We start from the raw sequence: 57,671 nt of genomic DNA on the forward strand, positions 1-57,671 counted from the left end.
GAATTTGCCTGGCGGCTGTAGCGCGGTGGTCCCACCTGACCCCATGCCGAACTCAGAAGTGAAACGCCGTAGCGCCGATGGTAGTGTGGGGCCTCCCCATGCGAGAGTAGGGAACTGCCAGGCATCAGATAAACGGAAAAGCCTCATGCGAAAGCATGGGGCTTTTTTGTATGCCGCTCAGCAACGGTGAGCGCCTGCGGGCAGAGTAAACCCGGTGCAGACCGGCAACTCGTCCCGCAACGGTAACGGGCAGCGACCCGCCGGCAGGATATCCGTTACCGGATGCCAGCGAAAATAACCCGCTTTCGTTCTGAATCCCGGTATCCTGATTTTACGCGCGACCAGACGCCACGCGCCTTCCTGCCCGCCAGGTTCTCCTCCTTTCCCTGAACCCCGCCCTTTACGCTTATCGCCGGAATGACCCCTGCGCGCGCTGTGCCGCCAGCCAGTCAGCGATAAACGCTGCTACCTGCGCGGGCTCGTTAATATCCAGTACAGGTAATTCCGCTTCAGATAACGGTCTGTCACTGGCAATGGCGATAACATGATCATCCGGCGTCAGTTCTGCAACGTCCCTCCCGGCACCCTCCCGGAACAGCATGATTTTCGCGATCGCCTCGTGTTTAAACCCTTCCACCAGAATCAGATCCAGTTGCGAGCTGTCCATCCGGCTCGCCAGATAATGAAGGTCTGGCTCGTGCTCTTCTGGTGTTTCTGTCATTAGCGCCCAGCGTTTCGCGCTGGCGACCAGCGTCTGCGCCGCACCTGCCTTGCGAAGTTCATAGCTGTCTTTACCCGGCGTATCCACATCCATATTGTGGTGAGTGTGTTTAATCAGGCCGGTACGGATGCCTCGCTCACGCAATAGTGGAATCAACGCCTTAAGCAGCGTCGTTTTTCCCGTACCGCTCCACGCGGCAATGCCCAGTAACGGAACCATTATTCCTCCTGCCAGCGTTCAAGCTCGGCCAGCGTATTCACATTGGCAAAGTCATCTTTATTCGCAAACGCTACGCTACAGCCATTAACCTCACGCAAGAAAACCATCACGCGACGCTCTCCGCGTGCGAGGTAATCAGCCAGAGGTGCTTTAAGGGAGTAATGCATCAATGCAATCGCAGGGTGATCGCGCTCGCCATCATTGGCCCACACAGCGGGTCTCGCGCCTTTCGCATTCCACAGACGTTGCGCGAGATCGGCAGGGATATGAGGCGTGTCACAAGGGCAAAAGAGATACCACTCGCTATTAAGTTGCTGCATGACAGAAAGCATCCCCGCGAGAGGCCCCGGAAAATCCGGGAGAGTATCCGTGATGACCGGATAACCGCTGGCGCGATAAGCCTCCAGATCCCGGTTAGCGCTTACCGCAACGTGCGCGACCTGGGCCGCCAGGCGCTCCGCCACATGCTTCCACAGCGCTTTGCCATTGAGCGTCATCAGCCCTTTATTTTTCCCGCCCATTCGCGTCGCCCGGCCGCCCGCCAGCACTACGCCGGTAATCGCGCTAAGCTTATCCAAGAATATCACCTCTTTTCATACGGTTTTGTCCCTGCTAACGTGTCGGCCAGATAAAAGGAGACCATGATGAAATGCAAACGTCTTAATGAAGTTATCGAACTGCTGCAACCAGCCTGGGAAAAAGAGCCCGATCTCAACCTGCTGGAGTTCCTGCAAAAGCTGGCTGCTGAATCCGGTTTTACCGGTGAACTGGCCGATCTTACCGATGATATCCTCATTTATCAGTTAAAAATGCGTGATGCCGATAAAGACGCGGTGATCCCAGGCATTCAGAAAGACTATGAAGAAGACTTCAAAACGGCCCTGCTGCGCGCCCGCGGCGTGATAAAAGAGTAAAAGCTTGTAAGAGACGCTCTCGCTGCGGCTTTGAGATGATATCCTGAAGCATTGCTTGTGTTTTCCGGGTATCGGGATGACAGATAACGCTTTTAATTTCCAGACGCTACAGCCAGACACCATCATGGACGCCCTGTTTGAACACGGCATTCGTGTGGATTCTGGCTTAACCGCGCTTAATAGCTTTGAAAACCGCGTTTATCTTTTTCAGGATGAAGATCGTAAGCGTTTTGTTGTGAAGTTCTACCGCCCTCACCGCTGGAGCGCCGAGCAGATCCGGGAAGAACATCACTTCGCGCTGGAGCTTGAAACCGACGAAGTGCCGGTTGCCGCGCCGTTGCGTCTGGATGGCGACACGCTGTTAACGCACGATGGCTTTATGTTCGCCGTGTTCCCGGGCCTCGGTGGCCGCCAGTATGAAACGGATAACCTTGACCAGATGGAGTGGGTTGGCCGTTATCTTGGCCGTATTCATCAGACCGGCAAGCAGCGTCTTTTCTCACATCGCCCTACTATCGGTATCAATGAATATCTGCTGGAGCCGCGCGCGATCTACGAGACCAGCTCGCTTATTCCTGCTTCGCTCAAAACCGCATTTTTGCAGGCGACCGATGCGCTTACGGGTGCCGTCATCGCCCGCTGGCAGCCGGGTTACGATGCCCTGCGTCTGCATGGCGACTGCCATCCTGGCAATATCCTCTGGCGCGACGGCCCGCTATTTGTCGATCTTGATGACGCCCGCAACGGCCCGGCCATTCAGGATCTCTGGATGTTGTTGAACGGCGATACCGCTGAACAGCGCATGCAGATGGAAACGATCCTGGAAGCTTATGAAGAGTTCACTACATTCAATATCAAAGAGCTTGAGCTGATAGAGCCGCTGCGCGCGATGCGACAGGTCTATTATCTGGCCTGGCTTATTCGCCGTTGGGAAGATCCGGCGTTTCCACGCAACTTCCCCTGGCTTGCTGAAGAAGATTTCTGGCGCCGTCAGACGGCGACTTTTAACGAGCAAATTCGGGCGCTCAATGAGCCTCCTTTACAACTAACGCCAATGTATTGATCTGTAATATTCAGGAGAGAGTAAATGATGAAAAAGATTTGGCTGGCGCTGGCCGGTATGGTGATGGCATTCAGCGTTTCCGCCGCCGATTATTCTGACGGGAAACAGTACAACACGCTGGAGAAGCCGGTTGCCGGCGCGCCGCAGGTAATGGAGTTCTTCTCCTTCTACTGCCCGCACTGCTACCAGTTTGAAGAAGTGCTGCACGTTTCTGACAGCGTGAAGAAAAAACTGCCGGCTGGCACCAAAATGACCAAATACCACGTTGAATTCCTGGGCCCGTTGGGTAAAGACCTGACGCAGGCGTGGGCGGTTGCGATGGCGATGGGCATCGAAGATAAAATTACGGCTCCGATGTTTGAAGCGGTGCAGAAAACCCAGACCGTACAGACCCCCGCTGACATCCGCAAAGTCTTTATCGACGCGGGCGTGAAGCCGGAAGAGTATGACGCCGCCTGGAACAGCTTCGTGGTGAAATCGCTCGTCGCGCAGCAGGAAAAAGCGGCGGCCGATGTGGGCCTGCAGGGCGTGCCTGCCATGTACGTTAACGGCAAATATCAGCTGAACCCGCAGGGCATGGATACCAGCAATATGGACGTCTTCGTCCAGCAATATGCGGATACCGTTAACTACCTGCTCGGTAAAAAATAATCGAATGCGTTAAACGAAAAAGCCGGTCACTGACCGGCTTTTTTATATTGCTGATAAATGGCCTCAAGCCTGGCGTCTTTCTCGCTCCACAGCCCGTTCAGCCACTGCTGGAAACCACGTTTAAAGTTTTTATCGTTAATGTAATCACCGTGCAGCGATGCCTCCACCGGCAATAAATCGATCTGCACCACAATACGCGTTAACTTTCCTGTGAGCATATCGTAAAACGGTGTGCGGTTATTTTCCGGGTAGCAGAGCGTCACATTCAGCATCTTATCGAATTGTTTTCCCAGCACATTCAACGCCATTGCAATGCCCGCCGCTTTCGGCGGTAGTAAATGCCGGAACGGTGAACGCAACTGGCGCTGTTTTTCTACGGTAAATCGAGAGCCTTCGACGAAATTCACGATGGTTGTCGGGTGATGGCGAAACTTTTCACAGGAACGACGCGTCGTTTCCACATCTTTGCCGCGTCGTTCCGGGTGACGCAGCAAATAGCTGCGGGAATAGCGGCGCATAAACGGCATATCCAGCGCCCAACAGGCGAGCCCAATAAAAGGCACCCATGCAAGCTGCTGTTTCAGAAAATATTTATTCATCGGAATATGCTTACGAAACAATACGCACAGCACCACAATATCTGCCCAGCTATGGTGATTGCAGATAAGTAAATACCAGCTCTTTTTATTTAGCCCCTGGAGCCCCTGTACTTCCCATTTAAGATGCGGATTCAGGTGCAGCAGCAATGCCAGCCCTTCGCACCAGCAATACATCATAAAATTGCAGAAGCGGGACACCGTGCGCCATACCGCTGGTACAGGCAGCACCAGTTTAATTATTCCGGCAAGGATAATCGGCACGGAGCATAAAATAGTCACCAGAATAGTAAGCACGATGCTGAGCATAAGCGTCAGCGCAGCGAGTAATCTCGACATAATAATTTTCAGGCGGTTAGATAAAATGCCAGTGACGGCAGAGGGCGCAGATTCTAACAGAAAACATTCCGACGTAATGAGCCGAAACGTAACGTGCGATGAATAACCGCCTGGTTTTAAGCGTGGCGTAAGCCAGACGGCAAAAGCCATTTTTTATATCCACAATAAAACTTTTCCGCTAAAAAATAATTAGCGGCGTCAGGGTTTTTATAAACCACTGATTTTTTGGATTATTTACAGCGCTTCGCTCCTTTTTTATCTCACGTTATTAATAGCTTAGGTTTTTGTGCACAAAGTTATCCACAAGCAGCATTGCGAGCGATCGCGCGGATCGACAAAACTTTCCACGCGATCGGCCCTTTGGGTTTCATGTTTTGCGCCAGGCTATGGCATCCTTTATCCATAACTTCATTATCAGGCACGGACATTATGGTTCAGATCCCAGAAAATCCCCTTATTCTCGTCGATGGCTCTTCTTACCTGTATCGGGCGTACCACGCGTTTCCGCCGCTCACTAACAGTGCCGGCGAGCCCACCGGCGCGATGTATGGCGTGCTGAATATGCTGCGTAGCCTGATACTGCAGTACCAGCCGACCCATGCGGCTGTTGTGTTCGACGCGAAAGGCAAAACCTTCCGTGATGAACTGTTCGAGCACTACAAATCCCACCGCCCGCCCATGCCTGACGATCTGCGTGCGCAAATAGAGCCACTGCATGCGATGGTTAAAGCGATGGGCCTGCCGCTTCTGGCGGTCTCCGGCGTGGAAGCGGACGACGTTATCGGTACGCTCGCCAAAGAAGCCGCCGCAGCGGGCCGCGCGGTGCTTATCAGCACCGGCGATAAAGACATGGCGCAGCTCGTCACGCCAGACGTCACGCTTATCAACACCATGACCAATACCGTGCTGGGGCCGGAAGAAGTGTGCGCGAAGTATGGCGTGCCGCCGGAGCTTATCATCGACTTCCTGGCGCTGATGGGCGACTCGTCCGATAACATTCCCGGCGTGCCGGGCGTCGGCGAGAAAACCGCTCAGGCGCTGTTGCAGGGGCTTGGTGGTCTGGACGCGCTTTACGCCAACCCGGAGAAAATCGCTGAACTCTCCTTCCGCGGTGCTAAAACCATGGCGGCGAAGCTTGAGCAGAATAAAGAGGTGGCGTATCTCTCCTATCAGCTGGCGACCATTAAAACCGATGTGGAGCTGGAGCTGAGCCACGATCGTCTGGAGGTGCAGCAACCGCAGGCTGATGAATTGCTGGCGCTTTTCCGGCAGTACGAATTCAAGCGCTGGACGTCCGATCTCGAAGCCGGGAAATGGCTCCAGTCCCGGGGCAAACCTGCCGCGAAGCCGACAGAAACGATTGTCGTTGAGGCCGAGCCGGAAGAAGAAGCCGTAGCGCTCTCGTCAGAGCGTTACGTCACTATTCTTGACGAAGAGACGCTTCAGGCGTGGATCGAGCGCATTAAAAACGCGCCGGTGGTGGCTGTGGATACCGAAACCGACAGCCTCGATAACCTGACGGCCAACCTCGTCGGCATCTCGTTCGCCACCGAGCCAGGCCTTGCGGCGTATATCCCGGTCGCGCATGATTACCTCGATGCGCCGGATCAGCTTTCCCGCGATCGCGTGCTGGAACTATTAAAACCGTTGCTGGAAGACGAATCGCTGGTGAAAGTGGGCCAGAACCTGAAATTCGACCGCGGCATTTTGCAGAATTACGGCATCGAACTGCGCGGCATCGCTTTCGATACCATGCTGGAATCGTACATTCTGGACAGCGTCTCCGGCCGCCACGATATGGACAGCCTCTCCAGCCGCTGGCTTAAACACACCACCATCACGTTTGAGCAGATCGCCGGTAAAGGCAAAAACCAGCTTACGTTTAATCAGATCGATCTCGAACAGGCCGGGCGCTACGCGGCGGAAGACGCCGATGTGACGCTCCAGCTGCACCTGAAGATGTGGCCAAAACTGCAGCAGCACAAAGGCCCGCTGAATATCTTTGAACATATTGAGATGCCGCTGGTGCCGGTGCTGTCGCGCATCGAGCGCAACGGCGTGAAAATCGATCCGGCAGTGCTGCACGCGCACTCGCAGGAGATTGCCCTTAAGCTCGCCGAGCTTGAGCAAAAAGCGCATGAGATCGCGGGCGAGCCGTTTAACCTTTCCTCCACCAAACAGCTGCAAACTATCCTGTTTGAAAAGCAGGGCATCAAGCCGCTGAAGAAAACGCCGGGCGGCGCGCCATCAACCTCAGAAGAGGTGCTGGAAGAGCTGGCGCTCGACTACCCGCTGCCGAAAGTCATTCTGCAATACCGCGGCCTTGCGAAGCTGAAATCGACTTACACCGACAAACTGCCGCAGATGATTAACCCGAAAACCGGCCGCGTGCATACCTCTTATCATCAGGCGGTCACGGCTACCGGGCGTCTGTCGTCCACCGATCCGAACCTGCAAAACATTCCGGTGCGTAACGACGAAGGCCGCCGTATCCGCCAGGCGTTTATCGCGCCGGAGGATTACGTCATTGTCTCGGCGGACTACTCGCAGATTGAGCTGCGCATTATGGCGCATCTATCGCGCGATAAAGGGCTGCTCAGCGCGTTTGCGGAAGGCAAAGATATCCACCGCGCAACGGCGGCGGAAGTATTTGGCCTGCCGCTGGAGAGCGTCTCTAACGAACAGCGCCGCAGCGCCAAGGCGATTAACTTCGGTCTTATTTACGGCATGAGCGCGTTCGGCCTGTCGCGCCAGCTCAATATCCCGCGTAAAGAGTCGCAGAAGTATATGGATCTCTACTTCGAGCGTTACCCTGGCGTGCTGGAATATATGGAGCGCACCCGTAAGCAGGCGAAAGAACAGGGCTATGTCGAAACGCTGGACGGGCGTCGTCTCTATCTGCCGGATATCAACGCCAGCAACGCGGCGCGGCGTGCAGGCGCTGAGCGTGCGGCGATCAATGCCCCGATGCAGGGAACGGCCGCAGACATCATCAAACGTGCCATGATCGCGGTCGATGGCTGGCTGCAGAAAGAGCAGCCGCGCGTGAAAATGATCATGCAGGTGCACGATGAACTGGTGTTTGAAGTGCATAAAGATGACGTGGAAGCCGTGTCGCAGAAAATCCATGAACTCATGGAGAACAGCATGCAGCTTGACGTGCCGTTGCTGGTGGAAGTCGGCAGCGGCGTGAACTGGGATGAAGCGCACTGATGCCCAAACACGCGTAGTCGCTTTTGTAACTTAGCAACATAACTAATAGATTTTTGTGATAGTCATTAGAAATTGCTATGTAAACTATGAAAAGAAATTACAAAAAGTGCTTTTTCCCGTCATAAAAAAAGGGTAGAGTTATCGACGTAGGGTACAGAGGTAAGATGTTCTATCTTTCAGACCTTTTACTTCACGTAATCGGATTTGGCTGAATATTTTAGCCGCCCCAGTCAGAAATGACTGGGGCGTTTTTTATTGCGTCGGAGAAAGCGGACGCGCGAGCCAGGCCCGCGCCGGGGAAGGTTACGCTTGCGGAGCGGCGTCTTCGGCCACAGGCGGCAGATCGTTAAACCAGCTGTCCAGCTTGATGCGCAGCTTATCCACGCCGGTTTTCTTCAGTGAAGAAAACGCTTCAACCTGTACGTCGCCGTTAAAGGCAATCACCGCTTCACGCACCATATTCAGCTGCGCTTTACGCGCGCCGCTCGCCAGTTTGTCGGCTTTGGTCAGCAGCACCAGAACGGGAATACCGCTGTCCACGGCCCACTCGATCATCTGCTGGTCGAGATCTTTCAGCGGATGGCGAATATCCATCAGCACCACCAGACCTTTCAGGCACAGGCGTTTTTCCAGGTACTCACCCAGCGCGCGCTGCCATTTGCGCTTCATCTCTTCCGGGACTTCGGCGTAGCCGTAGCCAGGCAAATCCACCAGACGCTTGCCGTCGGCGACTTCAAACAGGTTAATCAGCTGCGTGCGTCCAGGCGTTTTACTGGTGCGCGCCAGGCTTTTCTGGTTAGTCAGCGTATTAAGCGCGCTGGATTTTCCGGCGTTGGAGCGGCCTGCGAAAGCCACTTCAATGCCCGTATCGGAAGGCAGGTGGCGAATATCCGGCGCACTGGTCACAAAGTGCGTCTGTTGATAGTTCAACTGAGTCAAAACGGTCGTCTCCGTCAGGATAAGCTTAAGCAATAGCCGCGATTATACCTGAACAGGGCTAAAAGGCTGTTGTTCTCTCTGGCAGCTTACAAAACACCCGCGAGGTCTGTAAGAGATCTGCCCGTTTTACATTGAGATATCATCGGCTTGAAAGGCGGGTGTTTGAATTTTAGTTAAGTAAAAACAGTCAGTTAACCTTGCAGAAATGTCCTAAAATGGACTTTTAAGGCCGTTTGCGCCTTGAGCCCCTCGTTCAGGCTGGTAAAGTAATAGGCACGGGCAACGGAGTGTCGCAACGGATAATAACTCAGGATGAGGGGTCTGGAGCGTCAGGGCGACGAAGCACACAGCATACCAGGACGGTCAACGTCGGAGACGTTAACAAGGATAAAGGAACACGACACGGAGCGTTGTCGGCTGAAGGACAAACAGGGCGGGTTGTAAGCGCACCAGGACGGTGGATACCGATGACCGGTTAAAAAGTCAGGAAAAAAGGCGACAGGTTTACCTGTCGCCTTTTTTCTTTACTTGCTTTCTGCTAGATTCCGCCGCAATTCTATACTGTTTAAAACGGCCCAAGACGAAAAATTATGAAGCAACCCTCATCCTCTGTGCGCGGCAAAGGCCCCGCCAAAGCTAAAGCTCGCCGTAAAACGCGTGAAGAATTAAACCAGGAAGCCCGCGATCGCAAGCGCGATAAAAAGCACCGCGGTCATGCGCCGGGTAGCCGCGCCACGGGGGCCAGCGCGTCCGGAAAATCCTCCGGTCAGTCGGCACAGAAAGATCCGCGCATCGGCAGTAAAAAACCGATTCCGCTTGGAGTGAGCGACGCTCAGGACACCCGACCTCAGAAGCACCAACCACAACCTAAGAGTGAGAAACCTATGTTGTCACCGCAGGAAGAGCTGGACATGCTGGAGAACGACGAGCGCCTGGATGCGCTGCTGGAGCGCCTGGAAGAGGGGGAAACCCTGAGCGCGGACGATCAGGCGTGGGTTGATTCCCGTCTCGATCGCATTGATGAGCTGATGCAGCAGCTCGGCCTTTCTTACGACGACGAAGAAGACGAAGAAGAAGAGCAGCAGGAAGATATGATGCGCCTGCTCAAAGGCGGAAACTAACCCTTCCGATGGGGCCGACCGTCCTGCTTATACTCCTTCCGATAGTATGTTATCTGGTGTGGTTATTCGTTAAACTACACCGGCTGTCGCGGCGCCAGAAGTGGCTGCGCAGCCGGCTTATCACCCGCCATCCGGGTGGGCCAGTTCGCCGAACGCGTCGGCGAAACCGTCGGAAGGAGTAAGCATGTCTGAGCAGGTAATCGACTGGGATCTGGCCCTCATCCAGAAATATAACTATTCCGGGCCGCGCTATACCTCATATCCCACGGCTCTTGAGCTTTCTGAAACGTTTGGCGAGCCTGACTTCGCGCGCGCGGTCGCGCGTTATCCCGACAGGCCGCTCTCGCTCTACGTTCACATCCCTTTCTGCCACAAGCTCTGCTACTTCTGCGGCTGCAATAAAATCGTCACCCGCCAGCAGCATAAAGCCGACCAGTATCTCGATGTGCTGGAGCAGGAGATTATTCATCGCGCGCCGCTGTTTGCCGGGCGTTGCGTCAGCCAGCTGCACTGGGGCGGCGGTACGCCGACTTACCTCAGCAAAGCGCAAATCAGCCGCCTGATGGGCCTGCTGCGCGCGAATTTTCAGTTCAACGACGATGCCGAAATCTCCATTGAAGTCGACCCGCGTGAAATCGAGCTGGACGTGCTGGATCACCTGCACGCTGAAGGCTTCCGCCGTCTCAGCATGGGCGTGCAGGATTTCAATAAAGAGGTGCAGCGTCTGGTGAACCGCGAGCAGGATGAAGACTTCATCTTTGCGCTCATCAAACGCGCGCGGGAAGTGGGCTTCACCTCCGCCAATATCGATTTGATCTACGGTTTGCCGAAGCAGACGCCGGAAAGCTTCGCCTTTACGCTGCAACGCGTGGCGGAGTTGAACCCGGACCGCCTGAGCGTCTTTAACTACGCGCATTTGCCGGCGCTTTTTGCCGCGCAGCGCAAAATTAAAGAGGCGGATCTGCCGTCGGCGCAGCAGAAGCTCGATATCCTTCAGCAGACTATCCAGTCGCTGACCCACGCGGGTTATCAGTTCATCGGCATGGACCACTTCGCGAAGCCGGATGACGAGCTGGCTATCGCCCAGCGTAACGGCGTGCTGCATCGTAACTTCCAGGGCTACACCACGCAGGGCGACACCGATCTGCTCGGCATGGGCGTCTCGGCGATTAGTATGATCGGCGACTGCTACGCGCAGAACGAGAAAGAGCTTAAGCGCTACTATCAGGCGGTGGATGAGCAGGGCAGCGCGCTGTGGCGCGGGCTTGAGCTGACGCGCGACGACTGTATCCGCCGCGACGTTATCAAAGCGCTAATCTGTAATTTCCGGCTCGATTTCGCTGAGGTAGAAAAAGCGTGGTCGCTCCGTTTCGCCGACTATTTTGCCGAGGATTTGCAACTGCTGGCGCCGCTGGCGAAAGACGGGCTGGTGGACGTAAACGCGCGCGGTATCACCGTGACGGCGAAAGGGCGTTTGCTGATTCGCAACGTCTGCATGTGCTTTGACGTCTATCTGCGTCGCAAAGCGCGGCTGCAACAGTTCTCACGCGTGATATAAAAAAAGCGGGCATAATGCCCGCTTTTTTTAACTAAAGAAGTTGACCAGCGCTGCGCACAGCAGGGCGGCAATTGCCGTCTGGGGCGTATGGCCTGCGGCGGCGCCCGCCTCTGCGCTTTGCGTGGCGATATGGATCAGTGATTCCAGCATAACAACTCTCCCCCATAACCGCGCCCGATCATACTCAAGCCTGGCGGACAGTAAAGTATAAAATTAGAGCAATTTGCAGGCGACAGCGCTTTTTTACACAACGCTGCCGCTTACTCCATTCCCAGCTCTTTTAGCTTGCGCGTCAGGGTGTTCCGGCCCCAGCCCAGCAGACGCGCAGCCTCCTGTTTATGCCCTTGCGTGTGCCGCAGCGCCGTGGTCAAAAGCGTGCGCTCCATTTCCGGCTGTGCTTCGGAAAGCAGGTTTTGATGACCGGAACGCAGCGCCCTGTCGGCCCACTGCGCGAGCAGCGTCGCCCAGCTCTCCGGCAGCGCCTGCGACGGCGCGTCCGGCACGCTGGTTTCAAACAGCTCGGCAGGCAGATCCTGAATCAGCACTTCCTGGCCCGCGGCCATCACGGTGAGCCAGCGACAGGTGTTTTCCAGCTGACGCACGTTGCCGGGCCACGCGAGACGCGTCAGCGCGGCTTCCGTCTCCGGGTGGAGCTGTTTGGCTTCCACACCCAGCTCGCGCGCGGCCACCTGCAGGAAATGGCGCGCCAGACGCGGGATATCCTCGCGGCGCTCGCGCAGCGGCGGCAGATGCACGCGGATAACGTTCAGGCGGTGGAATAAATCCTCGCGGAATTTTCCTTCCTGAACGCGCAGCTCCAGGTTCTGGTGCGTCGCCGCGATAATGCGCACATCCACTTTTACTGGCGCATAGCCGCCGACGCGGTAAAACTGACCGTCGGCCAGCACGCGCAGCAGACGGGTCTGCACATCCAGCGGCATGTCGCCAATTTCATCAAGAAACAGCGTGCCGCCGTCAGCCTGTTCGAAACGGCCCTGACGAATCTGGTTTGCGCCGGTGAACGCGCCTTTCTCGTGCCCGAACAGCTCCGATTCGATAAGGTCTTTGGGAATGGCCGCCATATTCAGCGCGATAAACGGCGCTTTGACGCGCGGGCTGTGGCGGTGCAGCGCATGCGCCACCAGCTCTTTACCGGTGCCCGATTCGCCGTTAATCAGCACGCTGATGGAGGAGCGGGAGAGGCGGCCGATAATGCGAAACACATCCTGCATCGCCGGCGCTTCGCCGATGATGTCGGTGGTCGGGCCGAAAACCTGCGCGCTGCGCGGCTGCTGTTGCTCCTGGTAATGGCTGATAGCGCGCTCGACCAGCGCCACCGCCTCGTCAATATCAAACGGCTTTGGCAAGTAATCAAACGCGCCCTGCTGGTAGGCGCTCACCGCGGCGTCGAGATCGGAATGCGCGGTCATAATGATGACCGGAAGCATCGGATGACGCTGTTTGATCTGTTTTAACAGCGTCAGGCCGTCCATGCCCGGCATACGAATATCTGACAGCAGTACGTCCGGGGTTTTTGTGCTCAGCGCGTCCAGCACCTCGTTACCGCTTTCAAAGGTGGTGCAGCTTAAGCCTGCTCCGGTGAGCGCGCGCTCAAGCACCCAGCGAATGGAGCTATCGTCATCGACGATCCAGACAATCCCTCGTTGCATAATCACCTCTATTTCCGAATAGGCAGGAAGACCGAGAATTCGGTATGGCCTGGCCAACTGTTAAATTCGATTTTTCCCGAATGCTGATCGATAAGATTTCGGGCGATGGACAGCCCCAGCCCGGTGCCGCCCTCGCGGCCGCTGACCATCGGGTAAAACAGCGTATCCTGCAGATGCGCCGGAATGCCTGGCCCGTTGTCTTCCACGTCGATACGGGCGGCCAGGCGGTAGCGCACGCCGTGCAGCGTCAACTGAAACGCGGTGCGGGTGCGCAGCGTGATCTCGCCGCCGTCCTCGCCCAGCGCCTGGAGCGCGTTACGCACGATATTCAGCAGTACCTGTTCTATCTGGTCCGGGTCGTGGGTAAATTCCGGCAGGCTCGGATCGTAGTCGCGCAGAAGCCGAACGTTTTCCGGCAGTTCCATGGAGACCAGCTTCACCACGCGCTCGGCCACTTTATGGATGCTTTCGGTGACGTGCATGCCCGGCTGCTGCGGCCCTAACAGGCGGTCCACCAGGTTACGCAGGCGGTCGGCCTGTTCAATGATGACTTTGGTGTATTCCGTCAGCGACGGGTCGGGCAGGGCGCGGCTCAGCAATTGCGCTGCGCCTCGCAGGCCACCGAGCGGATTTTTGATTTCATGCGCCAGGCCGCGTACCAGATCGCGCGCGGCGACTTGCTGGGCATGCTGGAGCTGTTCCTGGCTTAAACGCCGCTGATTATCCATCGGGGCCATCTCCAGCAGGATCAGGCCATCCGGCAGACGTTGCGCCGTCAGGGAAAGAATGTGTGAGCGGCCATCAATGACCAGTGTCACTTCGTTATCGGTAAACCCCTGGCCCGCGTTCAGGCTCTCCTGCATCAGGCTGATATTCAGGGAGAAATAACTCAGCAGCTCCGGTAGTGGCGTGCCGTAAAGCTTACGTGAGCTTTGCGCGAGCAACTGCTGCGCCGCCGGGTTGGCGTAATGCACCGCCAGCTCGTCGTCGACCAGTAAAATGCTATTGATTAATGCGTTAAGGATCTGCCCAGCGTCGGGCAGCGTGCCTGTTGCCATCCAGCAGTCCCCCAGGGTTTGCACCATTTTAGTGCATTATAGCGTTTTAACGCTAAAAAGGGCGTTAAAACCGGTTTCGGGTGGTGAAAAAAGCCCATCCGAAGATGGGCTAAAGTTTCCACGGCAACAAAAAAACATTCGCGGATTTCACGCAGTGGCGACAACCTGAAATCCGCTGGCTATCAACATCAATAAATCATTACACGCTGTAGTAGAGTTCGAACTCTACCGGGTGCGGCGTCATGCGAACGCGATCGTTCTCTTCCATACGCAGCGCGATGTAAGCATCAATCGCATCGTCAGTGAACACGCCGCCTGCGGTCAGGAACTCGCGGTCTGCGTCCAGCGCCTGCAGGGCTTCTTCCAGAGAACCGGCAACCTGCGGGATCTCTTTCGCTTCTTCCGGCGGCAGGTCATACAGGTTTTTGTCCATCGCTTCGCCCGGGTGGATCTTGTTCTTGATGCCGTCAAGACCTGCCATCAGCAGGGCAGCGAAGCACAGGTACGGGTTAGCCGCCGGGTCCGGGAAGCGCACTTCGATACGACGCGCTTTCGGAGACGCAACCACCGGGATACGGATAGACGCAGAGCGGTTACGCGCGGAGTAAGCCAGCATAACCGGCGCTTCGTAGCCTGGTACCAGACGCTTGTAAGAGTTGGTGGTCGGGTTAGACAGGGCGTTGATGGCTTTGGCGTGTTTGATTACGCCGCCAATGTAATACAGCGCCTGCTCAGACAGACCCGCGTATTTGTCGCCAGAGAACAGGTTGGTGCCGTTCTTGGACAGAGACATATGGCAGTGCATACCGGAGCCGTTATCACCGAACATCGGTTTCGGCATAAAGGTCGCGGTTTTGCCGAAGCGGTGCGCGACGTTATGCACGACATATTTGTAGATCTGAATTTCGTCCGCTTTTTTGGTCATGGTGTTGAAGCGGGTTGCCACTTCGTTCTGACCGGCGGTGGCCACTTCGTGGTGGTGCGCTTCAACGACCAGGCCCATCTCTTCCATGGTCAGACACATCACAGAACGGATGTCCTGAGAAGAGTCAACCGGCGGAACCGGGAAGTAACCGCCTTTCACGCCCGGACGGTGGCCTTTGTTGCCGCCTTCGTATTTGGTGGAGGAGTTCCACGCGCCTTCGATGTCGTCAATCGCGACATGGGAGCCAGAAATGGTGCTGCCGAAGCGGATGTCGTCAAACAGGAAGAACTCAGGTTCCGGCCCGAACAGGACGGTGTCCGCGATGCCGGTAGAGCGCAGGTACTCCTCAGCGCGCTTGGCGATGGAGCGCGGGTCGCGATCGTAGCCCTGCATGGTGCCCGGCTCAAGGATGTCGCAACGAATAATCAGAGTAGGTTCTTCGTAGAACGGGTCAATGACAGCGGTGGAGGCGTCCGGCATCAGCACCATGTCAGATTCATTGATGCCTTTCCAGCCACCGATGGAAGAGCCATCGAACATTTTGCCTTCTTCGAAGAAGTCGGCGTTCACCTGGTGGGCTGGGATGGTGACGTGCTGTTCTTTACCTTTAGTATCAGTGAAGCGCAGATCCACAAACTTCACTTCATGTTCATTCAGCATCGTCAGAACGTGTTCAGCGGACATACTTAACTCTCCCGGATTTGTCATTGTCGTCGTGGTAACGAGGTCTTCAGTACTTATTAAAATTGGCGTTGCCGCCCTGAATTCTTTAAAGCGAAATCTGTGCCAACTTTCAAATTCCCCCAAAAAGGCGCTATGATGCGCGTCATAGTGCAAAAGGGCTGCACCACGATGGAGAGATTGCACCAATATAGTGCCTGTGTGTAAAAAACAAGCACTGTGTTGGTGCAATTTACGTTTAATAGCCCTTTTACCGCTGCGTGAAAAGGATCACAAAGCCTGGCGACAACACTTGTTTGCGTCAGATGATTGTGATCCTGTTTAGTCCTTCGATTAATACGTGTACAATAACGCGCTATTTCTAATGCCTGAGGCAAAGTTGTGATCGAAAAATTGCGTAACATCGCCATCATTGCGCACGTTGACCATGGTAAAACGACCCTGGTTGACAAGCTGCTGCAGCAATCCGGTACGTTCGACGAGCGTGCTGAAACTCAAGAGCGCGTGATGGACTCCAACGATTTGGAGAAAGAGCGTGGGATTACCATCCTCGCGAAAAACACCGCGATCAAATGGAATGATTACCGTATCAATATCGTTGATACCCCAGGGCACGCCGACTTCGGTGGTGAAGTTGAACGTGTAATGTCCATGGTTGATTCCGTGCTGCTGGTGGTTGACGCATTTGACGGCCCCATGCCGCAAACGCGCTTCGTGACCAAGAAAGCATTTGCCCATGGCCTGAAACCTATCGTGGTTATCAACAAAGTTGACCGTCCGGGCGCGCGTCCTGACTGGGTTGTGGATCAGGTGTTCGACCTGTTCGTGAACCTCGACGCGACCGACGAGCAGCTGGACTTCCCTATCGTTTACGCATCCGCGCTGAACGGTATCGCAGGTCTGGACCACTCTGATATGGCGGAAGACATGACCCCGCTGTACCAGGCGATCGTCGACCATGTACCGGCACCGGACGTTGATCTCGACGGCCCGCTGCAGATGCAGATCTCCCAGCTGGACTACAACAACTACGTTGGCGTCATCGGCATTGGCCGCATCAAACGCGGTAAAGTTAAGCCGAACCAGCAGGTCACTATCATCGATAGCGAAGGCAAAACCCGTAACGGTAAAGTCGGTAAAGTGCTGGGCCATCTGGGCCTGGAGCGTATCGATACCGATCTGGCGGAAGCTGGCGATATCATCGCTATCACCGGTCTTGGTGAGCTGAACATCTCCGACACCATCTGCGATCCGCAGAATGTCGAAGCGCTGCCGGCCCTGTCCGTTGACGAGCCGACCGTTTCTATGTACTTCAACGTCAACACCTCTCCGTTCTGCGGTAAAGAAGGTAAATACGTTACCTCTCGTCAGATCCTTGACCGTCTGAACAAAGAGCTGGTGCACAACGTGGCGCTGCGCGTTGAAGAAACCGAAGACGCTGACGCGTTCCGCGTGTCTGGCCGTGGCGAACTGCACCTGTCTGTTCTTATCGAGAACATGCGTCGTGAAGGTTTCGAACTGGCGGTTTCCCGTCCGAAAGTTATCTTCCGCGAAATCGATGGACGTAAACAAGAGCCGTTCGAGAACGTGACGCTGGACGTTGAAGAGCAGCACCAGGGTTCTGTGATGCAGGCGCTGGGCGAGCGTAAAGGCGACCTGAAAAACATGAATCCGGACGGCAAAGGCCGCGTACGTCTCGACTACGTGATCCCAAGCCGTGGCCTGATCGGCTTCCGTTCTGAGTTCATGACCATGACCTCCGGTACGGGTCTGCTGTACTCCACCTTCAGCCACTACGACGATATCCGTCCGGGCGAAGTGGGCCAGCGTAACAACGGCGTACTGATCTCTAACGGTCAGGGTAAAGCGGTCGCGTTCGCGCTGTTCGGTCTGCAGGATCGCGGCAAGCTGTTCCTGGGTCACGGTGCGGAAGTCTATGAAGGCCAGATCATCGGTATTCACAGCCGCTCTAACGACCTGACGGTAAACTGCCTGACCGGTAAGAAACTGACCAACATGCGTGCGTCCGGTACGGACGAAGCCACGGTTCTGGTTCCGCCTATCAAAATGACGCTGGAGCAGGCGCTGGAATTCATCGATGACGATGAACTGGTCGAAGTGACTCCGCTGTCTGTACGTATCCGTAAACGTCACCTGACGGAAAACGATCGTAAACGTGCCATGCGCGGTGCGAAAGAAGACTAATACGGTGCATCCGTAAACCAGGCAGGCGTTCGCGTCGCCTGGTATGAATAAAAAGCCGCTGAATTTTCAGCGGCTTTTTTTATATCAGAACGAATACCGTAACCCGAGACGTAGCCGGTACTGTTCACGATGATACTCATTCCAGCGGTCCAGCCACTGCAGTTCGACATAGGGCAGCCAGTGCTGATCGAGCTTATAGCGAAAGCCGTTGGTAATTTCCCAGTGATGGTCTTTGCCGTTTTTACTGTGGTAATCATTTACCCGCTGAAAGAAGTGCGGCTCAAACGTATACGCGAGTTTATCCGTGACTTTAAAATTCCAGTAATTGGCGAACTCGTGCGTGTCGTTTTTATCCATCTTCCCGTTAAAATCCGGCGTGTCGTAATTATTGTGGTTATAACGATAGCGAACCGTCAGATTAAACCAGGGCGTAAATTTATAATTAGTGTCTAAATAGAGCGCGCCGCCGGAGCCGTCGATACTGTCATTAATCAGCCCGCCGGGCTGGAACGTCAGGTTTTCTGTTGGTTTAAATAAGGGATACCAGCCTTCGATTTCATTATAGCTGTGCTTAATCTCGTCCCATTTCCCCACATTGTAGGCGTTGGTGGCCATCAGGCCGGCGCCCATATCAAAGTTATAGCCCGCGCGCAGGATAACCTCGTGCAATTCCGAGGCGGTGTTATACGCTTCACGGGTTTCGACATAGGCACCCGCGAAAGCCGCGCAGGGCACAGACGAACAGAGCAGTGCGGTTGCGATTCTCTTCATAGTATTTCCCTATAACAGGTACAGAAAGGCCGCCCCTTCTGTAAACAGAAGGGGAGGAGCGAAGATGGTTATCGTTATAACGTGACGGCTGACGCTTTATTGTCGGCGCTGACTTTTGGGGCGGCGGCGACATATTTCTTCCGCCTGGCAATTTCCTCAATAATAAAGACGAAGCGCTGTTCATTGAGCTTATAAAACAGCCCCATCGTGACGGCTGCGATTATCGCGAGCCCGCAGGGCCAGAGGAAAATCAGCTGGCGCAGGCCATCAAGCGTCGCAGGCGTTTGCAGCGCATTCGGCACATAGCCAATCTCCGTGAGCATAATGCCGGGCAGAAACCCCGCCAGCGCCGCGGAAATCTTGCGGGAGAAGGTATAGCCGGTATAGACCGATCCTTCGGCGCGAATGCCGGTTTTCCATTCGCCGTAATCCACCGTATCCGGCACCAGCGCCCAGTTCAGGCTGTTCACAAACGCGGTGCCGAAAAACGCCATGCAGGAAAACAGCACAAAACTGAGCGATGTCGTGCCCCAGACGTAATTGAAAATATCGCCCAGCGCCCAGAGCGTCAGCCCGCCGAGATAGACCTGTTTTTTGCCAAAGCGCTTCACCGCGCCCGGCACCATAAACACGCCCACCAGAATGCAGCCCATGCTGAAAAAGCCCATCCACGACAGCAGATGCAGATCGTTTAGCACGTACTGCGTGTAGTAGACCTGAATGGCGAGCTTGATATTAAATGCCGCCAGCGTGCAAAGATTGGCGATGCACAGCACCAGCAGCGGCGGGTTCTGGAAAATCGCGCAGAACGATTTCAGCATGCCGGGTTTATGTCCGGCGGGCACCACTTCTACATAGCGCTCGCGCACGCCGCAGTAGCAGAAGAACATGCTGATAAGCCCGACGAGGGCGAAAATCAGCGCTGCCGTCAGGTAGCCCAGCGACGGGCGCGCGACAAACAGCGACTGGATCGGCATAAAGCCGACGGTACAGAGCAGCAGCCCGAGCGTCGCGCCGCCCTGACGCCACGCGGCAAGATGCGCGCGCTCCTGCGGGTTTTTAGTGATGGCGGGCACCATCGCGCCATAGGAGCAGTTCATCAGGCTGTAAAACAGGCCGAACAGCATAAACAGCACCGTGGCGAGCGCGGTTTTCATCGCAAGCGGCAGATCGTTTGCCACAAACTGCGCCGTCGCCACCAGCGCCACCGGGAAGGAGGCGAAAAGAATAAACGGCCGGAATTTGCCGCGTGGGCCAGGCGCGCGCCGTGAATCCACCAGCACGCCGGTGAGCATATCGGTCAGCGCAGTGAAAAACTTCGCCACCAGAAAAATCACGCCGCCGTAAAAGGCCGGCAGGTGAAGCTCGTCGGTATAAAATTTCAGAAGGTAGAGCGTCCCGATGCACAGCATCAGATTGGAGCCAAAATCGCCCATGCCGTAAGAAAACTTCTCCCGCAGGCTCAGTCGCAGCGTCAGCGGGTCCTGACTGGTGAATGTCGTCATAGCCGTTCCTCAAAGCGAGGGCCCGCGCAGGCGCGGGCACCGTGATGGTTATGCGCCAGGCGAAAACGCCCGCTTACGGTTTTCCAGCTCATCCACAATCCGCACGTACATCTTCTCGTTAAGGTTGTAGAAAAAGCCCATCGCGACGATCGTCACTACCGCCAGCACGCACGGCCAGATGAAAATCAGCTCGCGCAGGCCTTCGGTCGTAGCGGCCGACTGTACGGCGTTCGGCACATAGCCGATTTGCGTCAGCATCAGGCCGGGGAAAAACCCGGCCAGCGCCTGGGAGACTTTGCGAAAGAAGGTGAAGCCGGTATAGACCGTGCCCTCTGAGCGCACGCCGGTGCGCCATTCGCCATACTCCACCGTGTCTGAAACCAGCGCCCAGTTCAGGCTGTTCACAAACGCGGAGCCGAAAAACGCGAGGCACGAGAACGCTACAAAGCTCACCGAACCGTTGCCGAAGGCGTAATTGAGCACGTCGCCCGCCGCCCAGATCAGCAGCCCGCCGATATAAACCTTCTTCTTGCCAAAACGCCGCACCGCGCCCGGCATCAGGAACACGCCGATAAAAATGCAGCCCATGCTGAAAAAGCCCATATACGACAGCAGAATCGGATCGTTCAGTACGTACTGGGTGTAATAGACCTGAATGGCGAGCTTGATGTTAAACGCGCCGAGCGTACAGAGATTGGCGATACAGAGCACGAACAGCGGCCGGTTGCCCGCAATGGCGCGAAACGACTGCAACAGCCCAGGCTTATGCGCGGCGCGCGCGGCTGGGGCTTCCACATAGCGCTCGCGCGTTCCCGCATAGCACCACCACATAAAGAGCAGGCCAAAGAGCGAAAACAGCGTGGCGGCGAAGATATAGCTTAGCTGCGGGTTGCCTTCGATAAGATTCATCACCGGCACAAAACCGACGGTACACAGCAGCAGGCCAAGCGTCGCGCCGCCCTGACGCCACGCGGCAAGCGACGCGCGCTCATCCGGGTTTTTCGTAATGGCAGGCACCATCGCGCCATACGAGCAATTCATCATGCTGAAGAACAGCCCGTAGAGCATAAACAGCACCGTCGCCATCACGGCTTTACCGGTTATCTCAAACGGCGTGCCGACGAAGTTTGCGATAGCGAGCAGCGTCACCGGAAAGGCGGCGTAGAGCACAAAGGGCCGGAACTTGCCTTTTGGCCCAATCCGGCGGCGCGAATCGAGCATGATGCCGGTGCCCATGTCCGTAAACGCCGTAAAAAACTTGGCAATCAGAAAGATAATGCCGCCATACGTGCCCGGCAGCCCCAGCACGTCGGTATAAAACTTCAGCAGATACAGCGTGCCGATATCCAGCAGGATATTGGAGCCCAGATCGCCCATTCCATAGGCGACTTTTTCTCTGAACGGCAAACGCAGCGTGGCTACGACTTGATTCTGAACGGTATTTGTCTGAGACATTGTTTTTCTCCATCGCACACGCAGGCGACGCGTTATGTCTGATCCGCAGCCCGGATGGCCGCGACCTTTTTGCCAAACAGAAGCTGCAAAACCGCGAGGACGCCGAAAGGCGGCGCCAGCGCGCTCAGCGTGGAAATCCCCAGCGCGCCTTTGATGAGCATCGCCCCGGAAGCTATCAGCAGCAGAAAGACCAGCACCCGGAAGACCCGAACGGAAATACGTTGATGAACGTACTGGCCCACAAACGAACCGAGCACCATGGTGGGAATGCAGAACAGCACAAGCTTGATGGTCGAGAGCGTTAAGATCCCGCTGGTGGCGAGCCCGCCGATAATGGCGGCATTGTTGGCGGTGAAAAAAGCGTTGAGCGTGCCGCGAAAGGCGGCGGGGGCCAGATTTCGCAACATGCCGTAGACCACCACCGGTGGCCCGTTGGTGGAGAACGCCGAGCCTAACGCGCCCGCGATAACGCCGGTCGGCATCGCCAGCCAGTTTTTGTCATAGACCGGCAGCCTGGGAATAAACAGGCTGTAGAAGGAATAGAGGATCAAAAAGCCGCCAAGCCCGAGCTTCATTATCTGATCCGGCAGACTGGCGAGGGCGTACAGGCCCACCGGCACGCCGACAAACGAAAACACAATCAGCACCAGCGCCGGTTTCCATTGCGTCTCCTTACGCGAAAGCCAGGTCGCGTAGAGGGCGGTAGCAGTGCCCACAATCACCGACATGGGCGCTGCCATTTTTAATGGCAACAGCAGCGTTATCAGCGGCATCGTGGTGAGTGCGCCGCCAAAGCCGGCGCAGATCCCAACGAAGGTATATAAAAACATGATGCCGATAATCGCGATCACCGTGCCGTTGCTGAGCACAAGACCATCCGGGGTCAAAAGGGTGAAGAAGCCCATGATTTGTCCTTTTTACATGGGGTTTATCTGACGCAGCGTGGCGAAAAGGGACTGCCATTCGCTGCCCTCGCGGTAGAACACCGGCGGTTTGCCGAGCGGTGCGTCCACGGTGATGTCGCCGCCGTCGTGGGTTTCACCGGTCCAGACGTTTACCCAGCGATCGTCAGGCAACCACAGCGACCAGTCCTGGCGTCCTTCTTCATACACCGGTGCCACCAGCAGATCGCGGCCAAACAGATACTGATATTTCAGCGTGTAGACGCGGGGTTCATCCTCATAGTGCAAAAACAGCGGGCGCATCACCGGCAGGCCGGTGCGGGCATTCTGCGCCACCGCCTGTTTGATATAGGGTTTGAGCGTGGTGAAAATTGTCGTCATGCGGGCAAAATGCGCGATGGTTTCCGCGTCGCCGTCGAACTGCCAGTTATCGCCAGGGCGGTTGCCCTCATGCGTGCGCATCATCGGCGTAAACGCGCTGAAATCGCACCAGCGTAGCAGTAGCTCTTTGCTGCGCTTCATCTCAAACAGCGTGGTGTATCCGCCGATATCGCTGTGGTGCAGGCCGTGCCCGGACATCGCCAAAGACAGCGCGGCGGGGATCACCGAGGCGAGCCCGTCGTCGAGGCTCCAGTCAACGTTCTGATCGCCTGCCCACATCATCGTGGAATATTTCTGGCTGCCGGTATAACCGGCGCGCATAAAGAACAGCACCTCGCCGAGTTTTCCGGTCTCTTCAAGCGCCTCGTAGTTGCACTTCGCCCACAGCGCAGGCCAGGCGTTGTGCATAATCTCCGCGCTGACCTCGTTATACAGGTGCGTGTCGGTCGGCAGATATTCACCAAAATCAGCCATCCAGCCGCCGCAACCCAGTTCAATCAGCTGTTTTTTGATGACCTCTTTATACCAGGCGTACGCCTCCGGGTTGGTCAGGTCGACGACGCCCGCGTAGAACTCGCCAAACTCGACGTGATAATCCTTGCCTGCGGCATCTTGAGTCAGATAACCACGCGACGCCGCTTCTTCGCACAGGTCGCGATCGCTTGCCACATACGGGTTGATATAAGCGAGGAACTGCACGCCTTCGCGTTTCCACTGCGCAATGCGCGTATCGAGTTGCGGGTAAAGATCGCGGTTCCATTTCCAGTTCCACATCACGCGCTTGCCGAAGGAGGTCATGCGGATGCCGGACCAGTCCTGCGCCCAGATGCCGTTTACCTTCACGCCGCCGCGGCGCATCACGTCGAGTTTCTGCTGGCAGACTTCGGTACCGCCCTGAATGCCGAGCGTTACGCCATCGTAAACCCAGTCCGGCAGCTCCGGCTGGCGGCCCAGCAGGGCGGTGAGTTTTTCCAGCAGTTCGATGTAGGTCGGCGCGCATTCGAAGCGCAGCGTGGCGTGGTTTTCCCAGAACGCCAGCTCATGGTAGTGCGGCGCGCTGAAATCGAAGTTCATATAGCCGCTGTTATCGACATGGCAGTAGTACTTCTGGGTGCTGACGAACGTTGGCTGCGGAAAGAAGGTCCAGTAGTAGTCGCCGCCCGCGTTCTCTTTACAGTCGGCAAGCCAGGTAACGTGGCTCTGTTTATTACGGCCCACGCCCTGTTCGCTGGTCCACAGCGGGAACGGTTTACCGCGCAGATCGAAATAAGAGAACTGCTCGCCGCAGCCGTAAATATGATCGGCTGGCTTCGCCGCCAGCCGCAACCAGAGACGATTGTGCGCGACGGCGTCGTTTTTGAGCCTCAACACCAGACGATCGTGGTCATCGGTGCTCACCTCAAGCGTGGCGCCGATCGTCTCGCCGCGCGTAAAGCGAATCACCCAGCCAGAAGCGCGCTCGCTGACAGCCGCCTGCGTCAGGGCGATTTTCTCATCGAGCCGGTCTTTAATGCTGAAGTTGCCGCGGAACATCTCGATATCCGCTGTGCCTGCGCCCGCCCACAGGCAGGGTGTTTGCCTGGAGTGATGCAGGATCGTTCTTTGCCGGTACGACAACGTAAATCCGTCGTCATGGGAAACGAGTGTAATGTGTGACGAAGCCATGAAGACCTCCGGTGTAGGGTAATCAGTCAGTAAGGCGGTGTTGTTTTGCTTATTCGCCGCCGATTTCCATATTCAGGGTGTGCGTTTCGCCGGGCGCGAGCCTGACCACATCAATGCCGGAATTAAACGCGTTGGGCGGACAGCTCATCGGTTCAACGGCAAGCCCGACGCGGCCCAGCTTTTCGCCGGTATAGACCTGTATCCAGGGCGCTTCGGCCCGTAGCCAGACGGACATCGTCGGGTGCGACAGCCTTGCCTCCCAGCGTGCGGAAGACGGCGCTTTGAAGGTGTGGTCAATGTGCGTATCGGCAATGCGGCGCGGCGTGCGAAAATCGAGCCCTTCGTCCCCGGCGGGATGAAGCCGCGCGGCGTCAACCTCCAGGATTTGCGCGGCAGGTAGCGCGAGCTCGCACACGTTGATGTCATGCAGATTGCAGGTCAGATAGGGGTGCATCCCGACGCCATAAGGCGCCGGGGTATCACCCGCATTTGAGCCTGAAATACGCACGCGCAACCCCGCCGCTTCATCAAGCTGATAAGTGACGTCCGCCATCAGCATAAAAGGGTAACCATAGGTCGGCGGCAAAAAGGCGCTCAGCACGACGTGCGTGGGGCTTTGCTCCCGAATCGCCCAGTTGTGCCATGCCAGCAGCCCGTGAATGGCCGTATTGCCGACACGATCGTTAATCGCGGGCGTCAGCGTCTGACCCTCAAAGGTAAAGCGCCCGCCAGTGATGCGATTCGGCCAGGGGATCAGCACTTTACCCAGATGCGCGAGCGGCATCTCCTCGGGGGCGTGCGGGATAACGACGTGGCGCTGCCGCCGCGTCAGCGAGGCTAACCCCGCCCCGACCGTCACGATAGTCGCCTGCCATTCCCCTGCCGTTAACACTATGGTGGTTCCGCTTTTATGCATGTCCGTCTCCTCGCGTGGGGGTCAGCGCGTTATTTCGCGAGGCTGTCGAGCAACCCGGCGGCGACCGCAGGCGCAAGGCCCGGCGCGAGCGGAAGACGAGGGATGACCAGGCAATGCAGCAGATGGTAGATATCCTGTTTGCCGTCCCAGACTTTGGTGGTCACCTGATTGTTCTCGTCCAGTTCCTGCCACCACGAGCCGTTTTCATAATCCATCAGGTACTTCATGCAGTAGTCCCACCATTTCTGGTACCAGGCTTCATACTGCGGATCGCCCGTGACGTTATAGAGCGCCCAGGCGGTGCCCATCGCCTCCACAATCGGCCAGCGCACGCGTTCGCGGACAATCGGTTTGCCGTCCCAGCCGACGGAGTAGACAAAACCGTCTGCGCCGTCCGGTGCCCAGGCGTCGCTGATCGTGGCGTTAAACAGGCCTTTGGCATCTTCCAGTAGCCATTCCGGAGCCGCGTCGCCGCGCGCCAGTAGTGCGGCGCGCAGGTGCAGCATCAGGCGGCCCCATTCAATCCAGTGGCCCGGCGTGCCGCCGTAAGCGCGGAACCGGTGAGCCGGGTTCTCTTTGTTGTAATCGCGGATGGGGTTCCAGCGGGTATCGAAGTGTTCATTGACGCGGTAATCGCCTTTACGGGCGACATCGTGAATGATGACCGAGGCGACGCGCAGCGCGCGATCCAGCCATTTCTTGTCCTGAGTGACGTCGTAGACGATAAGAAACGCTTCGACGGCATGCATGTTGGCGTTGCCGCCGCGGTAGTTTTCCGTCTCGGTAAAGGCTTCATCCCAGGACTCCAGGCACATCTGCTCTTCTTCGCTCCAGAAATACTTCTCGATCACCGCAATGGCGTCATCCAGCAGCGCGCGGGCGGCGGGATGGCCGGTGGTGACGGCGCTGGCGGCGCCAAGCAGCACGAAGAAATGCTGATAGCCCTGTTTGGAGGCGTCCATCACGCCCTTGTCATTTACACAGGCGTACCAGCCGCCATATTTTTTATCACGCAGCGGGCCGTTAAGGGCGTTGATGCCATGCTCCACCAGCGCGTACGCGCCAGGGCGGCCCATCAGGGCGGCGACGGCGTAAACATGCAGCATACGGGCGGTGATCCACAGATGCGTGCCCATCTCTTCTTTCACCTGACCATTGTTCCCCAGCCAGCCGAAGCCGGTGGGTACGGCGGCGTTGCGGCCAAACGCGAAAATACGGTCGGTTTCCTGTTCCAGCCAGCGGTGGTGACTCAGTGTGTTAAACCATTTCATTGTCTGTTCTCCTTTCAGCGGCGAGCCATCATGTCGTCCACAATTTCCCCTAAGCGGCGTAGCTTCGGCAGCGCCACGTCGCGCAACATCATGTCGGTATCCGGCAGCCCGATAACCGTTGACCAGACGGCGCGACCGGCGAGGAAACCGCTGGCGCCCGCGCTCATCGCGATGCGCACGGCACGCGGGAAGAGCTTTTCGTCGACGCCGGAGGAGAGGATCACCCACGGCATGTTGATCTGGTCATTCAGTTTTTGCGACGCGCCAAGCAGCGTGCTGGCATCGCCGCGTCCGGAAAGCGGCATCTCGACTTTATAGAGATCGGCTCCGCTATCACCGAGCTCTTTCGCCGCCGCGATAATCGCCTGTTCACGGTCGAACTTATCGCCGCGGCGCGGCGGGCGTACCACCGGTTCAATGATGCTCAGCAGCCCCTGCGCATGGCATTTCTCGTTAAAGGCTTTCACCATCGCGAGGCGCTGCTGTGAGTCTTCATCGCTGCGCCACAGCACCAGCAGCTTGAGCGCTTTGCCGCCCTGCTGGCGCACCGCCTGCGCGTCGACGGCGTCATCCAGCGTCACGCTGTCGACGGGGATACCGTTACCGGGGATAAACTGGTCGGCGGCGACAATCATGGCGCAGCTCTCTGCGATGGCCTTTTGCTCCACCACCTGCGGGTAGCAGAACTGGCGGTCCACCAGAATGGCGGATGCGTACGGCGAAAGAACGCGCGCGGCGTTGAGCTTAAAGTCAGTCAGTACGGCATCGGTGACCGGCGTCGCCGTGCCCGCGGCGGCGAACATCAGGCGCATCGCTTCGCGCTGATCCACCGCCAGCATGGCGAATCCGCCGGACGGGCGGGCAATCTCTTTCAGGGTGTATTTTTCCATCAACGTTTTCCTTAAGGGTGAATGTCAAAGCGTGGCCTGGCGCGGCGTCAGCCCGGCGCTGACGCGAACCTGTTCTAAAATGGCGGACCAGTCCTGGCGGCCGCGCCCGCTGGCGCGCGCCTGGCTGTAGACTTCCCGCGAGGCAGCACCAAGCGGCATCGGCACATGCAGCTGATTCGCCACATCCAGCGCGATGCCTAAATCTTTATGGGCAAGATCAATCATGAAGGCGGGTGAGAGATCGCCTTTGAGCACTTTGTTCGGCCAGGAGGTGGTGAAGTGGCCTTTACCGGCAGGCGTACCGCTCATTACCTGCAGCGCCACGTCGAACGAAAGCCCGAGCGCTTCACACAGCACGGCGGCTTCAGCCGAGAGCGCGTTGAGCGCGATGCTCATGTAGTTATTGATAAGCTTGACGCGAATGCCCATTCCCGGCCCGCCTGCGCGGATGAGCTCTGAACCCATCGCCATCAGCACCGGTTCGACACGCGTCACCTGCTCCGGCGTTCCGCCCGCCAGCAGCAGCAGCGTGCCGGATTTCGCATGATCCGAGGTACGGCCCACCGGCACATCCATCATGCTGAAACCACGCGCGGCGAGATCGCTTATCAGCCTGTCGGTTTGCAGCGGATGAATGGTGGACATGTCGATAACCAGCGCCTCGCGGGAGAGCGACTGGCAGACGCCGTTATCGCCAAGCAGCACCTCGCGCACCAGATCGCCGTTCGGCAGCATGGTAATCACGAATTCCGCGCCCTGGGCGGCAGCCTGTGGCGTGGCGCACGCCGTCGCGCCCTCTGACGCCAGCGTCTCCACAGCGGTGGCGTTTACGTCGCAAACCTGCAACCGGTGCCCGTGGCGCAGCAGGTTTGCCGCCATCGGCGCGCCCATCTGTCCCAGTCCGATAAATCCAATCGTCGCCATAACATGCTCCTGTCAGCGTAAAAGCGGGATGTCAGTTTTGTCATTCATGGTGGATTATTTTTGTCTGTTTATGAGCGTATTTGTAATTTAAAGTCAAAAAATTGACAGGTATCACTTTTTTACGATCCGGGAAAATTAAAATGCCGCTATGTTGATTGACGGGAATCGTGACGGGCGCAGGCCCGTCCTGAGCGCAAACAGAGAGGAAGCTATGGTTCGCATCGCGTGTGTGGGTATCGCCGTACAGGATCGCATTTATACGCTGGAAGCCCTGCCGCATGAGGGTGGCAAATATGTGGCGCAACAGTACCGCGAAGTGGGCGGCGGCCCGGCCGCAACGGCGGCCGTAGCGGCGGCAAGACTGGGCGCACAGGTGGATTTTATTGGCCGCGTCGGTGATGATGCGACGGGCACGCAACTCTTTGCGGAGCTGGAATCGCTGGGCGTTAACACCTCGCGGGCGCGCCAGATTACGGGGGCACGCTCGTCGCAGTCGGCCATTCTTGTTGATGCCGCGGGCGAAAGAGTGATTGTTAACTATCCGAGCCCCGACCTGCCTGACGACGCGGGCTGGCTCGATGGCATCGACTTCGGCCGTTACGACGCCGTGCTGGCGGACGTACGCTGGCATGAAGGCGCGACGCGCGCGTTAACGCTGGCGCGCCGGGCGGGTGTGATGACGCTGCTGGATGGCGACGTGACGCCACAGGATATTCGTTCGCTGGTGGCTTTAAGCGATCACGCCGCGTTCTCCGCGCCGGGGCTGGCGCGCCTGGCGCCGGGGTTATCGCCGCAGGACGCCCTTAAAACAACAAAAACGCTCACGAACGGTCATGTATATGTCACGCTTGGTAAAGAGGGCTGTCTGTGGCTTGAAAATGACGACACGCTGCACCGTCAGGTGGGCTTTACGGTCGAGGCGGTGGACACCACCGGGGCAGGCGATGTTTTTCACGGCGCGCTGGCGGTAATGCTGGCTCGCGGCGAATCGCCGCAGGAGGCGGTGCGCTTCGCCAGCGCCGTTGCCGCGCTGAAATGCACCCGCCCTGGCGGGCGCGCCGGGATCCCCGACTGTGATCAAACCCGCTCTTTTCTGTCTCTTTTTGTATAAAATGCCCGGCGAGCAATGATTTTAAGGGGATCGTTCATGAGCCTTACCGGAGTGACGGGCAATCCGCGCCACGATCAGCTGATCGGGCTTATCGCCGAGCGGGGATATATGAATATCGACGAACTGGCGCAACTGCTGGATGTTTCCACCCAGACGGTGCGGCGCGATATTCGCAAGCTAAGCGAGCAGGGATTGATTACCCGACATCACGGCGGCGCGGGGCGGGCGTCAAGCGTGGTGAATACCGCGTTTGAGCAGCGCGAGATCTCCATGACCGGAGAGAAAATCGCGATAGCTCAGGCGATCGCCGACTATGTGCCGGACGGCTCTACGCTCTTTATCACTATCGGCACGACGGTAGAGCAGATAGCGCGCGCGCTGCTGAATCATAATCATCTGCGCATTATCACCAACAGCCTGCGCGTGGCGCATATTCTCTATAAAAATACCCGGTTTGAAGTGATGGTGCCCGGCGGGACGCTGCGCCCACACAACGGCGGCATCATCGGCCCGGGGGCTTCTGCGTTCATAGAAGGATTTCGTGCGGATTATCTGATAACGAGCGTGGGTGCCATTGAGAGTGACGGCGAGCTGCTGGAGTTTGACGTGAACGAGGCGAACGTGGTGAAAACCATGATGGCCCACTCGCGGCATATCTTACTGGCGGCCGATCATACGAAATACCACGCCTCGGCGGCGGTCAGTATTGGCAACCTTTCGCAGGCCACGGCGCTCTTTACCGACCGGCAGCCTGGCGCATCGCTGAACACGATTTTAAAAGCCCATCAGATTGAGCTGGTGCAGGCGGAATTGCCGTCTGGCGACGACGACACCGACCACTAAATTTCTTACGCCGCGCGCGGGCGATGCAAAACCCGCGCGTTAGCACATAGTCAAAGTTCGCCTTTCTCGCTACAGTTAACATTCACATGGCCCGAAAGGAGAGTGAGTCATGCTCTATATCTTTGATTTAGGTAATGTCATTGTCGATATCGACTTTAACCGCGTGCTGGGCGTCTGGAGTGATTACAGCCGCGTGCCGCTGGCGAATCTGCGCCAGAGTTTCTCCATGGGCGAGCCGTTTCATCAGCACGAGCGTGGCGAGCTGAGCGACGAGGATTTCGCGAAGGCGCTATGCGAAGAGATGGCGTTGCCGCTGAGCTTTGAGCAGTTCTCCGCGGGCTGGCAGGCGGTGTTTGTCGGGCTGCGCCCGGAAGTGATTACTATCATGCAGCAACTGCGCGAGCAGGGGCATCGCGTGGTGGTGCTCTCCAACACCAACCGGCTGCATACGACATACTGGCCGGAACAGTATCCGGAAGTGCGGGCCGCCGCCGACGCTATCTATCTTTCGCAGGAGATGGGGATGCGCAAGCCGGAGCCGGAAATCTACCAGAAAGTGCTGGAGCAGGAAGGCTTTAGCGCTCGCGACGCCGTGTTTTTCGATGATAACGAGGCGAATATCGACGGCGCGCGCAAAGTGGGCATTACCAGCGTGCTGGTGACTGACCGTAAAACTGTGCCCAGCTATTTCTCGAATCCCGCATGTTAAAATCCGTTCATCAAAAAGTGGCCCGTCGAACCGGGCCGCTGCTCGCCTGGCTTAAGCTGCTGTGGGTGCGAATCGATGAGGATCATATGACGACGCTTGCCGGTAATCTGGCGTATGTGTCGTTGCTCTCGCTCGTGCCGTTTGTCGCGGTTATTTTTGCGCTGTTTGCCGCGTTCCCGATGTTTTCTGACGTCAGCGTCCAGCTGCGCCATTTTGTGTTCGCCAATTTTATGCCCGCCACGGGCGACATCATCCAGCGTTATATCGAACAGTTCGTCGCTAATTCCAGTAAGATGACAGCCGTTGGCGCGCTGGGGCTGATTGTTACCTCGCTGCTGTTGATGTATGCCATCGACAGCGCGCTTAACACGATCTGGCGCAGCACCCGTCAGCGCCCAAAAGTCTACTCCTTTGCCGTTTACTGGATGATCCTGACGCTCGGCCCACTGCTTGCAGGCGCGAGTCTGGTGATTAGCTCGTATCTACTGTCGCTGCGCTGGGCGAGCGGTTTTAACACCATGATTGACGACGTGCTGCGTATTTTTCCGCTGCTGCTGTCGTGGCTCTCGTTCTGGCTGCTTTACAGCGTGGTGCCGACGACGCGCGTGCCGGCTCGCGACGCACTGATTGGTTCTCTGGTGGCCGCGCTGCTCTTTGAACTGGGCAAAAAGGGTTTTGCCCTTTACATCACGATGTTCCCTTCTTATCAGCTGATTTATGGCGTGCTGGCGGTGATCCCTATTCTCTTTCTCTGGGTCTACTGGACGTGGTGCATCGTCTTGCTTGGCGCGGAAATTACTGTCACTCTCGGGGATTATCGCAAATTACGACAGGCCGCCAGAGAAGAAGCTGAATCAGTATGATTGCATTAATTCAACGTGTGACCCACGCCAGCGTGCGCGTGGGAGACGAAGTGACGGGTGAGATCGGGCCGGGACTTTTAGTGCTGTTAGGTGTCGAAAAAGACGACGACGAGCAGAAAGCGAACCGCCTGTGCGAGCGCGTGCTCGGCTACCGAATTTTTAGCGACGAACAGGGCAAAATGAACCTGAACGTGCAGCAGGCGGGCGGCAGCGTGCTGGTGGTGTCGCAATTTACGTTACCGGCGGATACTGAAAAAGGCCTGCGCCCGAGCTTTTCGCGCGGCGCGCCGCCTGAGCAGGCGCAAGCCCTTTACGACTATTTTGTCAGCCGCTGCCGTAGCGCGGGCATGACCACCGAAACAGGACGTTTCGCCGCCGATATGCAGGTCTCACTGACGAATGACGGCCCCGTGACGTTCTGGTTGCAGATATGAACCAGATGCCATCGTGGCCGCGCACAACAAGAGAGAGTACCGCTATGTATCACCTTCGTGTACCCGAAACAGAAGAAGAACTTGAGCGCTACTACCAGTTCCGCTGGGAGATGTTACGCAAGCCGCTGCATCAGCCGAAAGGCTCAGAGCGGGACGCCTACGACGCGATGGCTCACCATCAGATGGTGGTGGATGAAGAGGGCAACCCTGTCGCCATCGGGCGGCTGTATATCAATGCCGATAACGAAGGCTCGATCCGGTTTATGGCGGTCGACCCGGCGGTGCAGGAGAAAGGTCTCGGTACGCTGGTGGCGATGACGCTGGAGTCGGTCGCGCGCCAGGAAGGCGTGAAGCGCGTGGTCTGTAGCGCGCGCGAGGATGCCGTGGAGTTCTTCGCCAAGCTGGGGTTTGTGAATGAAGGCGAGATAACCACGCCGCAAACCACGCCGCTGCGCCACTTTCTGATGATTAAACCGATAGCCTCGCTGGATGATATTCTCCACCGCGCCGACTGGTGCGCGCAGTTGCAGCAGGCGTGGTATCAGCATATTCCGCTCAGCGAAAAGATGGGCGTGCGCATCCTGCAATATACCGGGCAGAAATTTATTACGACGATGCCGGAGACCGGCAACCAGAATCCGCACCATACGCTGTTCGCAGGCAGTCTGTTTTCCCTGGCGACGCTGACGGGCTGGGGGCTTATCTGGCTGATGCTGCGCGAGCGGCATCTGGGCGGGACGATTATTCTGGCCGACGCGCATATTCGTTACAGCCGACCAATTACCGGTAAGCCCGGCGCGGTGGCCGATTTAGGGTCGCTCAGTGGCGATCTCGACCGTCTGGCGCGCGGGCGCAAAGCGCGCGTGCAATTGCAGGTGGAACTCACGGGCGACGAGACGCCCGGCGCGGTGTTTGAAGGCATTTATATTGTGTTGCCCGCCAAACCTTTCGGGCCGCTGGAAGAGGGCGGCAACGAGGAGGAGTAGGCGTCAGGGCCGGGTGTTTTTTGATCCGGCGGGTGCGCTGCGCTTACCCGCCCTACGGGAACTGGTGCTGGTGGTTTTGGTGGGTGCGCTGCGCTTACCCACCCTACAGGACCCTGACATTAAGGCGATAACGTAGGGCAGGTAAGCGCAGCGCACCTGCCGTCGCTTCCTACATGCCCTACACCATAAGGCCCATCACGTCCCCGGCACCACGCCATTCTGCATAATTTGCTGGACCTGCTGCCCGCTTTTCCCTGTCGCCTGCAACTGCCCGTTAACGCTCGGGCGCAGCGGCGCGTCTGCCGCCAGACTGCCGCTCGCGGTGAGCTGTAAATTACCGTCACCCTCCAGCGGCACCTGCGGCCAACCCCAGTTATGCAACACATTGACCGGCACCGCGCGACCATTCAGGCTCACCGTCGTCATTCTCTGCGGTAACTGAGAAATCGCCGCGGTGGCCTGTAGCATGCCCTGGCCCGCAAACGCGCTCAGCTCGCTAATGGCGATGGTGGAAGGGTTCGCGTTCAGCGTCAGCGACGGGCGGCGCACATCGACGCGGTTAAACGTCGCGGCGGCGGCGTTCAGCGTGGCGTTGCCGCCCCAGATCCCCCATTCGCCGTTACGCGCCAGTTGCAGATTATTGCCCCACGCGTCCAGCGCGGTGAGCTGGAACGGCCAGTCAGGATCGATATCGATAATCAGATTGCGGCTACCGGAGAGCTTTTTCACCGTCACGGTTTGCAGCCACGCGGGCAGCTTCTCCTGCCAGCGCTTTTTCCAGTCGGCAGGCAGTGTGTATTCAAGCCCCGCCAGGGCCAGCTCGTCGAGCGTCAGCGCGTTGCCTGCCCGCTGCCAGTCGCCGGAAGTTCTCACCATGCCGCCTTCCCAGCGCGAGCTGAACTGTCGCAGCGCCACGCCCTGCGCTGACAAATCGGCGTTCACGATGGGGTCGAGAAAATGCAGCGAGCCGTAAACCACCTCGCTGGCGTTCATCGACACCTTGCCGTCATCGCTCTGCCAGCTGCCGTTCACCAGCGTCAGATTGCGCAGGCTGATATCCAGATCGGTCGCCGCCCAGCCAGGCCCTTCAAGCCGCGCGTCAGTCACGTCAACGCGGCCAAGCGCAAGCGAGGGGAGCGTTGTCAGCGGTTGCAGCAGATCGCTTACCGATTTCGCGGTTTGCAGACGGATATCGCTTAAGCGCAGGTTATCCACTACCCAGCCGCCGTTCGCTAACCGACGCGCGTTGCCGGTGAGCGCGCCGCGGGCGATATCGGCACCGAGATTGGTGATAGTCACTTCGTCATTGTTAATTTCGCCCTGCACCAGCACATTGCTGGCGGGCATGCCGTTTAGCGTCAGCGAGCCTGCGCTCAGGGCGATATCCGCTTTGCTGCCGAGAATTTTCCCGGCTTCAGGCAGCCACGGGCTGATACCGCCGCTAACGCGCTGCGCGCTGAGATCCCAGCCGGTTTTCGGGCTGTTAAACGCCATATCGCTTAGCTGAAGGCGGTCAGCACGAAACGGCAGCGGTGCGGTGGAAGGGGATAAATTCAGCGTGCCTTTGTAGAGCAAAATGGTATCGACGTGCATCGGCTCGGTAACCTGTCGGCTGCTCAGCCCGATATCGACCTTTTGCGCCACCAGCGTGGCGGGCTGGCCGTTGCGCCCGAACGTCACATTTTTGAGCACCAGATGCGAAGGCGCGGAAAAGCTGTGGTCCATTTCATCAAAGGTGATGTGATAGCCGCTGTGCTGGTTCACCCAGCCGGTGAGCCAGCCCGCGCCCCAGCGCGTCTGCAACAGCACGTAAAGCACGAGCAGAATCAGCAGAACGGCGGCGATCAGCGCAATGATGAGCTTTCCGAGAAATTTCATTGTCTTCCATCCTGTGAACTTCCGATGATGGATTTATGCACTATTCAGGCGAATTGCTCAAGGCGGGGATTGTCAACGGAGGTGTCAGCGATGGCGGCGCGGCGCCGCCATCGGCAGGGGATCAGTCGTTGGTCTGTTTTTCCGGCGGGAAAATCAGATTCAGCACAATGGCGGTGATGCCGCCCGCGGCGATGCCGGAGGAGAGCAGGTTTTTCACCCAGTCCGGCGCGAACTGCAGGATCAGCGGCTGCTGAGAAACGCCGAGGCCCACCGCCAGCGACAGCGCGATAATCATGATCGCGCGGCGGTTTAACGGCTCGCGGGAGACGATACGTACGCCGGACGCCGCAATGGTGCCGAACATCACAATTGTCGCGCCGCCCAGCACCGGCTCAGGGATATGCTGAACGAAACCGCTGACCGCCGGGAACAGGCCGAGCACAATCAGCATCAGCGCCACCACAAAGCCGACATAGCGGCTGGCGACGCCAGTTAACTGGATAACGCCGTTGTTTTGTCCGAAGCAGGAGTTCGGGAAAGTGTTGAACACGGCGGAGACAAACGAGTTCAGACCGTTCGCCAGCACGCCGCCTTTCAGGCGCTTCATATACAGCGGGCCGGAAACAGGCTGTTCGGAGACGTCAGAGGTGGCGGTGATATCGCCGATGGTTTCAAGCGACGTGATCATAAAGACCAGCATCAGCGGCAGCAGCAGGTTCCAGTCGATGCCGAGCCCGTAATGCAGCGGGGTGGGGATCATAATCAGCGCGCTCTGCGCAGGTGCCACGCTTTGCGGCAGCATGTCCATCGCCCAGGCCAGCAGATAACCCACCGCCATCGCAATCACCAGCGACGCGACGCGCAGGTACGGGTTACGCTGGCGGTTAAGGAGAATGATCACCGCCAGCACCGCGCCCGCCAGCAGCAGGTTTTTCGGCGCGCCGAAGGTGTGATCGCTTATCGCAGCATAGCCGCCGCCAATTGACGTCAGCCCGACCTGAATCAGCGACAGACCGATAATCATCACTACAACACCGGAAACCAGCGGCGTGATAATGCGGCGCGCCAGGTGAAGAACGCGGGAGATGACCATTTCGGTGCAGCTTGCCAGCATCAGAGTGCCAAACAGTGCGGCCATCATGGTTGGCACGTCCGCGCCGCCGGTCTTCAGTGCCGTCCCGCCCATAATGAGCGGTGCCACAAAGTTAAAGCTGGTGCCCTGAATGGAAAGCAACCCGGAGCCGACCGGCCCCCACGCTTTTATCTGGATAATCGATGCCACACCGGAGGCAAACAGCGACATGCTAATGATGTGCTGGGTATCCTGCGCGGGAAGCCCAAGAGCCTGACAAATCAGCAGCGCAGGCGTAATCACCGCAACGAACATCGCCAGAAGATGCTGGCAGGCGGCAAACAGCGTTTGCGGCAGCGGCGGCCGGTCTTCCAGACGATAGATGAGTTCGCTATTTCGCGCGGGCGCAACCGATTGCGCGTTTTCAGACTCAAGGGTGTTAATGGACATCGACATAATCCCACGGTGGAAAAGCGGACATTCTAGCGAAGTGCATCACAAAAGCAAACGATTGCAAACGGCGAGCATACCTGCCTGAAAAAGCGGAAATCCGTATCCATGACGCGATTTACCGCCATCAGTCTGTGCGGCCTGACAGACATTCATGACACGAACAAAGTTAATGTCTGCGCATCGTTACTGCTGACACGCATTAAAAAAGAAGTGAGTTTTAGGGCGAACAGGAAAAACCGCCTTTCCACTGGAAAGGCGGTAAAAAATTAAAGCCGTTCGATCTGTACCGTGACTGCGCCTGAAACACCGCCAGCGGTGACATTTTGGTTAGCCAGCTTAACCGGCTGGACGCCGAAGCTGACTTTACCTAAATGCGATAAAGTGATTTTGCTGACCTTTAACAAGTCATTATTAATAGCAAGAGGCGTGTCATCTTCTGCAAAAAAACCAATGCCCACACCGCTGGCTGCGTTCCCTGAGGACGCATATTGATTTGCTAAAGTTGTGCCTTCAGCATTATCAGCTTGCCCCATAAATTTCACCGCGATATGACCGTTTGAAACGGCATCGGCGCAAGCCCCGTCTTTATCAGCACCATTGATAAAAACGGAAATGGCCTGGGGAGCGGTAGCGTTATCTCCCTGCGATACCAGTTGTGACGTGTCAACCGTAAAAGAAACACTCTCCTGAGAAAGTGTCACTCTGCACCCTTGATTTACAGAAGAAAGTTTTCCGGTGACAAACAGTGAGGCGGGCACATCCTCAGACGAAACACTTGCCTGAGCCGCGCCTGCGAAGAGCAAGCCAGTAATCATTAATCCTGTGATTTTATTTAATTTCATGAGTTTCTCCTTGACATGAATATCAATAGGTAAATATGTGTTTCAGTAATAATGGATTAAAGACGCTCTATCTGGAACGTAATATTGCCTGTGACGGAGCCGGAAGTAACCGTCTGGCCTTTCAGTTTTACTAACTGTATCCCAATGATGTTGGTGGAATCATTTGTCTTATCCGCAATGGTATAAGTTTCACGTACATCAATAGGCGTTTTATCACCCTTAAATAAACCAATACCTACACCAGAGGCGGCATTTCCACTTGTGTCAGTATTCGAAAAAACATTACCGTCAGCATTGTCAAAGCTGCCGGTAAATTTAACGGCAACTTTCCCGTTGTAAACTTCTTCACTGCATTGCGTAAAGTCATCCGAACCCTTAACCGAAAAGGTGATGAGGGCGGGGTCGGTGGCATTTTGCCCTTGTTCAATCAGGCTGCCGGATGTTGAATTAAGAGTGATGACGTTTTTTGACAAAGTCACCTCGCAGTCTGCCGCCGTATTACTGAGTTTGCCAGTGACTGCGAGGATTGCGGATTGATCCTGTGTTTCCGCTATAGCATGGGCTGTACTTGCCAGCAGCAGAGCAGAAAACGTTATTTTAAAAAAATTTTTTTTCATGTTGTTCCCTTACAGTTGTTTATACAGATGGTAAACGTATTCAAATATTCGAAATTCAATGCCGGTCAGGTGTGAGATCCTCCATGTTTAACTTTTGAATTTAACATTTTGAAAATAAGTCATGTTTAATCATGTAAATATGTTAGGGTATTTACCTGGTTTCTAAGGCTGTACGGCATCAACGCTGACGTCGCCGATACATTGCAGTCATACGGATGTCTGCATAAATTATTCGCGTTCTTTTAAGTATGGGTGTTAAATTCTGGCAATAAGACGGCCACGGGACGAATCGCCTTAGATGATGCTTAGAATCTATGGCTCAATAATGCCCCTGAAATACTATCTTCAGCAGTAAGTCGGAAATCTTTAACCCTTGCTTCAGAGTGCCTTGCCCGGGGTGTCGTCTTTATACAAGAAGGTAGAGAGCGTTCCGGGAAAATCGCTTGCTCTTAATGCTTTAAGGCGGTGTATTTTCTTAATCTGCTGCCAGATTACTTACATTATACATTGGAAGTCAGGCACTTCCGGCCATCAGTTGTCAGCCAGTATAACTGTTTTATATGCTGCAGTTGCTGACCTAAAAATTAAACGAATTTATTAAGTGCAACCTTAAAAATGCAGTGCACCCCTGTAAGGGTGCCTGCATTATTATATTTTCAGAATAGTTTAAAACTTAACTACACTGCGCTGTAATTAGATTACAGACGTTCAATTTCAATCGTTAAGGAACCCGCTACGTCACCCGCAACGGCTTTCTGACCATTCAGTTTAACCATATTGATGGCCAGAATGTCGCCACCTACGTTAGACGTTGCAGCCATTGTGTCCTGGTTCATTTTGATTGGCGTGTGATCAACCGTAAACAGGCCGATGCCTACACCCGTCGCTGCGCCAGTGGAAACATTGCCATTGGCCAGTACGGTGCCATCAGCGTCATCTGCAGTACCGGTGAATTTATATGCCATTTTTCCCTGAGCAACCTGATCCTGGCATTCACTGCCGCCAGCAATAGACAGACGAACGGTTTTCACACCGGCCGCATTGATCAGCGTTGCGTCGCCCTGGTTGACCAGGTCAGCTACATCGCTTTCAAGGTTAATGCTGTTGGTAGAAAGGTTTACGGAACACAGTTCGGAAACACTTTCTACAACTGTACCGGTTACGCTCAGTGTCGCGGAAACATCGTTCGGGTTAGTTTCAGCATGAGCTGCGCCAACCATAAACAGTGCAGAAACGGCTAATCCTAATACAGACTTTTTCATAATTTTATATCCTTTAAAATTTTCAGATTGAAATAGGCGAAAAGCAATCCTGCACACAACGCGCAAGAATACTTTTCCATATTTCTGGCAAATAAATTCTATATGCTTATTAACATTGTTAAAGATAGTTTATACGCAAGGTGATTTGCGCTTTTACTTTACCTCCTGTCAGATTGTTACTGGTTTTTGCATAACGAACAGAAAGCGGTAATGGATAACTGTTTTGGTTAGGCAATGATAAATCCAGCGGTGAATTAGGACGCATTACTGTGCCATTAAATAACATTTCAATGCCGACATTCTCGGCATGACTATCTGGCGCTACGTTTTTGAATACGGTCGGGTTGTTCGCATCGGTTAAACCTTCAATATTGATGCTGGCCCTGCGTGTATTCATACACAATAAATTTACATTGACCGATTGCGCTGTTATTCCGCTATTAGACTTGAGCTCGCTGATTTTGACAGGCGGCAAGTCAATCTGAGGTTTCACCACCTGAATCATGCAGTGCGCTTTCGGTGAAATAAGGGCCATCGCCAGATTGACGACAAAAGAGTTGTCATTAAGCGTTATTAGAGAAGGAATACGAAAACTGAGTATGCCGCCCGACGTTATCGTCCCCGTTTTTATCGCTTCCAGCCGCAGTTTAATATCATCAGACGTAATCGTTTTATTACTTAAGTCACGCGTTTGCGCTGAAAAGGGCAATATCCACTCTCTGTGTGCGGATCCCGGTTTGTCATAGATCATCGTGATGCGAATACCCAGGCCTGGTAATGCCGTGGCATAGGTGTCTTGCCCATTTTGTCGGCCTGGCAACTTTCCATTAAGGAGCTGACTAATTTCAGCTTTGCACGCTGTGCTAATAATATCGTGCGATCCACTGAGTTCGGCCAGACTCGCTTCTTTTTTATAAATAACGCTGCCGACCGGCATCATTGTGATGTTGTCTGGCAACTGGACCGTAACAGGTATTGTCACATTCGAAGGATTTTGTTTCAGGTTACAGTCGCTGGCATATACTGGCGCTATCAGACCTTTTATTAACATGGCTATTGCGGCGCTTTTCGCCAGTCGAAAATAGATGTTCATAATCTTTACTGACAGTTGAGAGTGAGTAAAACAATCGGTAATGCTGGCGTCTGGTTTACCGGCATCTCAAAGGGAGTAGAACAGCTTTTATCTTCACCCCATTTAAAAGTTAATATGCCTTTATCCGGTACGGCGTTGAGATAAACCTGGCCTTTATCGCCTACGTAATAGGCGTTATCCATGCCTTCAATATGCGCTCTTGTGCCAAAGGGCAGAATTTCACCTTTATAATTAATCGTAAAAACCGCTTTGCGACCGCGGATAGCGGTAAATTCAGCCAATACGACGGCGTCTTTTGTAGGTACAAGTTGAGTTGACGTACTGGCGAAATCGATATCTTTACCTGCTTTTTGCGTATCAACGCTCAGGCTGTTGCGGTGGTAAGAACGTAAATCCGTAGCCAGCGCATAGCCACGTGAGTCAGTATGTAAATCCTGCCCACCTTCCAGCGGTACGTCTGGTACACCAGGTATAGATACCAGCGCCATACTGCCTGTGGAGTTACGCCCAAATGTCACGCCATGACGATGCCCTACCACGCTGCCCGAGGCATTCCAGGAAATATAATTATTTTGATCGGCGTTGTAAGTAACGTTCAGATCGCCGTAGTTGCCCTGGTAATCGAACCCGGCAGAGCCAGATTTTGTGCTCGATTCGCCATGTTTTGCTGCGTACGAGAGTTGGGTGTTCCAGTGCATATCCTGGCTATCGCCAACTTTTCCGTTAATGCCCAACTGATTATTAAGGTCCCTTTCCAGGCCTGAAGTTGCCGTGTAATTGACCATTGGCTGCGTCGTCGGGAAGGTTTCGCTCAGAGGGATCGACAGCGTCAATGCCAGTTGTTTATCCCAACGGGCTTCACTCTCGCTACGAGACATACTGTAAGCTAAGGAAAAGCTCACCGTTTTTAATGAACCATTCCAGCCGATTTGCCACATGCGAGACACAGAGTTATCCATGTTTTCGCTACGACTCAGCGTGGTATAGAAGCTATTGGTGTCATCAAGCGACTGGTTAATCGACAGATTATATTCCCGACGCCTGCGCGTATCTGCAAACAAATCTTCTGCTGTTGCCCAGTCGCTGAAAGAAAGGTAATCGCCAGTGTAATAGCGGTTATCTACCTGAATCTGTGTATCACTATCAGGAATGTAATTACGGTACGTCAGGCGTATCATTTTTCCGTCGGCTTCCTGTGAATTACCACGGCGACCTTTACTCTCGGTGAGATCGGCTGCGATACCTCCCAGGCTTTTCATATCCATGCCCAGACCCAGGCTAAATGCCCGGTAGCGGTCATGATATTGCGCACCACCGTAGAGCGTAGTATTCAGCGGCAAGCCACGACTTATGACCGCTTGTATAACATCAGGTTTATGCTCAAACGAACTGGTACCGGACATATAACGCCCTGCCGACAGGTTGTACTTCATCTGTCCGGTTCGTAATAACTGCGGCACACTGGAATAAGCGAGGGTGTTATGTGTCTCCGAACCATCCGCTTCCGTTACGACAACGTCTAATTTTCCGCCGTCTGACACCGAGGCGAGATCGCTGATGACGAAGGGCCCCGGCGGCACAGAGCGCTGATAAATTACGTAACCATTTTCGCGTACCGTGACTCGTGCATTGCTTTTGGCGATACCGCGAATAATGGGCGCAAACCCATTGAGTTGGTCAGGCAGCATATCGTCATCGGAAGAAAGCTGTACGCCCCGAATCAGCAAGCTGTCGAAGACGTCGCCGGGTGTGCTGGAATCCCCAACGGTCAGTTCGCTTTTCAGTGTATGGATCGCAGTTTCAACGTAATTGGTGATGCTCTGCCAGCCTTCGCTGTTACTGATCGCCGAGTTATTGCGATAACGCCACGCGCCAATGTTCACGCCATTTGTCAGGTTGGCGTAGGTGGAGTCTTCCGTGCCCTCGCCTTTTTTAAGGTATTGCTGGCCTGATAGCTGATAATTACTAATAATCGCCGGAATGCCATCGTCCCACTCTTCTTCAGGAACTCCCTGAACGCTTTCATCACGTAGTACTGTTTGGGGTAGGGTAATGTCCAGCTGCAGCTTTGAGAAATCGAAAGACGATTTAGCCCCTGGAACTTGCTCTTCCATAGGCACACAGGTGTTTTTGAGTTCGTTGTCTTCTGCTTTAGAACTAACCTTGCTCATATCCACCCCAAGCTTCTGATAAGCTTTGAAAGAAAGGCAGGCAACCAGCTGCTTATTTTTATCCGGCTCAAACCGCACGCTGCTCATCATTATCGGTTTTTCGTTCACGTTGATATGAACGCGATACGTTCCGGCGGGCTGATAGCCTTGACTCAATAAGCTTGTGTCGCTTAATGCGGCTTTCCCATCAATATTCTGGAGCAGACCAGGATCAAAATACTCTCCTGCTGTCACCGTTCGGCAAAAAATGGCTGACATGACAAACGAGGCGAGCCATTTTACTTTGCTACCACGCATAGCGCCCTTTCATTTATTCAAGGTGCTGAGAATAAGTTTGAGAGGTCACGCCAAAATCGTTAATACCATCCCACTCAACGCTGGAACCGCTCGCTGGAGTATGTTTGAGCGTGTATGACTTTTCTCCAAAAGGTGGGATCACTGTATTATTATCTACAACAGAAACCTTAATAGATTCTTTATCAGCAATAATTTTGCTTAATACCAGGTAATAAGGTGATGAGTTTTTAACAGATAATTTATTACCTGAGTGGCTCCAGTGGGCATTTTTTACGCCATCGCCAGGGTCGCCTTGCAGGCCTGCGGGCCGGTAGAAAAATTTAATGCGATTATTGATTGCCAGTACCATGCGGTTGGGTACTTTCGACTCTTCATCAGTTAATCCAGGTACGCCCTTTACATCCAGCCAGAAAAGGCTTTCGCGATCGGCTGGCAAACCATTACCCAGGTAAACGATACGAATAACGTTGTCGCTTTTGGGCGCCAGGCGAAACAGCGGTGGTGTCACCACAAAGGGCAAATCTTTTTTTACCGTACTGTCGCCGGCATCCAGCCAGGACTGCACTAAATAGGCGCGATCTTCATTACTGTGAATAGTGATGGACGCATCGCCATCTTTTTCACTATAAACCAAACGATCTGCGCTCAATGTCAGGGCAGCATGGCCCATTCCTGACCAGCAGCTTGCGGCAAGAATTGTCGTCAGGATCAATTTTCTCATTTTATAAAACCTAAAATACTTACAGTGAATGCAAACCCGATGATGAATAAACATCACCGGGCCTGATGGTTTAAAAATAACGTTTTACAGTGATTCTATCTGCATGGTTAATGATGACTGAACCTGGCCCGGTGTCGGGGTAGCACCGTTAAGTTTCACCATGCCTATGTAAAACATGGTACTCTCTTTACCGGTACCTATAACCGGACTACCGTTAGGCGTAATCACATTGCCTGCATAAGAGTAAATGCCAACGCCTAATCCTGTCGCTGCGGTAGAACCGGTTGCAGTGTTAACCAGTGCATTACCTTCTGCATCATCAACGATGCCGGTAAATGAGAGGTTCGGAGCTAACTGGCCATCTTTGGTGCAGTTGCCGATAAAGTTTGCTGTGACCGCGGTGAGTTGAGCTCCATCAACGTGATGTCCTTGCAATGGCAAAGAATCGATATCACGGCTTCCCATATCGACAGTCGGCTGAACAAATTCAATTGTACAACCCACGGACGCATCTTTAACTGTGCCTGATACAGAAAGCGTCGCTGAAACATCATTTTCTGCAGCCTGAACCACTCCCGCTGCGAGAATGGCATTCAGCGCAAGCACTAATGCATATTTTTTCATAATAACCACTCCCTTATTGTAAATAGCCTGAAAATTCAGACCACATATCATCCTGAATTAAAATTTGTGCGCTGGCAGGAAGGCTATAAAGCCAATATTGATTCTGGGTAGTGATATCGCACAATTAATAGTGAGGTGAATTATTGGCAGTGCGGTCTTTTTGTTTCTTGACTAATTGTGCTTTGCCATTAAATCAGAGGGGGAATGTATTATTTGACTAATGAATGTGTTGTGTTACGTGGTTATGGATTTAATCTTTATTTTCTGAAAGCGGGCAGGAAAAATTCTCATTTTTATCTCTCTTTTCCCGCTTGCAGAATAATATAAATGAAGTGATACATATAATAGATATATGGTTATGCACTTATATAAGATTTAAAATGTGAATTATTAAAAAGTGATTTTATGCATTCAATGAATGCTCACAGGGCTTTTTATTGAGAAAGAATAGGTTCCGTTGTAGCGGCAGCGACAACAAGCTGAAGAGGTAAACATATAAAATTCCAGAGTATAGAACCGAAAAACGAATAAAATTAGCGATGATAAAAGTACAAGTCACTTCAGGCGTTAGAATACCGCTCGGTTTCCGGCATCCAGCGCTCGATCAATGCTGCTGCCTGCTCGGGATAACGCTCATGAATATGTCGTGCAATTCGCTGCACTTCAGGAATAACTGCCTGATCGCGTAACAGATCCGCCACTTTGAATTCGGCATTGCCCGTCTGACGAGTGCCGAGCAGCTCTCCAGGCCCGCGTATCTCGAGATCTTTTTGTGCTATCACAAAGCCATCGTTGCTGTCGCGAAGCACCTGCAAGCGAATCTGCGCTGTCTTCGAGAGCGGAGATTTGTAGAGCAGTACACAATGCGAGGCCACCGCGCCGCGCCCGACGCGTCCGCGCAACTGATGAAGCTGCGCAAGGCCGAGTCGCTCCGGGTTTTCGATAATCATCAGGCTGGCGTTAGGGACATCCACGCCGACCTCAATAACGGTGGTCGCGACCAGAAGATGCATCTCGCCTTGCTTAAACGCCTGCATTACAGCTTGTTTTTCCGCAGGCTTCATACGCCCATGCACCAGCCCGACGTTAAGTTCAGGCAGCGTGGTTTTAAGCTCTTCCCAGGTCGCTTCCGCGGCCTGTGCTTCCAGCAGCTCCGACTCCTCAATCAGCGTACACACCCAGTACGCCTGACGGCCTTCTTCAAGGCAGGCGCTGCGTACGCGCTCAATAATATCGACGCGACGTGTATCAGGAATGGCAACGGTGGTGACGGGTGTGCGGCCTGGCGGCAGTTCATCGATAACGGACGTATCCAGATCGGCATACGCCGTCATGGCCAGCGTGCGGGGTATTGGCGTGGCGGTCATGATCAGCTGATGCGGATGAAAGCCTTGCTGCTGTCCTTTTTCCCAGAGCGCCAGACGCTGATGCACGCCAAAGCGGTGCTGTTCATCAATGATGACCAACGCCAGGCCATTAAACTGTACCTGTTCCTGGAAAATCGCATGTGTGCCGACGACCATAGAAACCTGGCCGCTGGCGATGGCTTCCTGCTGCGCCTGGCGCGCTTTTCCTTTCTGTTTGCCCGCCAGCCAGCCTACTTCAATCCCGAGCGGCGCGAACCAGTTGCGGAAATTGTTGGCGTGTTGTTCGGCGAGCAGTTCCGTGGGTGCCATCAGCGCCACCTGCTTACCGTTCGCGATTGCGCGCAACGCGGCAAGTGCTGCCACCAGCGTTTTGCCGGAGCCGACATCGCCCTGAACCAGCCGCATCATGGGAATATCCAGCGCCATATCGCGCTCGATTTCCGCCACCACGCGCGCCTGCGCGCCGGTGGGTTTGAACGGCAGCGAGGCGAGCAGCTGTTGCTTAAGCGCATCACGAGCCTCAAGCGGCTGTGCGTGGTAGCGCTGTGCGCCGGCGCGAAGCGCCAGCATGCTCAGGTTATGGGCCAGCAACTCTTCCAGAATTAAACGACGCTGCGCAGGGTGCTGGCCGCTCTCTAAATCTTCGAGCTTCATATCTGGCGGCGGGCGATGCAGCGTACGCAACGCTTCCGGTAGGCTCATTAGCCCCTGTGACAGCTCTGGCGGCAACAGCTCGGTAATGGCGCACGTTTCCAGCAGCTCCAGCGCCTGATCGGTCAGCTTACGTAGCGTTGCCTGACGCACCCCTTCAGTGGTTGGATAAACGGGCGTCAGGGTTTCCTGCATTTCCGGCGTGCTGACATCACCCTGAATACGGTACTCAGGGTGAATCATTTCCGCGCCATATTTACCGCGTTTTGCTTCGCCATAGGCCAGCACGCGGCGGCCCGTCGCCAGGCTGTTTTTCATCGCGGCGTTGAAATTGAAAAAGCGCATCGTCAGGATGCCGGTGCCGTCGCTGATCTGGCAGGTCATCATGCGGCGGCCGCCAAACGTGATATTGCAGTTCAGCACTTCGCCTTCCACCGTGGCGTATACGCCAGGCAGAAGATCACTGATGGGGTAAAGATGGGTGCGGTCTTCGTAGCGCAGGGGAAAATGGAGCAGCAGATCCTGAATAGTATGCAGGCCGATTTTTGCGAGCTTTGCGCTCTGGCTGGCGCCCACGCCGGTCAGTGAGCTTAGCGGTACGGCATCCAGCAAACGGCCGCGCATCGTTTACTCCGCAGCCTGCATAGTGGCCCACCAGTCCTGTGGCGCGTCGATTTCACCGTGCTCGTTCACGCGAGGGTAGGGCAGGCCTTTACGCTTCGCCACTTTCGCCAGCACCGGGTAGCCGCCTTCAAACAGCAGGCGCTGCTGCTCTTCTTCAGGCAAAGTGCTGTTGGCGCGCTGGTACATGCCCGCGTTCTGCCGCTGGCGTTGCGCTTCATAAAGGATAAGCGCGGAGGCGACAGAAACGTTCAGCGACTGCACCATGCCTGTCATCGGAATGATAATGTCCTGATCCGCGAGGCTTAGCGCCTCTTCGGTAATACCGGTTTTTTCCTGGCCCATCAGGATGCAGGTCGGGCGCGTATAGTCGATTTCACGAAAATCGACCGCTTTATCAGAAAGGTGAGTCGCGAGAATCTGCATGCCTCGCGCTTTCAGGTGGTTCACCGCATCGCTAATGTTGCGATGGGTTTTCACTTCTACCCAGCTGTTGCTGCCAGCGGCGGAAGAGGCCATGGTACGCATGCGGTTGCCAGGCCAGACGGCGTGAACTTCATGCACACCCACCGCGTCTGCGGTGCGGATGATTGCCGAGACATTATGAGGCTTATGCACCTGCTCCATGCAGACCGTGAGATCGGGCTGACGCCGGGCCAGCATCTCGCAGATACGCGCGTAACGCTGAGAATTCATACAGTTAGTTTCTGTTACGGGTGACTTTAATCACGTCCGGCATCACGCGGATTTTACGCATGATATTCGCCAGATGTACGCGATCGCGCGCCGTGAGGCGAATGAAGGCGCTGTACACGCGGCCATCTTTCTCTTCGGTATTCAGGCTCTGAATATTTGAACCGGCAGTGTTAATCGCCGCCGTCAGGTTTGCCAGCGCGCCCTGGTGGTTAAACATATCCACCTTGATCTCGGTGATAAACTCCTGCTCGGTCTCTTTATCCCATTCGACCGCCATAAATTTCTCGGGCTCTTTCTGATAGCCACGGATGTTCCGGCAGGATTCATGATGGATAACGAGGCCTTTGCCCGGGCTGACATGCGCCACGATCGGGTCGCCTGGAATCGGACGACAACATTTCGCGAAAGTAATCAACACGCCATCCGCGCCTTTGATTGGCAGATGGCTGTGGCCGGATGCGGGCACGTTCGGCTGGTTGCTGGCAGTGGCTTCACCCTGCAACAGGTTTTTCGCGACCACCACGCTCATGGCGTTGCCGAGACCGATTTCCGCCAGCAGATCGTCAAGTGTTGCGAGCTTCATACGCTCAAGCTCACGCTGGATATGCTCCGGCGGAATTTCTGCAAGCTTGCGACTGCCGCCCAGTGCATGGTTCAGCAGACGGCGACCAAGGCTCACCGAGTCATCGCGCTTGAGGTTTTTCAGCATCTGGCGAATTTTAGCGCGCGCTTTGGAGCTGACGACAAAATTGAGCCATGCGGCGTTCGGGCGAGCGCCCGGGGCAGTAATAATTTCTACCGTCTGACCGCTGGAAAGCGACTGAGACAGCGGATAGGGCTGGCGATCGACGCGTGCGCCGACGCAGGCGTGGCCGATATCGGTGTGTACCGCATAGGCGAAATCAACAGGCGTCGCACCCGCAGGCAACTCGACAATGCGCCCTTCTGGTGTGAAAACGTAAATCTCATCCGGGAAGAGATCGGATTTAACGCTCTCGATAAATTCAAAGGAACTGCCTGCGCTCTGCTGCAGCTCCAGCAGGCTCTGCATCCAGCGCTGGGCGCGGATCTGCGCGGTAGTGCTGCTCTCGCCGTGCTCTTTATAAGCCCAGTGCGCCGCAACCCCCATCTCCGCCATCTGATCCATATCCTCGGTGCGGATCTGCACTTCGACCGGTACGCCGTGCGGACCAATCATTGAGGTATGAAGCGACTGATAGCCGTTCGCCTTAGGAATGGCGATGTAATCTTTCATACGGCCGGGACGCGGCTTATAAAGGCTATGCATCTGACCAAGCACGCGGTAGCAGGTGTCAACATCTTTCACGATCACGCGAAACGCGTAGATATCCATGATCGAGTGAAAACGCTGCTCTTTAAGCACCATTTTGCAGTAGATGGAGTAAAGATGTTTTTCGCGGCCGCTGACGCGGCTCGGAATTCCAGCTTCCTGCAAACGCCCTTCGATTTCAGAAAGTATCTTCTGAATCATCTCTTTACGGTTGCCGCGCGCAGCCTTAACGACCTCTTTAATAACGCGGTAACGGTTAGGGTAAAGCGCTTCGAATCCCAACTCTTCCAGTTCGGTTTTCAGATGATGAATACCGAGGCGGTGAGCGAGCGGGCTGTAGATTTCAAGAGTTTCACGGGCGATGCGGCGACGTTTATCCGGGCGCAGAGAGCCCAGCGTGCGCATATTATGGGTGCGGTCGGCGAGTTTGATCAGAATGACGCGGATATCCTGCACCATCGCCATGATCATTTTGCGAAAGTTTTCGGCCTGCGCCTCTTTCTTGTCGCGAAATTTCAGCTTATCAAGCTTCGATACCCCTTCCACCAGCTCGGCAACGCTTTTACCGAACAGCTGTTCCATGTCCTGGTAGGTAGCAGGTGTATCTTCAATCACATCATGCAGTAGCGCAGCCATGAGCGTTTCATAGTCGAGCTTCATCTCGGCCAGAATACAGGCCACGGCTACTGGATGAGTGATGTAAGGTTCGCCACTTGAACGTGTCTGTCCCTCGTGAGCATCACGTGCAACGAGATAAGCCTGCTGCAGACGCTTAATCTGGTCCGCAGGCAGGTATTGTTGAATCAGTTGATTCAGGCTTTCAAACAAATACAAGGGCTACCCGCACTAGTGATTAACGACGGCCTTCAGCGATAGCGGTAACGGCCTGCAGTTCTGCGGCTTCCTGCTCCTGCTGCTCCTGGCGCTCACGCACGTCGAGGATCTGGTTGTTAATCAGACCTTCTTCGATTTCACGCAGCGCAATAACGGTGGTTTTATCGTTTTCTTCCGGTACCAGCGGATCTTTACCGCCCACCTGCATCTGACGAGCGCGACGCGCGGCGACCAGCACCAGGTCAAAACGGTTACCAATTTTCTCTACAGCGTCCTGAACAGTTACGCGTGCCATATTTAAAAAGCTCCACAGGTGAAGAAATGACTGGGCATGATACTGAAACTACGCTCAGTCTGCCAATAGTTTGGTGATTAAAGCGTCATGTCGCTGCTTCTGGCGGCTCATACGCAGACGTTCGGCGCGCAGGATGATTTTTAAGTCAGCCAGCGCGGTATCAAAATCGTCATTCACGATAAGGTAATCGTACTCCGCATAGTGGCTCATTTCCGCCACGGCCTGCGCCATACGTTTTGCAATCACCTCTTCGCTATCCTGACCACGACCACGCAGACGGCGGTTCAGCTCTTCCTTAGACGGCGGCAGGATGAAAATACTGCGCGCCTGAGGCATTTTTTCACGGATCTGCCGCGCGCCCTGCCAGTCGATATCCAGGAAAATATCGACGCCGGTCGCCAGTACCTGCTCAATCGCAGCGCGTGACGTGCCGTAATAATTGCCAAACACTTCCGCATGTTCAAGAAACGCGTCTTCAGCAATCATCGCCCTAAACTGGTCGTGATTAACGAAATAGTAGTGCTCGCCATGAACTTCGCCAGGACGCGGATTGCGCGTGGTATGCGACACCGACACCTGAGAGTCATAAAGCGGTTGCGTCTTCAAAAAAGCCTGAATAAGGCTGGATTTACCCGCGCCACTGGGAGCGGAAACAATATAAAGCGTGCCTTGAGCCATGTGGTTTTACGTCTGTTGGTATGCGAAAAGAGGTGCGTATACCGCCTTATTATACACGTCGCGCTACGCTGGCGTAGTCTTTGTCGCAGGGTTCACGTCGCTTTGCGCAATTTTGCGAGGCAATATCCAGAAAAATTGTCTCGTTTATGCAATCAGCGAAAATCCCTGGAAAACCTCTCGTAAAACGTAACAACTCCCATCGCGGCCAGACAACGTCATGTATTACCGTCCCGGCAGGAAAGCGAAGGGGGTGAAATGTGCGTATTACGATTTTCTTACTGCTTATCATTCTGGCATCCGCAGGCGCTTATGCGGCCTGTCCTGACTGGACGCCGCAGCAGGCACAACAGGAGGTCTCGGCGCTGGAAAACCAGCTGACGCGCTGGGATGAAGCGTACTGGCTGCATGGCGAAAATAAGGTCAGCGACGCGGTATATGACAGCATGCGTCAAAGGCTTCGTGCATGGCAGACCTGTTTTGCGCTGCCAGTAGTCAACGACGCGCCAGTGGCGCTTGCCGCAGGACGCACGCGCCATCCTGTCGCGCATACTGGTGTGCAAAAGCTCAAAGATGCCACCTCACTTTCGCAATGGATGCACGGCAAAACGGATCTGTGGGTACAACCAAAGGTAGATGGTGTGGCGGTTTCGCTGGTGTACCGGAAAGGCAAACTGCAACAGGTTATCAGTCGTGGCGACGGCGAGCGGGGCGAGGACTGGACGGCGCGGGCCCGACATATTCCGGCAATACCTTTGCAGGTAACAGGTGAGCTGGCTGACAGCGTGTTACAGGGTGAGCTTTTCCTGCGCCAGACAGGGCATCGTCAGCAGCAGGATGGTGGCATCAACGCACGAGGGCAGGTAGCGGGGGCAATGATGCGCAGTACGGTGTCATCAGTGCTAAACGATCTGGATCTGTTTATCTGGGCGTGGCCGGATGGCCCGAAAGCGATGGAGGCGCGGTTGTCCGCGCTGGCGCAGGGCGGATTTCCGTTAGCGCGCGCCTGGAGTAAGCCGGTACATTCAGTTTCAGAAGTCACGCGCCTGCGTGAGCAATGGTTCAGCGAGCCTCTGCCCTTTGTGACCGATGGTGTCGTAATTCGCGAAGGCAGGGAGCCGCCCGGAAAAAGCTGGCGTCCGGGCGAAGGCTCATGGGTTGTGGCATGGAAATATCCGCCTGCGAAACAAATAACAGAAATTAAAGCGCTGCGTTTTGCTGTTGGTCGGACCGGCAAAATAAGCGTTGTGGCCCAACTGGAGCCGGTAACGCTTGATGATAAACAGGTGTCTAAAGTGAGTATAGGTTCGCTGGCGCGCTGGGAAAAACTCGATCTGGCTGAGGGCGATCAGGTGGAAGTCAGCCTGGCAGGACAGGGTATTCCACGGCTGGATGCGGTTATCTGGCGGCCAACGCAGCGTATTAAGCCAGTGCCGCCAACCGCACGTTTCGATACGCTGAGCTGTCTGTATGACACCACCGGTTGCGAAGAGCAGTTTATTGCACGTCTGGTCTGGCTTAGCGGAAAGCCCGTATTTGATCTCGCGGGCATGGGTGAAGCAACGTGGCGTCAGTTATCAGAGCACCATCATTTCGAGCATCTCTTTTCCTGGCTTGCGCTCAGCGTTGATGCCTTAAAACAAACACCGGGTTTTAGCGCGCAGCGCGCGGCACAGCTCTGGCATCAGTTCAACCTGACCCGCCAGCAGCCTTTTCAGCGCTGGGTAAAGGCGCTTGGGTTACCTTTACCCGCACGGGCCTGGCAGGCGCTGACAGATAGCAAATGGCATCAGCTACAAGCACGTGATGAGCGAAGCTGGCAGACGCTTCCTGGTGTTGGTGCCGAACGTGCGCGCCAGCTTGTCAGTTATATCCACCACCCGGATATCGCTGTGCTGGCCGAATGGCTGGCAGCTCAGCGAATTGACGGCTTTGCGTTGCCATAAATTACGGGTGCGACGATGCGGACAGCCTCTCAGTGTGTCCCGGCGCGGTAATGAAAAACCGGTAGCCCGAGGCGAAAGCGCAGCGCTAACAGACGAGCAGTAAAGCCGAACAGCAGAGTTGCTATCACCACAACATCGTGGCTTGAGACATAGTGCTCCAGGGCGATATACAGCACCGCGGCGGCGAAAGAGATGCCTGCGTACAGCTCTTTTTGAAAGACGAGCGGGATGCGTTTACAGAACATGTCGCGTAATACGCCGCCAAAGACGCCCGTTACAACAGCGGCTATCGAGGCGATGATTGGGCCTTCGCCCATATCCAGTGCGATTTGCGCGCCGATAATGGAGAAAACGACAAGCCCCAGCGCGTCCAGCACCAGAAAAAGACGCCGCAGGTGAGGCATCACGGGCGCGGCAAACGTGGTGATCACCGCGGCAGCGGCGACGATCACGACATATTCCGGGTGTTTTACCCAGCCCAGCGGGTAGTGGCCCAGTAAGATATCCCGGACGGAACCGCCGCCAAGCGCGGTTGCCGTCGCGATGATAATGACGCCGAAAGTATCCATGCGGCGACGGCCTGCCGCCAGAGCGCCGGTCATCGCCTCTGCGGTAATGCCAATTAAATAAAGTACATGCAGTAACATCGTTCCCCCCAAATCGGCTGCAAAGGGTAACGATTCGTGAATGGCATCACGATTGAGATTTTCTAAGGCAAGCGCTTTCGGATTAGTTTTTTTAAGGCAAAAAGAGAAGTGAGTAAAAGGCGAGAATGGGTGTGGCTGTAAGGAAAAAAGGCCCTGACGGGCCTTTTAAAACTTATTCGATGTTCTGAATCTGCTCGCGCATCTGCTCAATTAATACTTTGAGTTCAATAGCGGAATTAGTCACTTCAGCGTTAATCGACTTCGACGCCAGCGTGTTCGATTCGCGGTTAAATTCCTGCATCATGAAGTCCAGCCGACGACCGACGGCCTCTTTTTTCTTCAGGATGTTATAGGTTTCTTTAACGTGCGCTTCGAGGCGGTCGAGTTCTTCCGCGACATCAATACGCTGCGCCATCATCACCAGCTCTTGCTCCAGGCGGTTATTTTCAAGCTGCACCTGCGCTTCTTCGAGCTTCGACACCAGGCGCTCGCGCTGCCACTGAAGGATTTCCGGCATATGCGCTCGTACTTTGGCGACTTCAGCACTGACGCCTTCGAGACGTTGTTCGATAAGCGTTTTCAGCGCCTGGCCTTCGGTTTCACGCGCCACGATGAAATCGTCAAGCGCACCGTCGAGTGCGGCGAGAATATCGGCGGCGATAGCATCAAGGTCCTGCTCCTGAGCGGCCATCACACCCGGCCAGCGCAGAATATCGACCGGGTTGATTTCGCCTTCATCGCTTTGCAGTTTTACCCAGTTAGCGGCAGAAACCAGCTGCTTCGCCAGTTTTTCGTTGAGGATAAGCTCACCCTGCGCGCTGGCATCGGGCTCAAAACGCAGGCTACACTCGATTTTACCGCGTGTCAGACGGGTACGGATGCGCTCGCGCACCACGGGCTCAAGGCTGCGGAACTGCTCCGGCAGACGAAAATAGGTTTCCAGGTAGCGCTGGTTTACTGAACGCAGCTCCCAGGTGGCGCTGCCCCAGTCACCCTTAATTTCTCGCCGGGCGTAGGCGGTCATACTGCGGATCATAGAAGTACCCGTTTTCTGATGTGAATGAGGGGATTATAGCTACCGCAGGTCTGACAGGATAGGAATAAGCGCTTTCAGCCCGTATAATGCGCAGCCACATTCGTTAACAAGCCGGAGATATGCCCATGCGTCCAGCAGGCCGTAGCGCATCAGAAGTGCGCCCAGTTACCCTGACCCGTCATTACACTAAACACGCAGAAGGCTCCGTGCTGGTTGAGTTTGGCGATACTAAAGTGCTCTGCACCGCCTCCATTGAAGAAGGCGTGCCGCGCTTTCTTAAAGGCCAGGGGCAGGGCTGGATCACTGCCGAATATGGCATGCTGCCGCGCGCGACCCATACCCGTAACGCCCGTGAAGCGGCGAAAGGCAAACAGGGCGGCCGTACCCTTGAAATCCAGCGTCTGATTGCCCGTTCGCTGCGTGCGGCAGTGGATCTTAAAGCGCTCGGCGAGTTTACGATTACCCTCGACTGCGATGTTATTCAGGCTGACGGCGGCACCCGCACGGCGTCCATCACGGGAGCCTGCGTAGCGCTGGCTGATGCGCTGAACGCACTGGTCGCGGCAGGCAAGCTGAAAACCAACCCGATGAAAGGGATGGTGGCGGCGGTCTCCGTGGGCATCGTCAACGGTGAAGCGGTATGCGATCTGGAATATGTAGAAGATTCTGCGGCCGAAACCGATATGAACGTTGTCATGACCGAAGATGGCCGCATGATTGAAGTGCAGGGCACCGCGGAAGGCGAGCCCTTCACCCATGAGGAGTTGCTCGACTTGCTGGCGCTGGCCCGCGGGGGAATCGAGTCGATCGTGGCGTCGCAGAAGGCGGCGTTAGCAAACTGATTTTTAAGGCGACTGAAGAGTCGCCTTTTTTATGCCTGCAATATGCTATTTGAGGAGCAAAGCCATGAAACCGTATCAGCGCCAGTTTATTGAATTCGCCCTTAACAAACAGGTGCTTAAATTTGGTGAGTTCACGCTGAAATCCGGGCGCCAGAGCCCTTACTTTTTTAACGCTGGTTTATTTAATACCGGGCGCGATCTGGCGCTGCTGGGCCGTTTTTATGCCGAGGCGCTGGTCGATTCCGGTGTCGATTTCGATTTGCTGTTCGGTCCGGCTTATAAAGGCATTCCTATCGCCACCACGACTGCCGTCGCACTCGCAGAGCATCACGAACGCGACGTCCCGTACTGCTTCAACCGCAAAGAAGCCAAAGACCATGGTGAAGGCGGCAACCTGGTCGGCAGCCCGCTTCAGGGCCGCGTTATGCTGGTGGATGATGTGATTACCGCCGGTACTGCGATTCGTGAATCGATGGAGATTATCCAGGCGAACGGCGCGACGCTTGCCGGCGTGATGATTTCCCTCGACAGGCAGGAGCGCGGACGCGGCGAGCTTTCCGCCATTCAGGAAGTGGAGCGCGATTACGGCTGTCATGTGATTGCGATTATTACGCTGAATGATCTCATCGCTTATCTGGCGGAAAAGCCGGAGATGGCCAACCATCTGGCTGCCGTAGAGGCGTATCGCCAACAGTACGGCGTCTGACAGAAACGAAAAAGGCCGGATATCCGGCCTTTTGCTTAATTTGCGTCGTTTTTATTGCAGCTGCGCGGCCAGTAACGGCCAGCGGGCTTCGAAATCCGCCGTCGGACTGTAGCGGAATTCGCTGCGTACAAAGCGCGACAGCATCCCTTCGCAAAACGCCAGCAGCTGGCTTGCCAGCAACGCTTCGTCAGTCGTATAGCCTTCGCCTTCGCGCATTTTTTTCTCGCGCAGCACCTGACGCAACTGGGCTTCAATACGCTCAAACAGCTGATTAATGCGCCCTTGCAGACGATCCTGTTCGAACATCAACGCATGACCGGTCAGAATGCGGGTCAGCCCTGGGTTGCGCTCACCGAAACCGAGGATAAGTAACACAATCAGACGCAGACGGTTAAGCGTCTCTTTTTCATCTTTCAGAATCAGATTAATGCGGGTGATCAGGCTGTCTTCGATAAACTCAATCAGGCTGTCGAACATGCGCGTTTTACTGGGGAAGTGGCGATACAGCGCCGCTTCGGAAACGCCAACGGAGGCCGCGAGCTTTGCGGTCGTGATACGTTGGCTGCCATCGCTGGATTCAAGCATCTGCGCCAGAGACTGAAGTATTTCTTCGCGACGGTTCCTTTTCGCGGTTTGTTTTTCTGCCATGTTTTAAAATACCCCTGAGAAATAATCACTTGCCAGGCGAGCATCCACAAAGCGTCCGCAGGCTTTCGCCTGCGGTAATCATTTCGCTTTATTTAACTTAAGGAATGCGCGGTTACGCGGGCGGCTTATTTACGCCCGGAGTGCCCGAAGCCGCCTTCGCCGCGATCGGTGGCGGTAAAGTCTTCCACCAGATTAAATTCCGCCTGCACGACGGGTACAAACACCATTTGCGCGATGCGCTCGCCGGGTTCAATCGTGAAGCTCTGCTGGCCGCGGTTCCACACGGAAACCATCAGTTGCCCCTGGTAGTCAGAATCGATAAGCCCGACCAGGTTGCCCAGCACTACGCCATGTTTATGCCCAAGGCCCGAGCGCGGCAGAATCACAGCGGCAAGCGACGGATCGGCGATATGAATGGCCAGGCCGGTTGGCAGGAGCGTTGTCGCACCCGGCGCCAGTTCAACGGACTCGTCCAGGCAGGCGCGCAGATCGAGACCTGCTGAGCCAGAGGTGGCATACGTCGGCAGCGGGAATTGCTCGCCCACGCGCGGGTCCAGAATCTTAACGTCGATTTTTTTCATCATAACGGGTAACAATCTCGTCCAGTAAACGTTGGCCAAGGAGCGCCTTCCGCTCAAGCGGTAAGACTTTATCTCCCTCCTGCCAGAAAAGATGCAAAGCGTTGGTATCACTATTAAAGCCGTGACCGGCTTGCGACACATCGTTCGCGCAAATCAGATCAAGGTTTTTACGCTGGCGTTTTTGCCGCGCATATTCTTCCACATTATTTGTTTCGGCAGCAAACCCGACAACATAAGGGCGATTTTGCGGGAGCGCCGCGACGCCTGCGACAATATCGGGATTTTTCACCATTTTCAGCGTCAGCT

52 protein-coding genes and 1 rRNA gene (1 of these 53 running past the window's edge) are annotated in these 57,671 nt (G+C 55.3%); 17 read left to right on the forward strand and 36 right to left on the reverse strand.

Going from position 1 to position 57,671, the window contains the following annotated elements; all coding sequences use genetic code 11:
* Positions 1-7 precede the first annotated feature (7 nt).
* Positions 8-123 (forward strand): 5S ribosomal RNA (gene rrf / locus G9X48_RS16360).
* Between the two features lie 283 nt (positions 124-406).
* Here rrf and mobB read toward each other — a convergent pair.
* Positions 407-940: a molybdopterin-guanine dinucleotide biosynthesis protein MobB gene (gene mobB / locus G9X48_RS16365; RefSeq protein ID WP_097641164.1), complete on the reverse strand. Its 534-nt coding sequence runs from the start codon at positions 938-940 to the stop codon at positions 407-409.
* The gene (gene mobA / locus G9X48_RS16370; protein ID WP_085046930.1) at positions 940-1,518 is read right to left on the reverse strand and encodes a molybdenum cofactor guanylyltransferase MobA; all 579 of its coding nucleotides are present in this window, start codon (positions 1,516-1,518) and stop codon (positions 940-942) included. Before mobA ends, mobB begins: the two co-directional genes overlap by 1 nt.
* Before the next feature lie 66 nt (positions 1,519-1,584).
* Between mobA and G9X48_RS16375 the strand changes: the two genes are divergently transcribed.
* The 3 genes from G9X48_RS16375 (at position 1,585) to dsbA (ending at position 3,568) form a co-directional block, all read left to right on the forward strand.
* Positions 1,585-1,854 (forward strand): YihD family protein, encoded by a 270-nt coding sequence (locus tag G9X48_RS16375; RefSeq protein WP_004387679.1) that lies wholly within the window; start codon positions 1,585-1,587, stop codon positions 1,852-1,854.
* A gap of 76 nt (positions 1,855-1,930) precedes the next feature.
* A complete protein-coding gene (locus G9X48_RS16380) occupies positions 1,931-2,917 on the forward strand; it encodes a serine/threonine protein kinase (RefSeq protein WP_097641163.1) in 987 nt (328 codons plus the stop codon).
* A 27-nt stretch (positions 2,918-2,944) separates the two neighbouring features.
* Positions 2,945-3,568: a thiol:disulfide interchange protein DsbA gene (gene dsbA, locus G9X48_RS16385; protein ID WP_004387681.1), complete on the forward strand. Its 624-nt coding sequence runs from the start codon at positions 2,945-2,947 to the stop codon at positions 3,566-3,568.
* Positions 3,569-3,594: 26 nt separating this feature from the next.
* Here the strand turns inward: dsbA and G9X48_RS16390 are convergent, their stop codons facing one another.
* Complete coding sequence (locus G9X48_RS16390; protein WP_004387682.1) at positions 3,595-4,503, reverse strand: acyltransferase; 909 nt, start codon at positions 4,501-4,503, stop codon at positions 3,595-3,597.
* 429 nt (positions 4,504-4,932) lie between these two features.
* Between G9X48_RS16390 and polA the strand changes: the two genes are divergently transcribed.
* Positions 4,933-7,716, forward strand: a complete 2,784-nt coding sequence (gene polA / locus G9X48_RS16395) for a DNA polymerase I (RefSeq protein ID WP_097641162.1) — start codon at positions 4,933-4,935, stop codon at positions 7,714-7,716.
* 303 nt (positions 7,717-8,019) lie between these two features.
* Here the strand turns inward: polA and yihA are convergent, their stop codons facing one another.
* Positions 8,020-8,655, reverse strand: coding sequence for a ribosome biogenesis GTP-binding protein YihA/YsxC (yihA, locus tag G9X48_RS16400; protein ID WP_032971933.1), 636 nt, complete (start codon positions 8,653-8,655; stop codon positions 8,020-8,022).
* A 590-nt stretch (positions 8,656-9,245) separates the two neighbouring features.
* Here yihA and yihI point away from each other — a divergent pair.
* Together yihI and hemN are read left to right on the forward strand one after the other, a co-directional pair.
* Entirely contained in the window at positions 9,246-9,776 is a 531-nt protein-coding gene (yihI, locus tag G9X48_RS16405; RefSeq protein WP_007872060.1) for a Der GTPase-activating protein YihI, read from the forward strand.
* Positions 9,777-9,960: 184 nt separating this feature from the next.
* Entirely contained in the window at positions 9,961-11,334 is a 1,374-nt protein-coding gene (gene hemN, locus G9X48_RS16410) for an oxygen-independent coproporphyrinogen III oxidase (RefSeq protein WP_097641161.1), read from the forward strand.
* A gap of 27 nt (positions 11,335-11,361) precedes the next feature.
* On the opposite strand, the gene G9X48_RS16415 is transcribed toward hemN, so the two are convergent.
* The 4 genes from G9X48_RS16415 to glnA form a co-directional block, all read right to left on the reverse strand.
* Positions 11,362-11,484 (reverse strand): YshB family small membrane protein, encoded by a 123-nt coding sequence (locus G9X48_RS16415; protein ID WP_004387688.1) that lies wholly within the window; start codon positions 11,482-11,484, stop codon positions 11,362-11,364.
* 110 nt (positions 11,485-11,594) lie between these two features.
* Entirely contained in the window at positions 11,595-13,004 is a 1,410-nt protein-coding gene (gene glnG, locus G9X48_RS16420; protein ID WP_004387689.1) for a nitrogen regulation protein NR(I), read from the reverse strand.
* An 8-nt stretch (positions 13,005-13,012) separates the two neighbouring features.
* Positions 13,013-14,062: a nitrogen regulation protein NR(II) gene (glnL, locus tag G9X48_RS16425; RefSeq protein WP_007797649.1), complete on the reverse strand. Its 1,050-nt coding sequence runs from the start codon at positions 14,060-14,062 to the stop codon at positions 13,013-13,015.
* A 199-nt stretch (positions 14,063-14,261) separates the two neighbouring features.
* The gene (gene glnA, locus G9X48_RS16430; protein ID WP_004387691.1) at positions 14,262-15,671 is read right to left on the reverse strand and encodes a glutamate--ammonia ligase; all 1,410 of its coding nucleotides are present in this window, start codon (positions 15,669-15,671) and stop codon (positions 14,262-14,264) included.
* Between the two features lie 378 nt (positions 15,672-16,049).
* Here glnA and typA point away from each other — a divergent pair, with 378 nt between their 5' ends.
* Positions 16,050-17,873: a ribosome-dependent GTPase TypA gene (typA, locus tag G9X48_RS16435; protein WP_004387692.1), complete on the forward strand. Its 1,824-nt coding sequence runs from the start codon at positions 16,050-16,052 to the stop codon at positions 17,871-17,873.
* Between the two features lie 84 nt (positions 17,874-17,957).
* On the opposite strand, the gene ompL is transcribed toward typA, so the two are convergent.
* The 9 genes from ompL to yihU form a co-directional block, all read right to left on the reverse strand.
* Positions 17,958-18,644 (reverse strand): porin OmpL, encoded by a 687-nt coding sequence (gene ompL / locus G9X48_RS16440; protein WP_007872040.1) that lies wholly within the window; start codon positions 18,642-18,644, stop codon positions 17,958-17,960.
* A 74-nt stretch (positions 18,645-18,718) separates the two neighbouring features.
* On the reverse strand, positions 18,719-20,149 hold the full coding sequence (locus tag G9X48_RS16445) for an MFS transporter (protein WP_105629623.1): 1,431 nt from the start codon (positions 20,147-20,149) through the stop codon (positions 18,719-18,721).
* Between the two features lie 48 nt (positions 20,150-20,197).
* Positions 20,198-21,604, reverse strand: coding sequence for an MFS transporter (locus tag G9X48_RS16450; RefSeq protein WP_097641158.1), 1,407 nt, complete (start codon positions 21,602-21,604; stop codon positions 20,198-20,200).
* A gap of 32 nt (positions 21,605-21,636) precedes the next feature.
* Positions 21,637-22,509, reverse strand: a complete 873-nt coding sequence (locus G9X48_RS16455; RefSeq protein WP_097641157.1) for a sulfite exporter TauE/SafE family protein — start codon at positions 22,507-22,509, stop codon at positions 21,637-21,639.
* Positions 22,510-22,521: 12 nt separating this feature from the next.
* Positions 22,522-24,552, reverse strand: a complete 2,031-nt coding sequence (locus tag G9X48_RS16460; RefSeq protein WP_105629622.1) for an alpha-glucosidase — start codon at positions 24,550-24,552, stop codon at positions 22,522-22,524.
* A gap of 49 nt (positions 24,553-24,601) precedes the next feature.
* Positions 24,602-25,468 carry an aldose-1-epimerase gene (locus G9X48_RS16465; protein WP_097641155.1) on the reverse strand — a complete coding sequence of 289 codons (867 nt, stop codon included), beginning with the start codon at positions 25,466-25,468 and terminating at the stop codon, positions 24,602-24,604.
* Positions 25,469-25,497: 29 nt separating this feature from the next.
* On the reverse strand, positions 25,498-26,739 hold the full coding sequence (gene yihS / locus G9X48_RS16470; protein ID WP_097641154.1) for a sulfoquinovose isomerase: 1,242 nt from the start codon (positions 26,737-26,739) through the stop codon (positions 25,498-25,500).
* 14 nt (positions 26,740-26,753) lie between these two features.
* Positions 26,754-27,629: an aldolase gene (locus tag G9X48_RS16475; RefSeq protein WP_014727776.1), complete on the reverse strand. Its 876-nt coding sequence runs from the start codon at positions 27,627-27,629 to the stop codon at positions 26,754-26,756.
* Between the two features lie 24 nt (positions 27,630-27,653).
* Complete coding sequence (yihU, locus tag G9X48_RS16480) at positions 27,654-28,553, reverse strand: sulfolactaldehyde 3-reductase (protein ID WP_097570930.1); 900 nt, start codon at positions 28,551-28,553, stop codon at positions 27,654-27,656.
* A gap of 211 nt (positions 28,554-28,764) precedes the next feature.
* Here yihU and G9X48_RS16485 point away from each other — a divergent pair, with 211 nt between their 5' ends.
* The 6 genes from G9X48_RS16485 to fabY all read left to right on the forward strand — a co-directional run bounded on the left by G9X48_RS16485 (position 28,765) and on the right by fabY (position 33,499).
* A complete protein-coding gene (locus tag G9X48_RS16485; protein WP_097641153.1) occupies positions 28,765-29,664 on the forward strand; it encodes a sugar kinase in 900 nt (299 codons plus the stop codon).
* A 36-nt stretch (positions 29,665-29,700) separates the two neighbouring features.
* Positions 29,701-30,507 carry a DeoR/GlpR family DNA-binding transcription regulator gene (locus G9X48_RS16490; RefSeq protein WP_097641152.1) on the forward strand — a complete coding sequence of 269 codons (807 nt, stop codon included), beginning with the start codon at positions 29,701-29,703 and terminating at the stop codon, positions 30,505-30,507.
* 109 nt (positions 30,508-30,616) lie between these two features.
* Complete coding sequence (gene yihX, locus G9X48_RS16495) at positions 30,617-31,216, forward strand: glucose-1-phosphatase (protein ID WP_004387703.1); 600 nt, start codon at positions 30,617-30,619, stop codon at positions 31,214-31,216.
* Positions 31,210-32,079, forward strand: a complete 870-nt coding sequence (locus G9X48_RS16500) for a virulence factor BrkB family protein (RefSeq protein WP_012126223.1) — start codon at positions 31,210-31,212, stop codon at positions 32,077-32,079. The genes yihX and G9X48_RS16500 overlap by 7 nt, the downstream gene beginning before the upstream one ends.
* Positions 32,076-32,513: a D-aminoacyl-tRNA deacylase gene (gene dtd, locus G9X48_RS16505; protein ID WP_097641151.1), complete on the forward strand. Its 438-nt coding sequence runs from the start codon at positions 32,076-32,078 to the stop codon at positions 32,511-32,513. Before G9X48_RS16500 ends, dtd begins: the two co-directional genes overlap by 4 nt.
* 44 nt (positions 32,514-32,557) lie before the next feature.
* Positions 32,558-33,499: a fatty acid biosynthesis protein FabY gene (gene fabY / locus G9X48_RS16510; protein ID WP_007853129.1), complete on the forward strand. Its 942-nt coding sequence runs from the start codon at positions 32,558-32,560 to the stop codon at positions 33,497-33,499.
* Positions 33,500-33,694: 195 nt separating this feature from the next.
* On the opposite strand, the gene G9X48_RS16515 is transcribed toward fabY, so the two are convergent.
* From G9X48_RS16515 to gmk, 14 genes are all read right to left on the reverse strand, one after another.
* A complete protein-coding gene (locus G9X48_RS16515; RefSeq protein ID WP_097641149.1) occupies positions 33,695-35,377 on the reverse strand; it encodes an AsmA family protein in 1,683 nt (560 codons plus the stop codon).
* A 121-nt stretch (positions 35,378-35,498) separates the two neighbouring features.
* Positions 35,499-36,899 carry a uracil-xanthine permease family protein gene (locus tag G9X48_RS16520; RefSeq protein ID WP_097647516.1) on the reverse strand — a complete coding sequence of 467 codons (1,401 nt, stop codon included), beginning with the start codon at positions 36,897-36,899 and terminating at the stop codon, positions 35,499-35,501.
* Between the two features lie 269 nt (positions 36,900-37,168).
* Complete coding sequence (locus G9X48_RS16525; RefSeq protein WP_097566174.1) at positions 37,169-37,744, reverse strand: fimbrial protein; 576 nt, start codon at positions 37,742-37,744, stop codon at positions 37,169-37,171.
* Between the two features lie 56 nt (positions 37,745-37,800).
* Complete coding sequence (locus G9X48_RS16530; RefSeq protein ID WP_097641147.1) at positions 37,801-38,361, reverse strand: fimbrial protein; 561 nt, start codon at positions 38,359-38,361, stop codon at positions 37,801-37,803.
* 698 nt (positions 38,362-39,059) lie between these two features.
* Positions 39,060-39,623, reverse strand: coding sequence for a fimbrial protein (locus tag G9X48_RS16535; RefSeq protein ID WP_105629621.1), 564 nt, complete (start codon positions 39,621-39,623; stop codon positions 39,060-39,062).
* 118 nt (positions 39,624-39,741) lie between these two features.
* Positions 39,742-40,716 (reverse strand): fimbrial protein, encoded by a 975-nt coding sequence (locus tag G9X48_RS16540; protein ID WP_097641145.1) that lies wholly within the window; start codon positions 40,714-40,716, stop codon positions 39,742-39,744.
* A 5-nt stretch (positions 40,717-40,721) separates the two neighbouring features.
* Positions 40,722-43,184, reverse strand: a complete 2,463-nt coding sequence (locus G9X48_RS16545) for a fimbria/pilus outer membrane usher protein (RefSeq protein WP_105629620.1) — start codon at positions 43,182-43,184, stop codon at positions 40,722-40,724.
* Positions 43,185-43,197: 13 nt separating this feature from the next.
* Positions 43,198-43,905: a molecular chaperone gene (locus G9X48_RS16550; protein WP_029039178.1), complete on the reverse strand. Its 708-nt coding sequence runs from the start codon at positions 43,903-43,905 to the stop codon at positions 43,198-43,200.
* Positions 43,906-43,989: 84 nt separating this feature from the next.
* Positions 43,990-44,529 (reverse strand): fimbrial protein, encoded by a 540-nt coding sequence (locus G9X48_RS16555; RefSeq protein ID WP_007871942.1) that lies wholly within the window; start codon positions 44,527-44,529, stop codon positions 43,990-43,992.
* A gap of 560 nt (positions 44,530-45,089) precedes the next feature.
* Positions 45,090-47,171, reverse strand: coding sequence for an ATP-dependent DNA helicase RecG (recG, locus tag G9X48_RS16560; RefSeq protein WP_097641144.1), 2,082 nt, complete (start codon positions 47,169-47,171; stop codon positions 45,090-45,092).
* 3 nt (positions 47,172-47,174) lie between these two features.
* A complete protein-coding gene (gene trmH / locus G9X48_RS16565) occupies positions 47,175-47,864 on the reverse strand; it encodes a tRNA (guanosine(18)-2'-O)-methyltransferase TrmH (RefSeq protein ID WP_007871937.1) in 690 nt (229 codons plus the stop codon).
* A 4-nt stretch (positions 47,865-47,868) separates the two neighbouring features.
* Positions 47,869-49,989, reverse strand: a complete 2,121-nt coding sequence (gene spoT, locus G9X48_RS16570) for a bifunctional GTP diphosphokinase/guanosine-3',5'-bis pyrophosphate 3'-pyrophosphohydrolase (RefSeq protein WP_004387718.1) — start codon at positions 49,987-49,989, stop codon at positions 47,869-47,871.
* 19 nt (positions 49,990-50,008) lie between these two features.
* Positions 50,009-50,284, reverse strand: coding sequence for a DNA-directed RNA polymerase subunit omega (gene rpoZ / locus G9X48_RS16575; protein ID WP_000135058.1), 276 nt, complete (start codon positions 50,282-50,284; stop codon positions 50,009-50,011).
* Positions 50,285-50,338: 54 nt separating this feature from the next.
* Positions 50,339-50,962, reverse strand: a complete 624-nt coding sequence (gmk, locus tag G9X48_RS16580; protein ID WP_004387719.1) for a guanylate kinase — start codon at positions 50,960-50,962, stop codon at positions 50,339-50,341.
* A gap of 257 nt (positions 50,963-51,219) precedes the next feature.
* Between gmk and ligB the strand changes: the two genes are divergently transcribed.
* Positions 51,220-52,905 (forward strand): NAD-dependent DNA ligase LigB, encoded by a 1,686-nt coding sequence (ligB, locus tag G9X48_RS16585; protein ID WP_097566180.1) that lies wholly within the window; start codon positions 51,220-51,222, stop codon positions 52,903-52,905.
* A gap of 29 nt (positions 52,906-52,934) precedes the next feature.
* Here the strand turns inward: ligB and G9X48_RS16590 are convergent, their stop codons facing one another.
* Positions 52,935-53,552 carry a trimeric intracellular cation channel family protein gene (locus G9X48_RS16590; RefSeq protein WP_004387721.1) on the reverse strand — a complete coding sequence of 206 codons (618 nt, stop codon included), beginning with the start codon at positions 53,550-53,552 and terminating at the stop codon, positions 52,935-52,937.
* Positions 53,553-53,724: 172 nt separating this feature from the next.
* A complete protein-coding gene (locus tag G9X48_RS16595; protein ID WP_032993414.1) occupies positions 53,725-54,588 on the reverse strand; it encodes a YicC/YloC family endoribonuclease in 864 nt (287 codons plus the stop codon).
* Between the two features lie 125 nt (positions 54,589-54,713).
* Between G9X48_RS16595 and rph the strand changes: the two genes are divergently transcribed.
* Both rph and pyrE read left to right on the forward strand, forming a co-directional pair.
* Positions 54,714-55,430 carry a ribonuclease PH gene (gene rph / locus G9X48_RS16600; protein WP_004388466.1) on the forward strand — a complete coding sequence of 239 codons (717 nt, stop codon included), beginning with the start codon at positions 54,714-54,716 and terminating at the stop codon, positions 55,428-55,430.
* A 64-nt stretch (positions 55,431-55,494) separates the two neighbouring features.
* Positions 55,495-56,136: an orotate phosphoribosyltransferase gene (gene pyrE / locus G9X48_RS16605; RefSeq protein ID WP_088277366.1), complete on the forward strand. Its 642-nt coding sequence runs from the start codon at positions 55,495-55,497 to the stop codon at positions 56,134-56,136.
* 51 nt (positions 56,137-56,187) lie between these two features.
* Here the strand turns inward: pyrE and slmA are convergent, their stop codons facing one another.
* The 3 genes from slmA to coaBC all read right to left on the reverse strand — a co-directional run.
* Positions 56,188-56,784 carry a nucleoid occlusion factor SlmA gene (slmA, locus tag G9X48_RS16610; protein ID WP_032987662.1) on the reverse strand — a complete coding sequence of 199 codons (597 nt, stop codon included), beginning with the start codon at positions 56,782-56,784 and terminating at the stop codon, positions 56,188-56,190.
* Positions 56,785-56,909: 125 nt separating this feature from the next.
* Positions 56,910-57,368, reverse strand: coding sequence for a dUTP diphosphatase (gene dut, locus G9X48_RS16615; RefSeq protein ID WP_014727790.1), 459 nt, complete (start codon positions 57,366-57,368; stop codon positions 56,910-56,912).
* A protein-coding gene (gene coaBC / locus G9X48_RS16620; RefSeq protein WP_097641143.1) for a bifunctional phosphopantothenoylcysteine decarboxylase/phosphopantothenate--cysteine ligase CoaBC crosses the window boundary here: on the reverse strand, positions 57,346-57,671 show its 3' portion. The gene runs 886 nt beyond the window's last position; 326 of the gene's 1,212 nt are visible here — the last part of the coding sequence; its start codon lies off the right edge, out of view; its stop codon occupies positions 57,346-57,348. Before coaBC ends, dut begins: the two co-directional genes overlap by 23 nt.

It is taken from the genome of Cronobacter sp. HA18006 (genome assembly GCF_011605445.1).
Lineage (GTDB): Bacteria > Pseudomonadota > Gammaproteobacteria > Enterobacterales > Enterobacteriaceae > Cronobacter > Cronobacter sakazakii.

Coding starts and splice junctions, on each gene's coding strand:
- mobB (WP_097641164.1), bottom strand. CDS start 940: ATGGTTCCGTTACTGGGCATTGCCGCGTGGAGCGGTACGGGAAAAACG.
- G9X48_RS16375 (WP_004387679.1), top strand. CDS start 1,585: ATGAAATGCAAACGTCTTAATGAAGTTATCGAACTGCTGCAACCAGCC.
- G9X48_RS16380 (WP_097641163.1), top strand. CDS start 1,931: ATGACAGATAACGCTTTTAATTTCCAGACGCTACAGCCAGACACCATC.
- dsbA (WP_004387681.1), top strand. CDS start 2,945: ATGAAAAAGATTTGGCTGGCGCTGGCCGGTATGGTGATGGCATTCAGC.
- G9X48_RS16390 (WP_004387682.1), bottom strand. CDS start 4,503: ATGTCGAGATTACTCGCTGCGCTGACGCTTATGCTCAGCATCGTGCTT.
- polA (WP_097641162.1), top strand. CDS start 4,933: ATGGTTCAGATCCCAGAAAATCCCCTTATTCTCGTCGATGGCTCTTCT.
- yihI (WP_007872060.1), top strand. CDS start 9,246: ATGAAGCAACCCTCATCCTCTGTGCGCGGCAAAGGCCCCGCCAAAGCT.
- hemN (WP_097641161.1), top strand. CDS start 9,961: ATGTCTGAGCAGGTAATCGACTGGGATCTGGCCCTCATCCAGAAATAT.
- G9X48_RS16415 (WP_004387688.1), bottom strand. CDS start 11,484: ATGCTGGAATCACTGATCCATATCGCCACGCAAAGCGCAGAGGCGGGC.
- glnG (WP_004387689.1), bottom strand. CDS start 13,004: ATGCAACGAGGGATTGTCTGGATCGTCGATGACGATAGCTCCATTCGC.
- glnL (WP_007797649.1), bottom strand. CDS start 14,062: ATGGCAACAGGCACGCTGCCCGACGCTGGGCAGATCCTTAACGCATTA.
- glnA (WP_004387691.1), bottom strand. CDS start 15,671: ATGTCCGCTGAACACGTTCTGACGATGCTGAATGAACATGAAGTGAAG.
- ompL (WP_007872040.1), bottom strand. CDS start 18,644: ATGAAGAGAATCGCAACCGCACTGCTCTGTTCGTCTGTGCCCTGCGCG.
- G9X48_RS16445 (WP_105629623.1), bottom strand. CDS start 20,149: ATGACGACATTCACCAGTCAGGACCCGCTGACGCTGCGACTGAGCCTG.
- G9X48_RS16450 (WP_097641158.1), bottom strand. CDS start 21,604: ATGTCTCAGACAAATACCGTTCAGAATCAAGTCGTAGCCACGCTGCGT.
- G9X48_RS16455 (WP_097641157.1), bottom strand. CDS start 22,509: ATGGGCTTCTTCACCCTTTTGACCCCGGATGGTCTTGTGCTCAGCAAC.
- G9X48_RS16460 (WP_105629622.1), bottom strand. CDS start 24,552: ATGGCTTCGTCACACATTACACTCGTTTCCCATGACGACGGATTTACG.
- G9X48_RS16465 (WP_097641155.1), bottom strand. CDS start 25,468: ATGCATAAAAGCGGAACCACCATAGTGTTAACGGCAGGGGAATGGCAG.
- yihS (WP_097641154.1), bottom strand. CDS start 26,739: ATGAAATGGTTTAACACACTGAGTCACCACCGCTGGCTGGAACAGGAA.
- G9X48_RS16475 (WP_014727776.1), bottom strand. CDS start 27,629: ATGGAAAAATACACCCTGAAAGAGATTGCCCGCCCGTCCGGCGGATTC.
- yihU (WP_097570930.1), bottom strand. CDS start 28,553: ATGGCGACGATTGGATTTATCGGACTGGGACAGATGGGCGCGCCGATG.
- G9X48_RS16485 (WP_097641153.1), top strand. CDS start 28,765: ATGGTTCGCATCGCGTGTGTGGGTATCGCCGTACAGGATCGCATTTAT.
- G9X48_RS16490 (WP_097641152.1), top strand. CDS start 29,701: ATGAGCCTTACCGGAGTGACGGGCAATCCGCGCCACGATCAGCTGATC.
- yihX (WP_004387703.1), top strand. CDS start 30,617: ATGCTCTATATCTTTGATTTAGGTAATGTCATTGTCGATATCGACTTT.
- G9X48_RS16500 (WP_012126223.1), top strand. CDS start 31,210: ATGTTAAAATCCGTTCATCAAAAAGTGGCCCGTCGAACCGGGCCGCTG.
- dtd (WP_097641151.1), top strand. CDS start 32,076: ATGATTGCATTAATTCAACGTGTGACCCACGCCAGCGTGCGCGTGGGA.
- fabY (WP_007853129.1), top strand. CDS start 32,558: ATGTATCACCTTCGTGTACCCGAAACAGAAGAAGAACTTGAGCGCTAC.
- G9X48_RS16515 (WP_097641149.1), bottom strand. CDS start 35,377: ATGAAATTTCTCGGAAAGCTCATCATTGCGCTGATCGCCGCCGTTCTG.
- G9X48_RS16520 (WP_097647516.1), bottom strand. CDS start 36,899: ATGTCCATTAACACCCTTGAGTCTGAAAACGCGCAATCGGTTGCGCCC.
- G9X48_RS16525 (WP_097566174.1), bottom strand. CDS start 37,744: ATGAAATTAAATAAAATCACAGGATTAATGATTACTGGCTTGCTCTTC.
- G9X48_RS16530 (WP_097641147.1), bottom strand. CDS start 38,361: ATGAAAAAAAATTTTTTTAAAATAACGTTTTCTGCTCTGCTGCTGGCA.
- G9X48_RS16535 (WP_105629621.1), bottom strand. CDS start 39,623: ATGAAAAAGTCTGTATTAGGATTAGCCGTTTCTGCACTGTTTATGGTT.
- G9X48_RS16540 (WP_097641145.1), bottom strand. CDS start 40,716: ATGAACATCTATTTTCGACTGGCGAAAAGCGCCGCAATAGCCATGTTA.
- G9X48_RS16545 (WP_105629620.1), bottom strand. CDS start 43,184: ATGCGTGGTAGCAAAGTAAAATGGCTCGCCTCGTTTGTCATGTCAGCC.
- G9X48_RS16550 (WP_029039178.1), bottom strand. CDS start 43,905: ATGAGAAAATTGATCCTGACGACAATTCTTGCCGCAAGCTGCTGGTCA.
- G9X48_RS16555 (WP_007871942.1), bottom strand. CDS start 44,529: ATGAAAAAATATGCATTAGTGCTTGCGCTGAATGCCATTCTCGCAGCG.
- recG (WP_097641144.1), bottom strand. CDS start 47,171: ATGCGCGGCCGTTTGCTGGATGCCGTACCGCTAAGCTCACTGACCGGC.
- trmH (WP_007871937.1), bottom strand. CDS start 47,864: ATGAATTCTCAGCGTTACGCGCGTATCTGCGAGATGCTGGCCCGGCGT.
- rpoZ (WP_000135058.1), bottom strand. CDS start 50,284: ATGGCACGCGTAACTGTTCAGGACGCTGTAGAGAAAATTGGTAACCGT.
- gmk (WP_004387719.1), bottom strand. CDS start 50,962: ATGGCTCAAGGCACGCTTTATATTGTTTCCGCTCCCAGTGGCGCGGGT.
- G9X48_RS16590 (WP_004387721.1), bottom strand. CDS start 53,552: ATGTTACTGCATGTACTTTATTTAATTGGCATTACCGCAGAGGCGATG.
- G9X48_RS16595 (WP_032993414.1), bottom strand. CDS start 54,588: ATGATCCGCAGTATGACCGCCTACGCCCGGCGAGAAATTAAGGGTGAC.
- rph (WP_004388466.1), top strand. CDS start 54,714: ATGCGTCCAGCAGGCCGTAGCGCATCAGAAGTGCGCCCAGTTACCCTG.
- pyrE (WP_088277366.1), top strand. CDS start 55,495: ATGAAACCGTATCAGCGCCAGTTTATTGAATTCGCCCTTAACAAACAG.
- slmA (WP_032987662.1), bottom strand. CDS start 56,784: ATGGCAGAAAAACAAACCGCGAAAAGGAACCGTCGCGAAGAAATACTT.
- dut (WP_014727790.1), bottom strand. CDS start 57,368: ATGATGAAAAAAATCGACGTTAAGATTCTGGACCCGCGCGTGGGCGAG.